A 57523-nucleotide genomic window follows, 5' to 3' on the forward strand; every position below is an offset into this window, starting at 1 on the left:
TGGAAAAATCCTTCCAGGCACTGGATAATCTCGCTGGGACGTTTGACGAAATCGACCAGTCCGGTTCCCACAGCGGACAGCGGCATGCCATCATATTTGGCCGTTTCAGGATCCTGCACGACACACAGCCCGCCATTTTCCTTCACGGCACGCAAGCCCATGGTCCCGTCAGCCCCGGTGCCTGAAAGTATGACGCAGGCGGCGTCCGCCTGCTTGTCCGACGCGAGGGAGATGAAGAAATCATCTATGGGTCTGCGAAGACCGCGGGGCTGCGCGAAGTCGGTCAGTTCCAACATGCCCTCGCGTATGACCAGTCCGCGACCGGGAGGGATGATGTAAACCTTGTCCGCCTCTATCTGCTCACCACCCTCGCACTGGAGAACTTCCAGGGGCGTGTGGCGGTCCAGCAATTGCGCCAGCATGCTCTCATGATTGGGATCAAGATGCTGAACGATGACGAAGGACATGCCGGTCTGGCCACGGGCTGAGGCCAGCATTTCTCGCAGGGCCTCAAGTCCACCCGCCGAAGCGCCGATGCCCACGATCGGTAACCGGCTGAGGCTAGCTGTCTCACCGCTCAAAGGAAATCGCCATTGTCCAGATCGGACAATATGAGCTTGGCCTGCGCTATGGTGGCCACCGTATTCGCGATTGTCATCAGCGAACCTTCAACCACGATCCCGCTTTCTTCGAGGACCGGACTCAATCGGTCAAGCGTACGCTCAAGGTTGAGATCATAGTCCGCCAGTCGATCCGGCTGGGTGCGACTGACATCGAATTGAGACGCAAAAATATAACGCACCTGGCCCGACTGAGCGCGAAGTTTCGTCATGTAGAGAAGATTGACGAAGGGGCGCCCGTCCTTCCGGAAATTGACGATGGACGTCCGCACGTTCGCCTGCCCATCGTCCTGGAGGAAAGACCGTATTTGCGCGCGGGCCTCTTCATTACGGCTGCGTCCCTGCAAGAACCTGCAATTGCGGCAGACGATCTCGCTCGTCGCATAGCCGGTCAGGTTCCTGAAGCCCTCATTCGTCAGCAGCAGCTCATGATCGCCCTCTGCGCGGCCGAGCGACAAAGCCACAGGCGAGCTGTCAAAATAGGTTGCCAGCTGCTCTGGGAGGATTGCGCGCATCAGAACTCCATAAGTTGATCCGCACGCACAACGCCCGGCCCTTTCATCGGCTCCGCGATACCCTTGGCTTATCGGCGAAACAAGCCGACACGATTGAGCCATGCCGCCATCTGGGCAGAAAATGATGATGTTACAGGTTGGCCTGTTCCTCCTCCGAAAGATCTGCGTCAGGCGGGTAGTAAAGTTCAGCGCATTCCGCGCGCAGGCATCCCCCCTCTATCGAGATATCATCGCGATAGGCTTCTGCTACGAAATCCAGCGTGTCGACATGTCTTGCCTCGAAATACATCTGATGAACATCATGCCTTCCGGCGCCATACACGACCCTTCCGACCTTTGCCCAGATCGATGCCATCGTGCACATTCCACATGGCTGAAGCGTCGAATAAAGCGTCGCGCCGCGCAGCTCCATGTCACCGCTATTCTCGCAACCGCGCCTGATCGCCATCATTTCTGCATGGGCTGTCGCGTCGGGTAACTCCTGAGTCTGATTGCGTTCGCCGGCGATCATCCTCCCATCCAGCACGATCACGCAGCCCAAAGGGGAGGTCGAAGGATCAGACCCTTTTGAACGCGCAATCGCGATAGCCTCGCGCATCCATGCTTCGTCTTCGGGCTGAATCATCTGGTCCTCCTCGTCCTGACGCGTTCGTCAGGACTGCTAAGATGTTGGCGCCGCGCAACGACCTCATGTCGGCGCCAGCTTCTTTGGATGTGCCAACGAAATGAATCTGTCGTCCCGGACAGCTCAGCACAGAATTGTCCGCATGCGCACTAATGGCGCGCATACGGACTTAGTAGCTGATCTCAGGCGAGATCGCGGATTTTCGGCTCTCGCGCCCAGTGCCGCTTGGGGCCCTTGTCGAGCAGCATCTCGTTTGGAATGACGCCGTCGTCCTTTTCCACCCCCGCCTTGTCGAGGATGATCTGCGTGCCGGGGCAATGGGCGATGGTCTTGCAGTGGCCATAGGCGTCCATGAACCATTGGACCGCAGCGCCTTGCTTCGACAATATTTCCGCGCTTTGCGGCATCAGCACGGAGGCAATCGCATCGAACAGCACGGAGGGCGAGCCATCGAGCTTGCCGTCCGCTTCGAGCGTTCCGCCCTTGACCTTGAGGGGACCAATTTTGGGCGCAACCAGAAAGACGCTGCCGCCTGCTTTCTCCACGCCCGTCTTGAGCTTCTCCACCATCGCCTTGTCGGAGCCTTCGGCAAACAGAATTCCGACCTTGCGGCCGGCAAAGCCATCCTTGGCATTCTTCTGGATGGAAAGAGCGTCGGAGACGGGCATCTCCACAAGGTCTTGGGCTGCTGGCGCCTTTTCAGGCAGAGCGATCGACAGCCCGTCGGCGACTCGTTGCGCCAGATCCTCGTCAATGTTGCGCAGACGCGAGAGAACCCGAAGCCGCACATGGGGCATCGCCACCTTCGACAACTCGAAGACAATGGCCGATGCGATGTGCGCCTGCTCATTCTGGGTCTGCGACAGATAGAACATCCGCGCCTGACTATAATGATCGGCAAATGTTTCGGCACGTATCCGTATCTTGTCAGCGGGGTCGTTGCGTTCGCCATTATCGCTAAAGGATGTGAACCCGGTTTCGAGCGCAACGCGCGGACCACTATCCTCGCCCGCCTCGTTCAGGCTGTTCGGCTCATAATTGGCGCGTCCCTTGGGGACCAGCGTCTGCATCAACCCATCGCGCTGCATATTGTGGAAGGGGCATTTGGGCGCATTGATCGGGATCTGATGGAAGTTGGTCGTTCCCAAACGCGACTTTTGCGTATCGAGATAAGAGAAAAGCCGCCCCTGGAGCAGGGGGTCATTCGAGAAGTCGATGCCTGGAATGACGTTGCTGGGCAGGAAGGCAACCTGCTCTGTCTCGGCAAAGAAATTGTCGACATTGCGATTGAGCGTGAGGCGCCCGATGATCTCGACAGGAATATCCTCTTCCGGGATCAGCTTGGTTGCGTCCAGCACATCATAGGGCTGCTCTGCCGCCCAAGCCTCATCGAAAATCTGCACGCCCAGATCCCAGGCGGGATAATCGCCGCTGGCAACGGCTTCGTACAGATCGCGGCGATGGAAATCGGGGTCGGCGCCTGCCGTCTTCACAGCCTCGTCCCAGACCTGGGACGCAACACCCAGAACCGGCTTCCAGTGGAACTTGACGAACTTGCCGTCGCCATCTTGATTGATGAAGCGGAAGCTGTGGACGCCAAATCCTTCCATCATCCGCAACGATCGAGGAATGGCCCGATCGGACATGGCCCACATGATCATGTGCATGCTCTCGGGCATGAGCGATACAAAATCCCAGAACGTGTCATGGGCGCTCGCAGCCTGGGGATAGCCCCGATCCGCTTCCATTTTCACCGAATGGATCAGATCAGGAAATTTCATCGCATCCTGAATGAAGAATACCGGGATGTTGTTGCCGACCAGATCCCAGTTGCCGGCTTCCGTGTAGAATTTCACAGCAAAGCCGCGCACATCGCGCGGTGTATCAACGGAACCCGCGCCACCGGCCACAGTGGAGAAACGAACGAACACAGGGCAGCTCGCACCCTTCTTCTGGAAAATGCTCGCTTTGGTCACATCGGGAATGGCCTTGGTGCACTCGAAAATCCCATGGGCGCCAGAGCCGCGCGCATGGACGATCCGTTCAGGGATGCGTTCATGGTCAAAATGGAAGATTTTCTCGCGCAGGACGAAATCTTCCAGCAGCGTGGGACCGCGAGCGCCCGCCTTCAGACTATTCTGATTGTCTGCGATCCGATGCCCGAAATTGTCTGTCAGGGCATCACCGGAGCGCTCATCCTGCAACCTCTGCTGCGTCTCTCCGCCTTCTCCGACCATCGTCTCATAATCGGGACTTCCAGCTCCGGGCTGGTGATCGGCAAGACCATTTTCCAGAGCAGCATCACTCTTGGGACCCGAAGCGGCCATATCAACTCTCCCTGACGCGCATGATAGGCTGCGATTGTCGCAGCAGACAGAACTCTAACCGGAAGCAGGAGGCTGGGTTCCGGCGGGAGGCGAGAAGATGCCCAGGACCAATCTGGATCAATATGAATCTTCCACAATGACCGCGCGGCACTGGCGCGCGTGATATCTGCGGCCAGAACTCGCCGGAACTTTTCGTGCATATGCCTCTTTTGGCGTGAAGCGCGGCCGATGATGGCGGCATGGGAGCCATAATGACTGTCACTTATCGAGGGCCGCAGATATTGCCGCGTGGGTCGCAAGTTCAGGGCCCGGCCAGGGAGCCATCCGATATCGAGTTGCTTCACGCGATCAGCGTTACGCTCATCGCCGAGAATGATCGGTTCGAACTCTATGGCAAGATCGTGGAGGCCGCTGTTGCCATCACCGGCTCCCAGTTCGGGACGATGCAACTCCTTTGCCCCGCCGATGACCCTTCGGGACATGGGGGACAACTCCAGTTGCTGGCGCACAGAGGTCTGCCGGCCGAAGCGGTCGGGTTCTGGCAGGGGGTCAGTCCAGCAGCCTACAGCAGTTGCACGCTAGCCCTGAAAATGGGTCAGCGCGCCATTGTTCCTGATTTCGAGAAATGGGCCGATATCGCCGGGACTGCCGACCTCGATGCGTTTCGCGCCGCGGGCATCCGCTCGGCTCAGACCACGCCGCTGCTTTCGCGCACCGGCCGCTTGCTCGGCATGATCTCCACCCATTGGGATCGTCCGCATCATCCTTCCGAGCGGGACCTGCGTCTGCTCGATATCCTCGCCCGGCAGGCCGCAGACCTTCTGGAGCGGACCATCGCGGAAGAACAGCTGCGCCTGCTCAATGACACGCTGGAGGCGCGTGTCGAGGAGCGTTCGCGCGAACTGTCCTCGGCTCAGGATCAGCTTCGGCAACTTCAGAAGATGGAAGCGATCGGGCAACTGACAGGCGGTGTTGCGCACGATTTCAACAATCTTCTCACCATCATCCGTGGGTCGGCCGACCTTCTCGCGAGCCGCGAGCTGCCGCGCGAAAAGCAGAAGAAATATATAGATGCCATCTCGGAGACCGCGGACCGTGCTGCGAAACTGACGAGCCAGCTTCTCGCTTTTGCGCGCCGCCAGGCCCTTCGACCAGAGACGTTCAATGCCGCGCGCAAGGTTGAAGCCGTTGCGGATATGCTTCGAACGGTCGTGGGTTCGCGCATTGCCCTTGTTGTCGACCCGATCTGCACCTCCTGTTTTGTCGAAGTCGATGCGAGCCAGTTCGAAACCGCGTTGATCAACGTGGCGGTGAACGCACGGGACGCGATGAACGGAGAGGGACGGATTACCCTTTCGGTTGAAGCGGCAGGATCAATCCCGGCCCGCGGCGGCCTCGCGGCTGCCAGGGGCGATTTCGTCAGGATTTCCGTGACGGATGAGGGCACGGGCATGAGCGAAGGGCAGATAGAACATATATTCGAGCCATTCTTCACGACCAAGGAAGTGGGCAAGGGTACGGGTTTGGGACTGAGCCAGGTCTATGGCTTTATCAAACAGTCCGGTGGCGAGATCGACGTTGCAAGTCGGCTGGGTATCGGGACGACGTTCAGCCTCTATCTGCCGCGGGCTGCCGCGCCACATTACCTGGAGGATGTCACGCCGTCAGGACGTTGCGCCATCCAGCATGCGAATATTCTGATCGTCGAGGATAATGAGCCGGTCGGAGACTTCGCTTCGCAGCTCCTCGAAGATCTTGGTTACAAGACATGGCGTGCGGCCAATGCTCCTGAGGCGATCGCGGTGCTTGAGCGGTCGCACGCCAATATCGATATCGTTTTTTCAGATGTCGTCATGCCCGGGATCGATGGTCTGGAGCTTGGGCGCCAGATCCGGGCGCGCTGGCCGGAAATTCCCGTGGTGCTCACCAGTGGCTATAGCCATGTCCTGGCTGATGATAGCCGCCATGGCTTTCCACTTTTGCACAAACCCTATTCGGTGAATGAACTGTCCCGACTGTTGGGAGAGATATGCATCGGCGAAGAACGAAAGCGTCAGTCGTCAATTCCTTACCCTGACACCAATTATTGCAAAGATAATTGAAGAGAATATCTGTTGATCAAATAATGAAGGTTCAACATTCGTCTGATGATGTCTGGACGAATAAACCATCGAATGAATTATTAATTTTCATGCCTAGATCGCGCCTCGAATTGGAAAGGCAGTTATGCTCATTCGTGCTGGCTATGAACTGGTCTTGGAAACCGGTGCTCCTACGCCGTTAATTTCCCTCCTCACGATCCGACCGTCCAGGTTTCCCGATCTTCGCACCCCCCACAGGATCAGGACAGGCGCGCCGATCCCGACCCATGATTACCGTGACAGCTTTGGCAATATCTGCACACGCATGACCCTGCCGGCAGGTCGCACCACCCTGTCATGTGACTTCACGATTGCCGATAGCGGCCTGCACGATCGCCAAAGTCCATCGGCAGTCCAGCATGAAGTTCGGGATTTGCCCTCGGACGTCCTCATCTATCTCATGGGCAGCCGCTATTGCGAGACCGATCTCCTCTGCCAGAAAGCCTGGTATCATTTCGGCCATATCGCGCCCGGGTGGCAGCGTGTGCAGTCCATTGTCGATTTCGTGCACCAGCATCTGACCTACGGATATCAATATGCGCGATGCACCAGGACCGCTTGGGAGGCATATAATGAGCGGGTTGGCGTATGCCGGGACTTTGCCCATCTTGCAGTGGCCCTATGCCGGTGCATGAACATTCCGGCACGATATTGCAGCGGATATCTTGGCGATATCGGCGTCGATCCGGTTGATGTCCCAATGGATTTCCACGCCTGGTTCGAAGTGTATCTGGGTGGTGAGTGGCACAGTTTCGATGCGCGGCATCATGTCCCTCGCATAGGGCGCATCCTGATGGCGTGCGGACGCGACGCAGCCGATACCGCTTTGACCACGGCGTTCGGTCCGATGCGACTGGCCTCGTTCAAGGTTCATACTGATGAGGTGATCCAGACCGGACAGCATGTCGACACCCCGCTGACCATCGCCGCCTGACAAGGCCCCTCGATGGGTCTGCTACCCTTGCATGAGGACATGCAGCCCGCTTCTCTCCGCTATGCGATCACCATCAAGGCCATGTGCAGCGCGGCGGATGGCTCGAGGCGTGATTGGCCGCAACCCGTGGTTCATTCTCGGCAAAACGGATCGCGCGCCAGGGGCGTTCAAGCGTCGAGAAGATGCCTTGCTCGCATCAAGGCCGTTCCGTCGGGCGCGCGTCCCAGGAAGGCCTGAAAGGACGCCATGGGATCGCGGCTATTTCCTGCGGCGAGTATCTCTTCGCGGAACCGCGATGCGAGACCGGGGTCGAAAATATCACCTGTCGCGACAAAAGCCTCAAATGCGTCGGCATCCAGTGCTTCGGACCAGGCATAGCTATAATAGGCAGCCGAATAGCCGCCATCAAAGATATGCGTGAAATAGGGAAAGCGATGGCGCAACCCGACCGCGCGGGGCATTCCGAGCGCATCAAGCTGCGCCTCGACAAATGCGCGAGGATCGATCTGAGCGTCCGGATTCTGGTGGATAGCAAGGTCCACCAATGCGCAACCGATCAATTCCACGGTGGCAAAGCCCTGACCATAAGCCTCCGCCTCGCGAATGGCGCTGATCAGATCTTCAGGCATCCCAAGATCGGCGAGCACCTGCGGGCTGACAATCCAGTTCTCCATGAACTTGCTCGGAAATTCCACGAAGTCGCGGGCAACCGCAGTTCCGGACTGGCTGGGGTAGGTGACCCGTGAAAGAAGCCCATGCAATGCATGGCCAAATTCATGAAACAAGGTGCGCGCCTCATCAATCGAAAGGCGGGTCGCACCCCGGTCGGGTGGCGGAGCAGCGGCAAAATTGGCGACCAGATAGACGATCGGGCGCACGTCGCCATCCATCGCTTCTTGCACCCGCAGGCTTCCCATCCAAGCGCCACCATGTTTTTCCGGGCGGGCCAGATAGTCGGTGAAGAGCAGACCCACAGTGCTCCCGTTGCTCTCCTTCACTTCCCAGGCCCAGACGTCCGGATGATAGCCTTCTATGTCCGCACGCCTGTAGAAGCTCAGGCCATAAAGTCGGCCGGCTGTGTCGAATGCTGCCTGCCGCACCGCATCGAGCCGCAAATGCTCCGCAGCTGCCGCAGTATCGAGTGCGTAACGGGTGCGTCGTACCTGTTCCGCGTAAAAGCGCCAGTCCCAGGGCGCGAGGCGGAAATCGCCGCCCTCCGCATCGATCAATGCCTGCAGTTCAGCAGCTTCCTGCGCTGCGCGCCGTTTGCCCGGCGCCCACAGCTGGCGCATCAGCGCGCTCGCTGCTGCCGGATCATGCGCCATGCTGTCGGCCAGCGCATAATGCGCATGGTCGGCATAGCCCAGCAGGACCGCCCTTTCCCTGCGCAACGCGAGCATTTCGGCGATGATGGGCCAATTATCATGTTGGCCGCCGTCGCAACGGGCGGTGAAGGCCCGCCAGAGGGCCTCGCGCAAGTCGCGCCTCTTCGAAAAGGTCAGAAATGCCTCCAGGTCGGTGCGATCGAGCGTTATGTGATAACGGTCCTGCAACCCCTTTGCTGCTGCTCGCGCCGCAGCCGCCTCGCATATTGCGCTGGGCAGTCCCTCGAGCTCATTCTTCTCCAGATCGAGCACCCAGGCATTTGTTGCGGCAAGCACATTCTGCCCGAATTGAACTGCTAGGGCAGACAGGCGAGCCTCGATGGCGGCAAAGCGGTCCTTGCCAGCCCTCGTCAATGCTGCGCCGCCTCTAAGGAAGCTTGCATGGCTATCCTCCACGAGGCGGACCTGTTCCGGGGTGAGGCCGCTCTCGTGCCGTGAAGCATGGACTGCGAAGACGCGCGCTGCCAATTGGTCATTATGGCTTATGGCGACGGCGTGCGCGCTAAGTCGCGCCGAAATCTCAGCTTCCGCCTCGCGGATGGCCAGCGTGCCCTTCGCCGAGGACAGGGCCCAGAACAACCGCCGGACGCGCGCGAGCGGCTCGCCCGACCGTTCCAGTGCGGCAATCGTATTCTCGAAGGTCGCGGGCGCGACCTGCTCGCAAATCGCATCAAGTTCAGCCTTGTGCCAGGCGATGCTGGTCGTGACCGCGCGAAGGAACTGGTCATCACCTATCCGCGCAAAAGGTGGCGCGCCAAGCGGGCCAGTCCAGGGTTGGAGAAGCGGGTCGCTTTGCTCAGTCAAGGGCGGTTACTTCCTGGGTGTGCACCTGAAATCGCACCAGATTTGCCGGGCCAAAAGCCGTCGTCAAGGCTACGTCGGTGGCATCGCGCCCGCGTGCCATCAGGATCCGGCCGATGCGCGGGCGGTTATGGCGCGCATCATGGGTATACCAGGCGCCGTCGATATAGACATCGAACCATGCACTGAAATCCATCGGAGCATCTACCGGAGGCACGCCGATGTCGCCGAGGTAACCGGTGCAATAGCGAGCGGGAATATTCATGCAGCGGCACAAGGTTATGGCGAGATGGGCGAAGTCACGGCACACGCCCTTTCGCTCCTGATAGCCATTCCAGGCGGTCTTGTCGGCGCGCGCATGCTGATAGCCAAATTCAATATGATGATGCACGAAGCCCACGATCGCCTCCACCCTTTCCCGCGCGCTGGCCAGATAACCAAATTGAGCCCATGCCACGTCCATCAGACGGTCGGTTTCGCAATAGCGGCTGCCAAGCAGAAAGGGCATGACGGCATCTGGAAGCTCTTCCACCGGCATCTGAGGACCACTGGGCGAGCGCTGGTCGGGATCTCCGCTATCCTCGATCACAAAGTCGCATGACAAGCGCACATTGCCCGGTGGGATGGTGAGCCGGGTGGCGACATTGCCGAACCCGTCCTCGAATTGATAAAGCGGAATGTCCGGCGTCGCTATCAGCCGCTGCGGCGTCCGCAGATCCTGATGGCGCGACGGATGCAGGCTGAGCATGGCCATCATCGCCGTCCGGTTCTCGGTCGAGAACTCAATATCATAGCCGCACCGGATCAGCATGTCGGGTTCGTTTCCTGATTGCCGGCAAGCCGGCTGTTGATGGCGCCATGGCCGGAGAGGGAGAATGGTTTTGGATCGGCACGACTGACGTTGACGCTCACGTCCATCCCCAGAAAGCTTGCAGGCAGGCCGAACCAGGTGCCCGACAACGGAAGCGCCTGATACGGGTCGCGCGCGATCGCCACGCGGATCAAGCCGCGATTGCCGATGATCCCATTTGTCGGATCGAATTCCACCCAGCCAGATCCGGGCAGGAAGATACGGACCCAGGCATGGGTGTTGCCGCCACCGACCAGCCCCTCGGTGCGCGACGGATTATAGACATAGCCCGACACGAAGCGGGCGGCGAAGCCCAGCGCCCGGACAGCCTCAATCATCAGCACGGCGAAGTCACGGCAGGTCCCCTGCCGCTTGCGCAATGTCTCCATAGGAGATTGGGTGCCCTTTTCATGTCGTGGCACATAGGTGAAGTCACGCTGGATGCCTGTCGCGATCCGCGTCAGGAGATCGATGGTCGCTGTATCACCATGATTGCTGACGAAACCTCTGGCCCAATTGTCGACGATCCGCTCGGGATCGAGATGGTGTCGTTCGATCGACCGCAACAGATCGGGCATGTCTTCCGACGAATAGGTGAAGGGGAAAAGCCGGGCATAGGGTTCGACGTCGACCTGCTGCTGCGTCAAGGGCGCATGCTCGAGCGTAACCTCGCTCGCGACTTTCAGCTGCGACGTGCGTTTGTCGAACAAAGCAATGGCCACGGAATTTCCGAATACATCATGCAGCCAGCGCAATTCACAAGGTTGGGGATCGATGTCGAGCCGCGCGTGGAGCAGTCGCTGGTCGAAGGCCTCACGCGGCCGCATCATGATGCGATGTTCGCCCAGCGACACCGATTGCTGATAGCGATAAGTCGTCACATGTTCGATTGTGAGCAACGGCATGGAAGGACGTTCCCAATGGGCAGGGAGAAACCATGAATCTACTGCTGCCAGCCGATCCCGCGCCCTCCACCGTCATCAACGCGAAGGGCTGCTCCCCGTTCCTCCTGACCGGAGATCATGCAGGGCTGGCAGTTCCTTCAGCCCTGGGTGATCTCGGCGTAGGCCCGGCCGATTGGTCTCGGCATATCGCAATTGACCTAGGCGTGAGAGAAATGGGCCTGGAACTGGCGCGTCTCCTCGATGCCTCTTTCATCTTCCAGAATTATTCGCGATTGGTGATCGACTGTAATCGCGATCCCTCGCGCGACGACGCGATTCCTGCGTCTTCCGATGGGACCGATATCGGTGGCAATCAGGGTTTGACCGAAACCGACAGGCTGGCGCGTGTCGCCTCCATCCATGCTCCATATCATGCCAGCATTTCAGAAATGATCTCAGCTCGGCTAGCAGCGGGGCAGGAGACAATCCTGCTCGCGCTCCATAGTTTCACCCCGATACTGGACGAGATCAGGCGCCCCTGGTCGGTGGGCGTCCTGCACGCCGCCGGCCGAACCGATTTTGCGACCTGCCTGCTGGACGCGCTGCGCCGGTTGCCAATCGAGGTGGGCGACAATGCTCCCTATGCCATGGATGAAACCGATTACAGCATGCCCTTCCACGCCCTTTCAAATGACCTTCGCTACGCTGAAATCGAGGTCAGGCAGGACATTATTTCCCAAGGCGAGGGGCAATCCTTCTGGGCCGCCCAACTTTGCGATGCGATGGAAGAGGCCTGGCAGCGGCTCACATAGAATATGCTGACACAATGGTGAGCGCATCGCCTCGCGCTGTTCAAGAGAAGTTATAGGCTATCAGGCGTTGACGGCGACCAGCAGACACTGTTCCTGACCCAAAGCCGCTTCGTCCGACATTGTTGCTATGCCCCGCCACCACTCGATGCCCGGACTGCGGAACATGGCAAGGCTACCTGTTCTGGGGCGCGCATTCCAGTGCACGCCGTCAAACGCAAAACGCCAATAACAATCGCAGTTGAGCGGTACATGCCAGAATGCAGGCTCTTCGCTCGCGCTGTCTGCGTGCAGAATACGAAGCTCGCTCGGCACATCCCGACGGCTGCCATCGGGGAAGCGAACCTCGATCGTCATGCACAAGCCTCCAAAATCCTGCAAAGAGCGCAGTAGCCCACGCAAAACGCCTTGTTGTTCAACGGGTTCACGGTGCGGGAAGAAAATCTCCAGATCATGTGAATGAGCCCGGCACATTCTCGCTGAATGGGAGAACGGGCCCGCTGTAGTTGCCCGCTCTCCCCATGGCAGCGCCCATCTTCCACTCAAGGCGCATGCGACCCAGAAGCGGCTTTACGATCAGCCTTTGCGCCTTGGGGGAAGGCCATGTCTTATTCCTTCCCCTGGAACTGTGTGGTAATTTTCAGAAGTGGAAAATGACGCCAGCCATGGGACGGAAACTGTCCCAATCATAGGTGTCGACCTGCACGCGCAGGCGGACGCCGCTGCTGCCAGTGACCCCGCCAAGGCCGATCTCCTTTGGCCCCACCTCGACACCCGCACCGTACATCCAGTCCTTCTCGTCGGGCCAGCCGCCTTTGCCATTGACCCACTGATAGCCGGCCGAGGCGTAGATCAAACCGCTCTCGCCTGCGCGGGCGCCTACACGGCCCTTCACGCCATATTCCCAGTCGATGTCGCTAAAGCCCTTCGAGGCGTTCCCTTCCACCCCGACGAACACCGGCCCGAGCGGCACATTCACGCCCGCGATGCCGCTGATCAGGGCACCGTTCATGATCGTCTCGCCCGGAACGCTGCCGAACTCGGTCCCGCGGTCGAAAGTGTGATAACCGCCCAGAATGCCTACATAGGGTTCAATACCGAAGGCTTTGCTGCCATCGGGTGCGGTGTCGTCCTGGGCCATGGCAGCAGTCGGTAGTGCCAGGCAGCCCAGCAACGGGAGAATGATCTTCTTCATGATGTACGTCCCTGTTTGATTATGTCCACGAGGCTCAAACTAAAGGGCATGCACCGGGGTTGCCGCGTGCGAAAACAATAATGCTAATGTGGCAATTTTGACACTATCAGAGCGCCCTCGCCAAGGTTTATTGAGACAGAAGGCATAGATGGAGCGGCATTCGAAATATTCATTTCGATATCGTCATGGATTTAGCGGCGGGATTTTCATGAAGCCCTTCGTCATTTCATGGTGAGTGTTGACGCGAGCCGGGCGGATTGCTGCCCGCAGGTGAGCCAGTGGCAAAGTGCCCAGTATATTTACGCATTTTCATGCTAGAGGGGCCGCGATGAATGCGCGGATTCTGATCAGGGGTCTATCCTGACATGGGCTGGCGATTTGCTGCGCCATGCTCTCGATCGCACTACTGATCCTGGGCGGGGCACAGCCTGCGCGCGCTGAATTGCTACGCATTGGCGATCCTCTATGTCATGCAGTGAGCCGATCGATCGCCCCTGACGACACGCGCCCCTCCCATTTTGTCTGCAATGGTGATCCTGATGGCTATCAGAAGGGCACATTGTGGCTCCATGCCGCCTTGCCCCAGGGCTCGCGCGATCATGAGGATCTGTCGCTGATCATCCACAGCTCTCGATTTGATCGGCTGGTCGTGCGCTTCATCTATCGTGACGGTGCCGTCGAGCAGCAACATGTCCGGAGCGGCAATTTCGGGACCTATTGGAGAGCTGGCGGCCAACTCGCGTTCCGCGCGCCCTATCGCGACGTTCCTGTCGTGGCCTTCACCTTGAGATTTGATAGAGTGGCGAGCGCGCATCTCCTGCGGATGAGGCTTGTCGAGCGCGGTGAAGAAGCCACCCAGACAACTGGCCTGGCTACCTTGACCGGTGCTGCGCTCGTTCTGCTGATTGTGGGCGCGATTTATAACGCCTCACTGGCTCTTGCCGTTCGTCAGCAACATGCCGGCTGGCAGGCTGCATGGGCATGCTGCATGGTCATATGGGGGGCGTGCTGGTCGCAACTTCATCTGTTCTTCTTTCCCTCGATGGCGGGCGCGGTATCGGCGCAAATCTGCACTGCTCTCTCCTGTCTCGCCATCACGCTCGCCACTTTGAGCGCCGTCACTGCTCTTGAAAAACAGCATCTCGATGCGGGGTTGAGGCGCACCGCCCTGGGCCTCACCGCAAGCGTGTGCGCATTGGGCATCCCGCTTTCGCTGATGCGTTCGGGGCCGTTCGACATGCTCGGCAATCTGCTGGGGTTCCTGGTCCTGGCCAATCTGGCGGCGGTCGCATCCTGTATCGGCCAGGCATGGCGACGGGGAAGCAGCGCGGCGCGGAGCCTGGGTGGGGCCTGGGCACTGCCAATGATCGTCCTTGCGTCGACCAGCTTCTTCGATGCGGACGCCATGTTCTGGGGCGGTGGATCGCAAATTCTGGTCCTGTTCGCAGCGGCCTGGCAAACATTGTGGCTCTCCGCTGCCGCTTCGCGTGCTCATGCTCGGTTGCGGATGGAACGAGACGTCGCCCGTCTCGCAGAGGCCAAGGCCCATGAGCTTGCCCGCCGTGACGTTCTGACAGGGTTGCCAAACCGACGGGGTTTCATGGAAAGAACCGGCAGGATGCTCGAAGGCTTGCCTGTATCAGGCGGACTGGTTGCCCTGCTCCTGATCGACGTCGATTGGTTCAAGTCGATCAACGATGTCTATGGTCATGAGGCTGGCGATCACGTTCTGGCAGCAATTGGCCGCTGCATCGCACAGCATGAGAATTCCTCCTGTGCCGTATGTCGTCTGGGCGGGGAGGAATTTGCGATGATGGTCACAGGAACTGAAGTTGGGAACATCGAGCAATTTGCACAAACCCTGCGCGGAACCTTGGCCGATCTGAGCCATGGCGACATCATCGGCAATCGCATGGTGACGGTGAGCATAGGCGTGACGGCCTCGGCATCCCGCGCTGACTTTGGCACCCTCTACCGGCTGGCAGATGAGGCGCTTTACGACGCAAAGCGTGGGGGACGCGATCAGATCGCAATCCGCCTGGGTGAGTGGGCGGGCGCCCGCCGAAATGACAGACCGCTTTTCGCCTGACAGGCTTGCAGCGGGTTGAGGTGCCCCGGCCCGGCAACGCTTCGCCTTTGGCGCGCGCCGGGCTGGCAACCATATCTTAGAACAGAGGCTTGTCCGGCTCGAAGTTCCACAGTCGAGGCCGGTTCGAAGCATCGCGCTGCTCACGTGCGCCGCCACCGGCACGGCGCCGCATCTCTGCAAAAATTATCTGGTCGTCACTGGTATGGCGCTCGCTTTGAATGAGAAGAAAGGCTTCCATCAGGTCCCCCTCATCCCATTGCCGAACCGAACCTATTTCATTCGACATGCGTTCCAAGCTCCATGCGCAACTGCACTATCATTGGCGGAGAAGACCTTCTTTGAGGCTATGTCCCCCATCGAAGCTTGGGTCTCATCGCCTGGCTGCCCCCCGAAACTGCTGCTGGAAACTGCTGATAGCTCATATTGGAGAACGCGAACTGCGCCACTGTGTTCCTGTGCACCATTACAGCCCGGATGTTGCCAGCAAGATTTTCATGGCAACCAATATGCCCAGGAAAGCCTTCTGGCACAGGCACGGACGTAAAGGAGGGATGAGGGTGGAGAGGGATTTCGAGCTCTATTATTGGCCATTGCCATTCCGCGGACAGTTCATCCGGGCCGCGCTTGCCTTTGCGGGCAAGAGCTGGAACGAACATGATGAAGGTGAGATCGCCGCGCTGATGAAAATGGCTTCGGAGGATCAGCCAGTGCCCTTCATGGGACCACCCCTCCTGATTGATAATGACACCGGATTTGCCCTGTCGCAGATGCCAGCAATCATGGTCTATCTGGCAGAACGTCTTGCCCTTGTGCATGGCGGTGCCCGCGGCCGCGCCTTGACGGTCAAGCTCGTCAATGACGCGAATGATATCATTGACGAACTTACGCTGGATGGCGGCCGGCAGATGTGGACGGAGGATCGATGGGCCAGCTTTATTCCTCGGCTGGTGAAATGGATGCGCATCTGGGAGGCTGTCGGCACAAGCAACGGCCTTGAAGCTGGAAAGGGGTTCATGCTCAGCACCGCAAAACCGGGTCTGGCCGATATCGTGACCGTGACATTATGGGGCACCATGGCCAGCCGCTTCGGCGCGATCGCTGCCATGCTCGCCCAATATGCGCCGGCAACGATGGGTCTGGTCCAGCGTCTGCGCGCTCATCCTGCCCTGGCGAGGCTCGAGGCAAGAAGCGTGGAGCGCTATGGCCACGCCTATTGCGGCGGGGAAATCGAGAAGTCTCTTCGCGCAGTTCTGCCTGCCGGCGACGGTTGAAACCGAACGCTATCCCCCTTCGGTAAGGTCGCTTCGCATCTGCCCATGGGCCAGGACCGCGAACAGGCCGCTACCACCGATGATGTTGCCGATGAGCGCAGGCAGAGAGAAACCGAACCAGGCCTGCTGGAAACTGACCTCGCCGCTCAACCAGAGGAAGCTGATCTGGGAAGAACCGGTGACGACATGCGAAAAGCCGCCAAGACCGATGACATAGGTCAGGAGGAAGATTACCCAGAATTCGCTGCCCTTGGCATTTGGCAAGGCCCACGCAATCGCGGCCATGATGAAGCCAGCCGGAATGCCCAGCATCAGGGTTTTCGACCAGTCCTGCCATTCGAGCTTGGCGAGAATATCGAGCGCCACGATGCGCTGTTCATGCGTGATGATGATCTCACCGGCCATCAGCGCGCTTACGAGCGTCACGCCGACAAGATTCCCAGCCAGCACGCAGGCCCACAGGCGCGCCAGACGGCCCAGATTGCTAAGGCTCGGACGGGTCGCGACCGGCAGCACCGCTGTGACCGTGCTTTCGGTAAAGAGCTGGAGCCGTCCCATGATCACTATCAGATATCCGACCGGATAGCCCAGCAGGTAGATGAGGGGCGCCCAGTCCGTGTCGGGCAGCCTTGCCCGCAGGAACAGTTCGGACATGAGCGACAGGGTGATCGCGAGGCCGGCGGCCAGGCCGGAAAGCATGAGCGCAAGGATCGGACGATCCAGCTCCTCCTCGCCCTGGAGCCGCACGACCTCATGGACGACCTTTGCCGACCCCGTACTACGCTCCTCGACATGGGCGGCCTCTTCTGCGTCAAGATCGGGGTGCGGGCTATCCTTGCCGTCCTTCATCTGCTCCATTCCCCTGTCTGTCGAAACGACGCCTGGCCCGGTCGCCTCTTTCCTGTCCTTACTGTCCGGCACTGCGCAAGGCTCCCAGGATGAGCGCGCGATAGCTATGCTCCCTGACGCCATGGGGCGCATCCAGCCCCATGCGCTCAAGTGCGGCAAATTCCGCTTCGTCGGGCTGACCACCGCGCAGGCCGCGGGCAAGCAGGGCGGCCAGTTGGGCGGGCCTGGTCGCATGGTCTGCCAGATATTGCATCGCCGGCAGGAGCCGCTGCTCGATCTGCGTAAAGTCCGTGCCGAACGGGAAGGACGGAAATGTCTCCTTGGGCATGGCCGCGCTGATCCGCTCGGGCAGATTATCCCTGTACGCTTCGGGAATGTCCCAGTCGGGCGCTATCTTGCCCGCGGACCGGGCCTTTTCCACAAGTTCGCCTTGAAAGCGGCTGTCGGCGATGGCGATCAGGCGCTGGATGACCTGCTCATCGCTTTGGCCGCGCAGGTCCGCCACGCCATATTCGGTCACGACCATATCGCGCAAATGGCGCGGGATGGTTTCGTGACCATAGCTCCAGACGATATTGGACTGGCTCTCGCCCTTGTGACGCCGGGTGGCAGGCAGCGTGATGATCGAACGCGCGCCGTCGAGTTCGAGCGCCTGCGCCACGAAATTATACTGGCCGCCCACGCCGCTGACGACCTGGCCATCTTCAAGCCCGTCCGAGATCGTGGCGCCCAGCAGCGTGACCATCATGGCGCTGTTGACGAAGCGGGCCTTGTGCCGGGCCTTGCGCTTGGCCGCTTCGTTGCCGAACAGCGCATTGATATAGCTGATCTCGCGCATATGGATGCGATCACGCAGATCCTCATCCATGTCCCGCAACGCGGCATAGAAGCTGCGCGGGCCAACGAAGAAGCCGCCATGTACGATCGCGCCATCCGCTTCACGCTTGACGATGCCGGCCCTTATGAGATCGAGGAAACAGTCGACCAGCATCTCGGTCGGCGCGTATAGGCCTTCCTCAAACGGGCCGGTTTCCCATGGCTTGGGAGCGCCCAGCCGGTCAAGCGTTGCGCGATAGGAATCGGGCCGTGCCTGCCGGAGGATCAGACTGTGGGCGATCGCGTCGCCGATCGCGCCGATGCCGATCTGAAGCGAGCCGCCATCGGCTATCAGCGCGGCCACATGGGCGCCGATGGCGTGCTGGGCAGGGCTTACGGGTTGGCGTGGCGGCCCGAAGAGGGGAAAGCGTGTCTGCGCGCTGTCGAGAATGATTGCGAACCGATCGGACGGGATTTCCGCCGGACCGCGCATGAAGGGCAATTCGTCATTGACCTGACCGATCAGGGCAAAATCAGCCCGGCCCCGATCGCGCTCTGCAAGCAGGTCGAGGGTCATGTCGCTATTGCAGCTGAGGCTATAGCTGGTTCCCCGTCGCGCCACGATCTGCGCCACGACATTGACGCCTTGGTCGATCAGATAGCGCATCGCATGTGTATAGTTGGCCGCGATATAGTGGCGCTGTGCATCTCCATTGCCGAGCCGGCTGCCGGCCTGGAAGAAAAATTCATTCACCTCGATATTGGCCGGCATCTCGCCCGCACGCTGCGCCTGCGCATAAGCAAAGCGCGGATATCCGCCCATTGTCCGCTCGAACACGGGCTCGAGAAAACGACGCTCGAGGTCCGTGCCAAGCGAGGGCTGCTCGAGCGTGAGCGCCGTGAAGATACGCAGCCTGATGGCCGGATCAGCGCTGGCACGGGCGAAGAGGGCATTGACGATATGGGGCGCCTTGCCCAGGCCCAATGGCAGGCCAAGGACGATATGCCCGTCAGTGCGAGCGATGATGCGGTCGGCGACCTCCTCTGCCGAACCAAGTTCGAGAGGACCGGTCCCGCCGGTCCTCATTGCAGCATGTCCCAGCCCGGATCGGGCCGGAACCGCTCGCCATGGGCTTCGCGCAGCCCTTCCAGCACGGCTTTGACTTCGCCAATCCCGCGTGCGTGGGCATAATGGAGCGGTCCGCCGCGGAAGGGCGCAAATCCGGTACCAAAGATCATGGCAGCGTCGATGATATCTGGATCGTCGGTCACTTTCTCGCGCAGGATCGCGGCGGCCATGTTGAGCATCGGCATGATGAGCCGGTCCGCCATCTCCGGCGGGGGCTGCGGGGCGCTGTTCTTGACCGCATGGCCGTCCTTCCAGGCATATATGCCTTTCCCGGCTTTCCGGCCCAACTGACCCGCCGAGACCTTGTCTGCCAACCATTGCGGCGTGGCAGGCATCGGCCAGTCCAGTTCTCGCTTGAGCATGTCGGCAACTGCAAGGCCGATATCGAGGCCGACCTGATCTGCAAGTTCCAGCGGGCCCATGGGCATGCCGAAATCCATTGCCGCCTTGTCGATCGTCTCGGGCGCGATGCCCTCGTCCATCATCGTCATCGCCTCGACCAGATAGGGGGTAAGGATCCGGTTGACGATGAAGCCGGGGGCGCTGCGGGCCGGGGCCGGCAGCTTGCCGATGATGCCGACAAAGGCTCTTGCGCCCGCCTCGACTTCCGGATCGACCCCGTCATGGCTGATGACCTCCACCAGGTCGAGCCGCGACACGGGATTGAAGAAATGGATGCCGATCAGCCGCTCGGGATGGCGTAACCCCTCGCGCAATTGCTCAAGCGGAATGGAGGAGGTGTTGGTCGCCAGGATTGCGCCGTCCTTCATACGTGGCTCGGCGCTCGCATAGAGGGTCCGCTTGAGATCAACCTTTTCCGGGGCTGCCTCGATCAGAATGTCGGCCTTGGCGATGCCCGCACCATTCGGGTCAGGGATCAACCGATCCAGCGCATCGCGAACCTTGAGCCGATCTCCGTGAGCGAGCTTTTCATACAGCTTCGCAGCTCGGTTATGGGCCGCGCCAATCGGCCCGGGCTTCACGTCGGAGATGCTGGTGCGCAGGCCGCGCCAGGCGCACCAGGCCGCGATGTCGCCGCCCATCGCGCCCGCACCGATGACATGAACGTGGGCGATCGTTTTATTGCCCGGCCCAGCCAGTGCCTTGAGCTTCTGGCGCAGGAAAAAGGCACGGATGAGATTTTGCGCGCTATCGCTCATCATGAGATGCGCGAAGGAGATGATCTCCGCCTGTTTCATCGCCTCCCGGTCGCCACCATGAGTTTCCCACAGGTCGATGAGCGCATGGGGCGCGGGATAATGGGCCAAGGGTGCTTTGGCTTCCGCCTGGCTGCGCATCTGCCGCGCTGCCAGATGGCGGACTGGCGCGGCGTCCTTCAGGCGATCCAGCAATGCCTGACGGCCCTGGTCCATATCTCCTGCAACCGCTGCCATGATGGCGGCGTGGACATGGCGTTCAGGAACGACCGCATCGACCAGCCCCATATCTTTCGCGTGGCCAGCATCGATCGACTTGCCGGTCAGCATCAGTTCCATCGCCGCGATCGGGTCGCATAAATGGGTGAAGCGCGCCGTGCCGCCGAGGCCCGGATGTAGGCCAAGCTGTATTTCGGGGAAGCCGAACCTTGTCCCTTCGATAGCAATGCGCTGATGGCACGCCAGCGCGACCTCGAGGCCGCCACCCATGGCATAGCCGTGGATGACCGCAATGGTCGGAAAGGTTAGGGCTTCGAGCCGGTCGACGATCGCATGTGCGGCGGCGATCCGGTCCCGCACCATCGCCTCGTCGCGCATGTCACGAAACTCGCTGATATCCGCGCCGGCAAGAAAGCCCTGTTTCTTGCCTGATCGAATGACCAGCGCCTTGGGCGCGCGGTCGGCGATCATGCCGAGTATATGGCCAAGCTCTTCAAGCACGGCATGGGACAGAAGATTGGTGTCCGTTCCCTGCTGATCGAGGATAGCCCAGCCAATGTCTTGGGCGTCGCGCGTGAAGCTCCAGTGATGCAAGGCCTCCGCGCGATGGGGCGCGGGACCGGTCTCCAGATCGCGATCGGCAAGAAAGGACCAGACAGGATCGTTCATCATGGCCTCCTTCACAGCCGTTCGATCAACATGGCGCCGCCCTGGCCGCCGCCAATACATTCGGTGGCGATGCCGCGCCTCAGCCCGAGCCGCTCCATCGCCTGAACCAGATGCAGTGCGATCCGCGTGCCACTCGTGCCCACGGGGTGCCCCAGGGAAATCGCGCCGCCATCGACATTGAGGCGCGAGGGATCGATGCGCCCGGCCGCCCCCTCAAGGCCCAATATGGTGCGACAGAATGCTTCGTCCTCCCATGCGGCAAGGCAGGCCAGCACCTGCGCAGCGAAGGCTTCATTCAATTCCCACAGGTCGATGTCCGCCAATCCATGGCCATTGCGTTTGAGGAGCGCCGTAGAGGCGAGCACCGGGCCCAGGCCCATGATGGCGGGATCAAGCGCCGACCACTGGCTGTCGACGATCCGCGCGCGGGGCATAAGGCCATGGCGCTCGACGGCCTCTTGCGAGGCGAGAATGGTCCAGCAGGCGCCGTCGCTAATCTGCGAACTATTGCCCGCAGTGACCTTCCCATAAGGACGCTCGAATACCGGCTTGAGGGTCGCGAGCTTCTCTGTGCTGCTGTCGGGCCGCACGCCATCATCCTGGGAATATACGGTCCCATCCTCGGCAAAAGCAGGAAGAAGTTCCCCCTCCAGCCATCCCTCCGCCTGCGCCCTGGCAAGACGCTTGTGGCTTTCGACCGCATAAGCGTCTGCCTCCGCCCTCGATATGGAGAAGAGGTGCACCAGTATTTCAGCGGTCTGACCCATGCCAAGATCGGTGATGGGATCAGTGAGGCCGCGTTCCAGTCCGATGATGGGCTTGAGGAAGTCGGGGCGAAATCCGCTGGCCGCTTTCAGCGAGGCCAGGGGGTTGTTCTTGTCGCCCTGCATCGCGGCGAACCATTGGACGGCATCCTGGCGAAACACGAGCGGGGCGTGACTGAGCGCCTCAGCACCGCCGGCCAGGATGAGGTCGCTGCCGCCATCGGCGATATAGCGGTAGGCAGTGTCCATCGACTGCATGCCTGAACCGCAATTGATCTGAACGGTAAAGGCGGTCGTCTGCGTCCCGCAGCCCAGACGCAGTGCAGCGACGCGCGCCGGATTGGCTTCATCTGCGATGACGTTGACGCACCCCAATATGACCTGATCGAAGTCCGTGGCGGCAAATTTCTGCCTTAGCAGGAGGGGGCGCCCACATTGTACCGCCAGGTCAACAGGCGTGAACGGGCCGGGGCCCCCGCGCGCTTTGAGAAAGGGCGTGCGGGCGCCATCGACAATAAAGACCGGCCTGCTCATTCGGCGGCCTGTGCCAGGTCCGATGCAGCAGAATTGCGCCGCAGATCCTCGGGTGCGAAATCATCCACGGCGATGACGTCCGCGACCGCGCGATCTGCCTCTTCAAGCTGCGCCAGCTCTGCGCTCGACAGCAGCCCGCGCTCGCGCGCTTTGGCCCAATCCTTGATCCGCGCCTTGCGCAGCCGGTCGTGGATCGGCTGGGTATCGACCATCAGGCGGAAGGCTTCGGTCAGGCGGGCGACAGGTTCTTCCGGACCGCCGATGAACACATTGTCGATCAGCCGTTCGCGCGCTGGGCAAGGTTCCAGGATGATCTGCGCGCACTGACGGATGGTCCGGTCCGTCGGGCCATGACGACGCCGGCCAAAGGGGAGGATGAACAGGCGCAACATCCAACCCACTGGCCGCGCGGGAAAATTCTCGATGATCTCGACGAACCTTTGCTCGATCGTGGCAAAGCCACTGTCCATGCACCAGGCGAGCAGGGGAAAATCATCATCCTGGCGCCCTTCATCCTCCCAGCGCTTGAGCGCGCCGGACAGAAGATAGAGTTCGGACAGTATATCGCCCAGTCGGGCAGAGAGAAGTTCCCGCCGCTTGAGCTCGCCGCCCAGGGTCAGGAAGGATATGTCGGAAATGAAGGCAAAGGCCGCGGAATAGCGGCTCATCTGGCGATAAAAGCGCGTCGCGCGCCCGGCTTTGGGCGCCGGTGCAAACAGGCCGCCGGTCCAGTTACGCGCGAAGGCGCGGATCGCGGTCTTGAGCGCGTGGCCGACATGCTTCCACAGCACATCGTCGAACTGCGCCAGCGCCCGGCCGCGATTGGCATCGGCGACTGCGCGGATTTCCTTGAGCAGATAGGGATGGGAGCGGATCGCGCCCTGGCCAAACACCATCAGGCTGCGGGTGAGGATATTGGCGCCCTCGACCGTGATGCCGACCGGGATCGCGCGATACTGATTGCCGAGATAATTATTGGGTCCGTCGATCACGCCCTTGCCGCCATGCACGTCCATCGCATCGTTGATGACGGTCCGCATGCGTTCGGTCGCATGCAGCTTGAGGATCGAGGAAATGACGGCGGGGTGGTTCCCCTGATCGAGCCCCGCGCAGGTCAGGCGGCGCGCGCCATCGAGCAGATAGGCATTGGCCGCGATCCGCGCCAGCCGCTCCTGTATCCCCTCGAACTTGCCGATCGGCAGGTTGAACTGGGAGCGCACCCGCGCATAGGCGCCGGTCGTATGAGCCGCAAAGGCGCCGGCGGCTGCAGACAGGGAAGGCAGGGAAATGCCCCGGCCGGCCGCCAGTGCGCTCATGAGCATTTTCCAGCCCTGGCCGACGCGATCCGGGCCGCCGATGATGTTGTCGAGCGGGATGAACACGTCATGGCCCTCATTGGGGCCGTTCTGGAAACTCTGCATCGAGGGGATATGCCTGCGCCCGATCGACACGCCGGGAAGGTCGGTGGGGACCAGCGCGACGGTGATGCCGATCTCGTCCTGCCCGCCCAGCAGATGGTCGGGATCGCGCAGCTTGAAGGCGAGGCCCAGCAATGTCGCGACCGGACCCAAGGTGATATAGCGCTTGCGCCAGTTGAGGCGGATGCCGATCACCTCCTCGCCGTCCCACTGCCCCTTGCAGATGACGCCTTCGTCGACCATCGCCGCCGCATCGGAGCCGGCTTCCGGGCTGGTCAGGCCGAAAGCCGGAATTTCGCGACCATCCGCCAGCCGTGGTAGCCAGTAGCGCTGTTGTTCCTTGGTTCCAAAACGCAGGATGAGTTCGCCCGGCCCCAGGCTGTTGGGGACCATCGCGGTGACGGCCGCGGACACGGATCGGGTCGCGATCTTGCGGACAATCTCGCTATGCGCGAAATTGGAGAAGCCAAGACCGCCATGTTCCTTGGGAATGATGATCCCGAAGAATTTTTCCTGCTTGAGATAGTCCCATGCTTCCTGCGACAGGTCGTGCGTTTCCCAGGTCATGCGCCAGTCGTCGATCATGCCGCACAGCTGTTCGACGGGGCCATTCATGAAGGCCTGCTCCGCATCGGTCAGCCGGGCGGGCGGCACGGCAAGCAACTGATCCCAGTCCGGATTACCGGTAAAAAGAGCGGCGTCCCACCAGCTGTTGCCCGCCTCGATCGCTTCGCTCTCCGTAGCGGAAAGGGCGGGCAAGGCTGCCTCGACGAGGGAGAAGATCGGACGGGTCAGGATTTCACGGCGGGCGTTGGCAAGCATCATCTCTGTCCTTTTTGCTTGCCCCATGAACGCGGAAGCCCCCGTACATGATCCGTCGCGGCCTGAATCCTTGCCTGAAACTCAGCCGCAAAATGTCGTCAGGCCGACCGGCAGTCGTACCGCAAGATTGACGATTTCTTGATATTGGAAGCGGGGCAGTGCTCGGTCGATTGCCGCCTCGCGGGATCAGGGCAGCATATCGCCAATCCGCTTTGCCAATGCGTCCATCGCGAACGGCTTGGTGACGAGCGCCATGTTGGGCGCGAGCTGGCCATTGCCGATGACGGCATTTTCAGCATAGCCGGTAATGAACAGGACCTTGAGATCCGGCAGGAGGCTGAGTGCGGCATCGGCAACCTGTCGACCGTTCATTCCGCCGGGCAAGCCCACATCCGTGATCAGCAGGTCGATTGCCACGCCATTTTGCAACAGCCGCATGGCGCCTGGGCCGTCCATCGCTTCCTGCACCTCATAGCCCAGTTCCTGCGCTATCTCGACAACGAGGAGCCGAACCGTGGGTTCATCATCGACCACCAGGATCGTACCGCGTCGTGGTTCATTGCTGGCCGCCTGCTCACTCAGCGATGGAATGACTGACGCGTCCTCGCTTTCCTCGTCTTCCATGAAGTGGCGCGGCAGATAGAGGCACATGGTCGTACCCGTCCCGATCTCGCTATAGATCCGCACATGGCCGCCGGACTGACGTGCGAAACCATAGATCATCGATAGGCAAAGCCCAGTGCCTTCACCCAGCGGCTTGGTCGTGAAAAAGGGATCGAAGGCACGGGAAATTACCTCGGGCGTCATGCCCGTGCCGGTGTCGGTCACGCAGATCGAGACATATTGGCCCGGTTCCAGATCGCGCTCGCGCGCTGCTGCGTCGTCGAGCCACTTGTTTGCGGTCTCGATCGTGATGCGTCCCCCATCCGGCATCGCGTCGCGTGCATTGATGCAGAGGTTGAGCAGCGCATTTTCAAGCTGGTTGGGATCGACCAGGGTTGTCCAGATACCGGCCTTGCCGACGGTCTCGACCTCGATCTGTGGTCCCACCGTGCGCCGGATCAGCTCTTCCAGATCGAAGATCAGCCGGTTGGAATTGACCGGTTTGGGATCGAGCGTCTGCCGGCGAGAGAAGGCGAGCAGACGATGGGTGAGCGCTGCGGCGCGGCGCACGGCTCCCTGGGCGGCGACGGAATATTTGTCGATTTCGCCAACCCGGCCCTGCGCTATGCGTATCTGCATCATCTCCAAGGCGCCGGAAATACCCGTCAGCAGATTGTTGAAATCATGGGCAAGGCCACCAGTCAGCTGGCCGACCGCTTCCATCTTCTGCGACTGGCGCAGGGCGTCCTCAGCCTTGTCGCGCTCGGCCGTCTTGGTCTCGACCTCTTCGATGAGCCTGCGACGATCCTCCTCAAGCTGGCGCTCGATAGCCTTGCGAGCTGACATGTCCTGCATCGCCCCGACCATACGCAGCGGCTCGCCGGCAGGCGTACGCAGAACATAGCCGCGATCAAGCACATCGGCATAGCTGCCATCGCCGCGTGCGAAGCGATATTCGTCAGTCCAGTCAGTCCCCTCACCATCGATCACCGCATGGATGCTGTGATTGATCCTTTGCTGGTCATCCGGGTGGATATGGTCCAGCCACCACTCGCCGGTCGGTTCGACATCTTCGAGCCTGTGCCCATAAGCGTGCTGGAGGGCGATGTTCCAGGTCACGTGATCGTCGCGGAAATTCCAGTCCCACACCGCATCATTGGTAGCCCGTCCAGCAAGACGCAGCCGCTCCTCCACCTCGCGCAAACTGGCCTGCGCCTGGCGATCGGCCGTGATGTCCTGCACGGTACCGATAAGACGGATCGGGTCCTGCCCCTCGAACATTGCCAGGCCCTGGGCATGGATATGCCGCTCGATTCCATCCTCGATCCCGACGGTCCGATACTCGGTGTCGAAAATGCCGGTGCCGGCCGGATCGAGCGCGGCGCGCACCGCTGCGTCGGCCCCTTCGCGATCCTCGGGATGCAGGCCCGCCAGAAAGGCGGTTTCATAGCTGACGGGGGCACCGGGATGCAGGCCAAAAAGAGCACGACAGCGATCGTCCCATTCAAGCTGTCCGGTCTGCGGCCAATAGTCGAACTGACCAAGGCGGGCCGCGCGTGTCGCGAGTTCCAGCTTTTCCCGGCTTGTGGCCAGAGCTTCGCGCGAAAGATGCGAGGCCGTTACATCGGTGGCCGTGCCGAACCACTCAAGGATATTGCCGTCATCGTCGAGGATGGGGACGGCGCGGGACGCTGTCCAGCCAATAGCGCCATCAGCCTGACGTACGCGATGCTCCAGCATGAAGGGCGCCCTGGCTTCGATGGCGCGGGCGATCGCAGCCATCACGATGGACTGGTCATCCGGTGGGATGTAGAGCTCAAGCCAGCGAACAGATGGTGCTTGCGTGTCGATCAGGAAACCGCGGCCATCAAGCTGGCGCATTTCCTGCCAGTCGGCGCTCATCTGATAGATTGCGTCGGAGGTCGCGCTTACCAATGCGCTGAAACGCGCTTCGCTTTTCTCCAGCCTTGCCCGTTTTTCCTCGATCCTGCGGGCGTCCGTAAACTTCTGCGTCACATCCACCGCTATATCGAGCACGCCGACGATATCGCCTGCGTCGTCGCGCAACGGACTGTAGCAGAAGGTCCACCATGTATCCTCGGCATCACCATTGCGGGTCATGACGAGGTGCATGTCTTCGACCGAAACCGTCTCGCCGCCAAGGGCTCTGTCGATCAGGGGCGAGAGCTCGGACCAGATCTCGGGCCAGACATCGCACATCGATTGGCCAAGTGCTGCGGGGTGACGAGCTCCCAAAAAGGGCGCATAGGCATCATTATAGAGGAATATCTGCGACTCCCCCCACATGATGAACATCGGAAAATCCGAGGCGAGCGCGAGCTCGACCGTGGTCCGCAGCGAAATTGGCCAGTCGGCCTTGGCTCCCAGTGCCGTTTTCTCCCACGGAAAAGAGGCTATCCCTGCTCTGAGCGAATCCGCGTGCGTGGGCGCCGGAGAAAAAATGGAGGCCATGACTTGGGGATAGACGGACTTCGCCATCCTGTCACCGCGCACGACGGCGTTCCTTCCATCCATTTGGCGCATTTAACGTGATATTGACGCGATTGCTCGACGGCTTCAGTCCTGGGGGGCGGCCGATCCTGCGCGGTTATCGCTGTTAACCTCATCCGCGCCGGTCTTGTCGGCCCTGAAATAGCCGATCGCAACCACGATGAGCAGAACCGCGATGACGAGCGCGAGGCTTGTCACCAATATGGATCGGGTCACGGTCGTTCGCGATCCGCTGCGTGCCTCGACTTTCGAGAGATGGGTTACCGTTTCGCCATCTTCCTGTCGTTTCTCCATATCCTCTCTCCTTGCCCTTTGCCTGATGTCAGCGACGGGTTGGGGCTATCCGCCAGACGCTGTTGGACAGGTCATCGGCGACAAGCAGCGCGCCATGGACCGGATCATAGCTTACGCCCACCGGACGTCCGCGCGCATGTCCATCCTTGATGAACCCGGTCAGGAAGTCCTGGGGCTTGCCGGCGGGCCGACCATCGGCGAATGGGATGAATACCACCTTGTAGCCGGCCAGATCCTGTCTGTTCCAGCTGCCATGCTGTCCGACGAAGGCGCCCTGCGCATAGGCGGGGCCAAGACCTCCGCCGGTTGCGAAGCTGATGCCGAGCGCCGCGACATGGGATCCCAGGGCATAATCGGGCCGGATCGCGCGTCGCACCATATCGGGCTGCTGCGGACGCACCCGCGGATCGACATTCTGTCCCCAATAGCTGTAGGGCCAGCCATAAAAGGCCCTGGGGCGAACCGCAGTCATATAATCGGGCGCCAGTTGCGGTCCGAGCTCATCGCGTTCGTTCACCACGGCCCAGAGCCGGCGCGTCTGCGGCTCAACTGCAAGTGCCGTCGGATTGCGGATGCCCGAGGCATAGGTGTGATGCATGCCGGACTGGCGATCTACCTCCCAGATGACGGCGCGATCTTCCTCCACCGCCATGCCGCGTTCGCCGACATTGCTGTTGGAGCCGATACCGACATAGAGTTTCGATCCGTCCGGGCCGGCTGCCAGCGACTTGGTCCAGTGATGATTGATGCGCGCGGGCAATCTGGTCACCTCGACGCCCGGTATGGTGATGCGGGTCTCGCCCTCGCGATAGGGAAAGCGCAGCAGCGCGTCCTGTGTCGCGACATAGAGCTGGCCCTCCACCAGGGCGAGGCCATAGGGCGCATTCAATCCGGTGATGAGCGCACTGCGCAATTCGGCGCGGCCATCGCCATCGGCATCGCGCAGCAGGGTGACGCGATTGCCACCCTTGACCGATGTCTTCCCCATGGCCTTGATCTGGGTCGCGATGACATCCTTGGGCCGCAGGGCGTGGGCCGATCCACCAGATCCTTCCGCCACCAGAATGTCGCCATTGGGCAGCACCAGCATCTGGCGCGGAATGGCGAGCCCTGTGGCAAAGGCCGTCACGCTAAAGCCGGCCGGTGCCGACGGCTTTTCATTCCCCCAGCCTGCCGGCGTCGCGATTTTCATCGGCGGCAGCAATGTCTGGCGCTGATCGGGCAGGTCCGGCCGGTCGCCGGTCTGGTCAAGGCCGGGCTGGCTGCGCCCGCAGGCGGCAAGGGCCAGGAGACCGGCGCTCAGGATGAAGCCACGCACGGTCATGGCCGAACCTCCCTATAACCCGCAAAGGCCACCCAACCGGCGGCAAGGGCAGCCAGGCTGCTGAGGAGGGAAAGGATGAGACCGGCCGTTCCGACCGAACTCCAGCCGTCGCGGCTATGCTGGAAGGCGTTGATGAGCCCGCAGGCCCACATCAGCGCCAACAGAAGCAGATATAGGCCATGCTGTCGGCGTGCAGGCCCTTTGGCGCGCGCCAACGCGATCAAGGCCCATAGCAGTACCAGGCCGCCGCCGATCAGCGCGCCGGTGATCAGCCAGGCCGAAAAATTGCTCCACTGGATTTCCGCGCTGTTGAGATAGGTGATGTCCGACAGCAGGGCAGCGGGAAACAGGGCGACCGGCCAGGCGAGTAGCAGGCCGTGAAGCGGATGGAGCAGGCGCCGGGTGCGCGGCGGGGCGCTGGGCAAGACATGTCTCCTTGTCGAAGGAAGAATGATCCCTCGCCAATGCGCCGGATGGCTTTTGGTTTCGCCGACACCGGCAATTCATCCACTTGTTACGAAACAGAAATGTTTGAACCGGATGCCGCTTCGCGTGTTGGCACGAAAGACGCTGCACATAGGATGCAGCGCAAAAGGGGTGACGCGGGCGCAATGCGCAATCCATGGCTCTGGACCATTTCACTGCTCGGCCTTGGCGCCTGCAATGCGCATCAGTCGGCCCTCCATGTCTTCGGCGCCGAAGCACGGCAGGTGCGCGAGATGGCGATCCTGTTGACCATCGGTGCGGCGATCATCGTGACGGTCATGGTCCTCATCTATGTTCGCGCGCTTCGCGCTCCGGAAGGGGCGCTCAGCCATCATGGCGGCATGCGGATCATCCTGTGGCTGGGCGCTATCGGCCCGGCCCTGATCCTTGGCGCGCTGCTTCTCTATGCGTTGCCTGCCATGCGCCCGCGCGAGACAGCGCCTGGCGACCTCACCATTCGGGTCGAGGGCGAGCAATTCTGGTGGCGGGTCGCTTATGGGGCATCACGCGCGGGACCTGGACTTGTTTCTGCCAATGAGATCCGCCTTCCCGTGGGACGGACGGTGATCCTTGAACTCGGCGCGCAGGACGTGATCCACAGTTTTTGGATTCCCGGTCTTGCCGGGAAGATGGACATGATCCCCGGACGGACCAACAGGCTGGTCGTGCGCGCCGAAAAGGCCGGCCGCTTCCGGGGCGTTTGCGCGGAATTTTGCGGCCTATCGCACGCGCTAATGGCCTTCGACGTGATCGCGATGAACCCGGCTGATTTTGACGCATGGCTGGCGGGCGCGCGCGGCGCCGGCAAGGGCCTGGTCCCATCGAGGGGCCAGTCCCTCTTCGATGCGCATGGCTGCGGCGCCTGCCATGCCATCCGGGGAACCGCGCATGATGCGGCAATCGGGCCTGACCTTAGCCGTTTTGGACAGAGGCGGACGCTGGGGGCCGGGATGTTGCCACCGACCACCGCCAATATCGCCGCCTTCATCCGTGCGCCCCAGATCGCAAAGCCAGGCGCGCGCATGCCCGCCTATCCCCAGCTGTCCGAGCAGGAGGCCATTGCCATTGCCCATTATCTCGAGGGGCTGAAATGAGCCTCCACGATCAGGATGACCCGGCGCTCCGCGCGGCGCAGGAAGAAAGGTTGCGCGCGGTGTGGGCGCCGCCCAGGGGGATTTTCCTGCGCTGGACCGACTGCAACAATAATCGCGTCGGCGTCTGGTATGTGCTGACTGCCTTTGGCTTCATGCTCTTTGCCGGCGTGCTCGCGCTCATCATGCGCACCCAGCTTGCCGTGCCCGACAATGATCTGGTTGGGCCTGGTACCTTCAACCAGCTCTTCACCCTGCACGGCTCGATGATGATGTTTCTCTTCGCCGTGCCGATGTTCGAGGCGGTGTCGATCATCCTGCTGCCGCAATTGCTGGGCGCGCGCGACCTGCCATTTCCCCGCCTGTCGGCCTTTGGCTACTGGTCCTTCCTGATCGGCGGGCTGTTCGTCGGGGGATCGATCTTCTTCAATGCCGCCCCTGACGGCGGCTGGTTCATGTATCCTCCGCTGACCACCCGCACAGACCTGTCGGGGCTCGGAGCCGATATCTGGATGCTCGGTCTTTCCTTCATCGAGGTGTCGTCGGTCGCCGCCGCAGTCGAACTGATCGTCGGCGTGCTCAAATGTCGACCGCCGGGCATGCGGCTCAATCTCATGCCGCTATATGCCTGGTACATACTGGTTGTGGCGGTGATGATCCTCTTTGCCTTTCCGCCGCTCATCGCCGGCGACATATTGTTCGAAATGGAAAGGCTGCTCGACTGGCCCTTCTTCGATGCGCGCCGGGGCGGGGATCCGCTCCTGTGGCAGCATCTGTTCTGGATCTTCGGTCATCCCGAAGTCTACATCATATTCCTGCCCTCGATCGCGCTGTTCGCGATGCTGGTGCCGACCTTCGCCAACCGCCATCTGCTGGGCTATCCGTGGATCGTGCTGGCAGCTGTGGGCACCGCATTCCTGTCCTTCGGCCTGTGGGTCCACCACATGTTCACCACCGGGTTGCCTAAGATCAGCCTCGCCTTCTTCTCGGCTGCCTCCGAAGCCGTGGCCATTCCGACCGGCGTCCAGATATTCGTGTTCATCGCAACGCTGTGGGCAGGGCGGGTCACTTGGTCCACACCCCTTCTCTATGCGACTGGCAGCCTCGCCATTTTCGTGATCGGCGGTCTTACCGGCGTCATGGTGGCGGTGGCACCGTTCGACTGGCAGGCGCATGACAGCTATTTCGTCGTCGCCCATCTCCATTATGTGCTGATCGGTGGTACGCTGATGCCGCTTTTTGCCGGCCTTTATTATTATTGGCCTTTGGTGACGGGCAAGAAACTGTCCGACCGGCTTGGCCGGGTCGCTTTCTGGATGCTGTTTGTCGGTGCCAACCTGACCTTCTTCCCGATGCATCTTTCCGGGCTGATGGGCATGCCGCGCCGCGTCTTCACCTATCCTGCCGAACTGGGGCTGGACGGGCTCAACATTGCGTCCACCCTGGGGGCCTGGCTGTTTGCCGCGGGGGTGGCGGTGATATGCATCGATCTTAGCCTCTCGCCACGCCGGGTTCGGGCTGTCCGCAATCCCTGGAATGCGGGCACGTTGGAGTGGCTCGCCCATCCCGAGGGCGAGGATTGGGGCATAAGGTCGGTGCCATTGATCGAGAGCCGCTATCCAATCTGGGACCAGACAGATTTCGTGCGCAAGGTGGATGAGGGCCGCTTCTTCCTGCCCGATGCACAGGAAGGGCGACGCGAGACGATCGTCACGAGCGTCCTTGATGCCCGGCCACTGGCAGTGATCCGCCTGGGAACCCCGAGCATCAAGCCCATGCTGACGGCGGTCGCGCTCGGCGGGGTCTTCATCCTCACCACCTATCATCTTTATTGGGCTGCGCTCGTCAGTGGCATCGCCACACTCGCGCTCGCCCTGTGGTGGCTATGGACCGGGACGGCCGAAATTCCCGAAAAGTCCTGCAAACCGATCGGACACGGCCTTGAGCTGCCACTCTATCTCTCCGGGCCATCGGCGCCGGGCTGGTGGGCGATGTTCATTACGATGATGGCCGATGCGACGGCTTTTTCCGGGCTCATCTTTGGCTATTTCTTCTTCTGGACCCGCCATGCCGATTTCCCGCCGGTCGCTCTGGCGGACGGGCCCGGCATGGCCTGGCCCATGCTCGCATTGTTCTTGGGCATCGCGAGCTGGCTGCTGACGCTCGGCGCGCGAGAGGTGCATGCCCGCAAGCATGTCGACATGGCACGACTCTGCCTCATGGTCGCGCTGCTACTCAGCCTTGCCGGGATCGGGGCAGGGCTGGCCGGCCCCTGGACGCATGGCATGGACCCGCAGGCGCACAGCTATCCCGCAATCGTGTGGACGCTCGCCATCTGGGCCACGGCCCATGCGGGCGTTGCCGCCATCATGCAGGGCTATGCGCTGGCGCGCAGTCTCGCCGGGCGGATGGACCCGGTGCATGACGCGGATCTGCGCAACGTCACCGTCTATATGCATTTCTATGCGCTAACCGCTATCGTCACCTATTCGACGATCGGCCTGTTCCCGCAGGTCACATGAGCGAGCGACGCAAATGGCACGAGCGGCTCAAGGTCACGCTCTGGACGCTCATCATTCCACCAGCGATCTGGGCGGGGCATTTCCTCGCCTCCTATCTTTGGGCGGCCATTTCCTGTGCCAAGGCCGGGCGCTTTGCCAGTTTTCCGCTGCTGTTCGTCATCGGCACGATGCTCGCGCTGCTGATGATCGGGCTTTCGGGATGGATCGCCTGGGCGCAGGCGCGCCTGCCTGGCAATCCGCCGCCCCATGAGGATTCGACCCGGATCGATCGGCTCCGTTTCCTGGCCAAATCCACCTTGCTGCTGGCGGGGCTGAGCTTCGTCGGCGTGTTATTCACGGCGCTTCCGGTCATTTTTCTGCGGGATTGCCGATGAAGCGCGCCGCACTTTTCGCCGGTCTGGCGCTGGTCCCGACGGGGTGGGTCCTGACTGTGCTGCCGCTTGGCATGGTTGGTCATATGGCAGGCCATATGATTGCCGTCGCGATTGCAGCGCCTTTTCTTGCCCTTGGCCTGTCGCAAGGTCGGCTCGATCCTGCGCGTCTCTGGCCCGGCCTCACAAGTCCGATGGCGATGATGCTGGTGGAACTTGTCACAGTCTGGCTCTGGCACCTGCCGGCCCTTCGCGCGGCGACAATGACCTCCCTCCCATTGCTCGGGCTCGAGCAGCTCTGTTTCCTTGGCGCAGGTCTGCTGCTTTGGTCATCGGTGCTCCGCGCCGATCATCGGGCCGCTGGCATAGGTGCCCTGTTGCTGACATCGATGCACATGACCCTGCTTGGTGTCCTGATTGGCCTGGCGCCAAGGCCTCTCTATGCGGCGGCGGATCATCATCATCTGGCCGGCATGGACCCGCTGATCGACCAGCAACTGGCTGGTGTCCTCATGCTGCTGGTCGGCGGGGCCAGCTATTTCATCGGTGGTCTTGTCCTGTTGGCGAGCCTCCTTCGCCAGAGGGGGGCGGCATGATCCTTCGCATCAGCTTGAAGCGCGCAATTGTCGCGTTGCTCGTACTTGGGGTTCTTGGGATGCTGTTCGCCTGGTCGGGGGCCATGCAGATTTCCGCGTCGTCGGGCCATTGGCGTATTACCGACTGGTTCCTTCACTGGACGATGCGCAATTCCGTGCGGACTCATGCCTGGCTGGACGCACCGCCCGACCCGCTCGACGATGAGGGCCTGGTCAGTGCAGCAGGGCATTTCCGTCAGGCCTGCCAGGTCTGTCATGGCGCGCCGGGTGTACGGCCATCACCCGTGATGCAGCAGGCAACCCCGCCGGCGCCTGATCTTGCCCGGACGGCGGGGGAATGGCGGGATCGCGAATTATTCTGGATCATCCGGCATGGCGTCAAATTCACCGGCATGCCGGCCTGGGCGGCGGGTGATCGACCGGACGAAGTAAGGCGCATGACCGCTTTCGTCCGGCGCTTGCCGCATATGACGGCGGCGCAATATCAAGCGCTGACCCAGGCTGGCGGGGAGGGACGTCTGCCCGGCGTTGCTCCGGCAACCTTGTCGGCATGCACAAGCTGCCATGGCGTGGATGGTCGGGGGAGGGAGCAATCCGATATTCCGGTCCTGGCTGGGCAGAGCGCGGCCTATCTGGTCGCCAGCATGCGCCAATATGTGTCGGAGAAGCGCAGCAGTGCGGTCATGCAGACGGCGCTGGCAACGACCGGGCGCGAGGACATGGCGAGGCTGGCGACCTATTTCTCTGCGATGCCCGGGCTGGCGAATGTTGCCACCACACGCAGTTCACCGGGGGTGGATCGTTTCGGTCAGCCCCTGCCCGCCTGCAGCAATTGTCATGCAGTCGGCAAGGCGGCGCCCATTCTTGCCGGACAGAAGCCAGGCTATCTTGCTGCGCGCCTGCGGCTTTGGCAGCAAGACGATAATGTCATCGACGCGCGCCTGCCGCCGGATACCATGGCGATGATAGCAAGACGTATCCCGGTCGACAGGATCGATGAACTGGCACGGACCGTGGCGCAGTCCGGTTCGGACTAAGGGGCTATCGCCCGGTCAGGCGTGCATGTTGACCCAGATGAAAGCCAGTATGGCTGCAACGATGAATGCGAAGACGAGGTAGAGCGCAAGGCGACTGGTGGCTTTGCGGGCAGGACGCTCCTTGTGATGGGGCATTATGATCCTTTCATGCTGATCTTCTCCCATCAACGCATGGCGGGGTTCATGGTGCCCGAAGCGAATCATAGATCCGGCAGGGTCTGCGCAGCGAAGCCCCAGCCTTTGAGCTTCGTTGCGCGCTCCCCCAATATTTCGGCATCTCCAATGTCGAAGGGATGGGCGTCCTGCAAATCGTTCAATTCGTCCCAGTCGACCGGTATGGCTACGGGCGCGCCGGCACGCGCGCGCGCCGAGTAGGGAAGGATGGCGGTGCTGCCGCGCTGATTGCGCAGCCAGTCGATGAATATGCGATCCTTGCGCTTGGCCTTGCTCATCGTGGCAACAAAGCGATCGGGTTCTGCCGCGCTCAAGGCCTGGGCGAAACGGGCAGCGAAATCCTTATGTGCGTCCCAGTCGTGGGTGGGGCTGAGGGGGACGACGACATGGACCCCCTTCCCTCCCGACAGCATGGCGAAGGAGATCAGACCGATGTCGCGTAGATGATCGCGAATATCCTTTGCCGCTTCACGCACCCGTGCAAAATCCATGCCCTCGTCGGGATCAAGATCGAAGATCATGCGATCGGGCTTCTCGATGGCATCGGCACGGCTCGCCCAGCCGTGAAATTCGATCGTACCCATCTGGACGCAGGCGATCAGGCCATCGGCATCGTCGACATAGAGATAATCTTCCAAGCCGCCGTCTTTCTCGCGGATCGCAACATGGCGGACATGGTCGCCAAAGGCGCCGCTGTCATGTTTCTGGAAAAAGCATTTCTTCGCACGGCCCTGGGGGCATCGCACAAGACTGATCGGCCGATTGGCGGCGAAAGGTAGCATCAGCGGGGCGATCCGCGCGTAATAATCGGCCAACTCCCCTTTGGTCTGCCCGCTCTCCGGGAAAATCACGCGCGCGCGATTGCTGATCTTGATGGCTGTGGCCGAAGGAGGCGTTGGGGCCGCTTTTTCGGGCTTGATTGTCTTTGCCAACTTGTCGCTTCGTAGCCCCAGAAAACTGCCATGTCGCACGAGACCCTCCCTTGTGAACTCGGCAAAACCGACTTCCGCAACGAGCTTGGGTTTGACCCATTGGACGCCGCACGCTTGGGCGGCGGAAATGATGATCTGCGACGTGCCGGTCGCAATCGGACTCATGGCCTCGGCCAGGTCGGTCATTGTGGCGGCATCGAAACCAGTGCCGACCTTGCCCTTATAGACCAGTTCACCGCCTTCATGCTGCGCCAGTAGCAGGGAGGAGAAGGCACGCCCTTTTACCTTGCTACGGGTCCAGCCGACGATCACGAATTCCTGCCGACGAGTGCATTTGACCTTCACCCAGGCGCGTGTCCGTCCGCTGCGATAGGGCGCATCGACGCGCTTTGCGATAATGCCTTCCTGCCCGGCCTGACAAAGCGATCGGTAGAGCTTCTCGCCCGAGCCGATCAGGTGATCGGCAACGTGGATAGGTTGTTCCGCATCCGCCAATAAGGCTTCGAGCCGCTCCTTTCGCTCGATTGCGGGGAGAGACTTCAAATCCATGCCGTCAAGGGAAAGAAGATCAAAAGCGAAGAAATGGAACGGCGTGTCGGCTCGCTCCGCGCCATGGCCCCGTTTCAACACCGCCTGCAGCGCCGAAAAACTGGGATTGCCGTCAGCGTCAAAGGCGATGATCTCGCCGTCGATCAAGGCAGGCGGGAGGTCGAGCGCTTTTATGGCTCCGGCCAAAGCACCAAATTTGTCCGTCCAGTCCAGGCCGCTGCGCGTATATATTTTTATCGCTTCGCCACTGGCTGCAACGAGCGCGCGATATCCGTCATATTTGATCTCGTGCAGCCATTCGTTGCCGACCGGTACATGGTCGACCAAAGTTGCAAGCTGCGGCTTGATGAAGCGCGGCATAGCCTCCGTTCTGGCGATCGCCTTCACCTTCGTCCTGCCGATCTTTGCATTATGCGCGTTTGCCGCCTGCATCCTATCCGTGAATGTCTTGCCCCTTGCGCCTTTCAATGACTGCGTGCCGGCGATGTCCCCGGCGATTTGCGCCATGGATCGGTCAGTCAGAACACTTGTCAGCGCGCGCTCGACCAGATCGCCATTCCGGCGGGCTTCGCCATCCTCAATCTTGCGGAGCAGCCAATTCTCGCGCTTTTCGCCCGCGCGCCCCTTCATCCGCACCAGCAGCCATTCCCCCTTCATCCGTTCGCCATGCAGGATGAAATGGAGATGGCCATCCTCTATATCCTTCGCGCTCTTTCCCGGGATCGGTTCCCACCAACCGCGGTCCCAGAGCATCACACTGCCGCCGCCATATTCGCCCTTGGGAATATTACCCTCGAAACTGCCATAGCTCAGAGGATGATCTTCGGTGCGGACAGCAAGCCGCTTGTCATCGGGATCCAGGCTCGGCCCCTTGGTGACGGCCCAGCTCTTGAGCACGCCATCGACTTCCAGCCGGAAGTCCCAGTGCAGCCTTGTGGCGGCATGTTTCTGGACAACGAAACTGTTGCCGCCCTTCTTTGCCATCTTGCCTTCAGGCTCGCTGGTGCGATTGAAGTCCCGTTTGGCATTATAGGAGGCAAGGGGATTGATCCGGCTCATTCGCCCTGTCGCTCCTCGGACGCGAGCCAGCGCCGTTCCACAAAGCCCAGCAGGCTGAGCATAAGGATCGCGACGAGAGTGGCACTGGCGACTAGGGGCCAGAGGGCAGCGCCGGAAGCGATTCCGATCATCGACGCCAGCCAGATATGGGCTGCCGTGGTCAGATTCTTGATCTCACCCTTGCTGAATATGATGAGGCCAGTCGCTATGATGCCCGAAAATGCGGCAGAATGTTGATTTCCACTGAGAAGTGACCCGGGTAGGGCATAAATTTCCACTGAGAATTGACCCATGTTGAACTCGTCCCTGGCTTTGGCAAGCGAGGGTATATGGAGTGTTGGACATGGCGTTATTGAGCGTTATCCGGCGCTGGCATTTTCGCGATCATCTGCCGATCCGGGAGATAGCACGGCGCACCGGACTATCACGCAACACGATCCGCAAATATTTGCGGTCCGAGACGATCTATCCGCTTTTCAAGGTGCCTGATCGACCAAGCAAACTGGACCCATTTGCTGAGCATCTGGCGGCCTGGCTACGGCGCGATATGGGCCGATCGCGCAAGCAGAAGCGCACGATCAAGCAGTTTCACGCCGATCTGGTGAGCCTGGGTTATGAAGGATCCTACAACCGGGTTGCCGCTTTTGCTCGGGACTGGCGCGAAGATTATCGGCGCCAGCAACAGATTGGCGGGCGTGGGACATTCGTGCCCCTGTCGTTTGCGCCGGGGGAAGCTTTCCAGTTTGATTGGAGTGAGGACTGGGCAATCATTGCCGGGGTTCGGACCAAGCTGCAGGTCGCGCATTTCAAGCTCAGTTACAGCCGGGCATTCATCGTGCGCGCCTACCTGCTGCAAACCCATGAGATGCTGTTCGACGCCCATAATCACGCCTTCCGCGTGCTGGGCGGCGTGCCGCGCCGGGGTATCTATGACAATATGCGCACGGCCGTCGACAAGGTCGGGCGTGGCAAGGAACGCACCGTCAACGCACGCTTCCTGACGATGGTCAGCCATTATCTGTTTGAAGCCGAGTTCTGTAACCCGGCTGCGGGATGGGAAAAGGGGCAGGTCGAGAAGAATGTCCAGGATGCGCGGCACCGTCTGTGGCAACCCACGCCGCAGGCCGAGAGCCTTGATGAGTTGAACCTGTGGCTGGAGGAGCGCTGCAAGGCGTTATGGGAGGACATCCCTCACGGGATCGAACCCGGGTCGGTTGCCAATGCCTGGGCCGATGAATCTGAGTGTCTGATGGTTGCGGGCAGGCCCTTCGATGGTTTTGTGGAATATCGCAAACGGGTATCGCCGACGTGCCTCATCCATTTTGAGCGCAATCGCTACAGCGTACCGGCCTCTTTCGCCAATCGCACTGTCAGCCTGCGCGTCTATCCTGATCGCTTCCAGGTCGTCGCCGAGGGGCAGCCAATCTGCGCACATCAGCGCATCATCAACCGCTCTCACGACGGTCCAGGTCATACGGTTTATGACTGGCGCCATTATCTGGCGGTCGTGCAGCGCAAGCCCGGCGCCCTGCGCAACGGTGCGCCCTTCCTTGAGCTACCCGATGCGTTCCAGCGTCTGCAGCGACATCTGTTGCGCAATCCCGGCGGCGACAGGGAAATGGTCGAAATACTGGCGCTGGTTCTTCATCATGATGAGCAACTGGTGCTGACGGCGGTCACCATGGCGCTGGAGGCTGGCGTTCCGACCAAGACCCATATCCTCAATCTGCTCTATAGGCTGGTCGACGGAAAACCGATCTCCACGCCACCGGTGACGGCGCCCCAGGCGCTCCAACTGGTCAGCGAGCCGGTGGCCAATGTCGAACGCTATGATGATCTGCGCAAGGAGAAGCGTCATGCGTCATGACCCTGCCAGCGGCGCCATCGTTGTCATGCTCCGCAGCCTCAAGATGCATGGCATGGCGCAGGCCGTCACCGATCTCATGGAACAGGGATCTCCAGCCTTCGAAGCCGCCATCCCGATCCTCTCCCAGTTGCTCAAAGCCGAGACAGCAGAACGGGAGGTTCGATCTGTGGCCTATCAGCTCAAGATCGCGCGCTTCCCTGTCTATCGCGATCTGGCCGGCTTCGACTTTACCAGTAGCGAGGTCAATGAAGCTCTGGTGCGTCAGTTGCATCGCTGCGACTTCATCGACATCGCCGACAATATCGTGCTGGTCGGCGGTCCTGGCACCGGCAAGAGCCATGTGGCAACGGCGCTGGGCATCCAGGCCATCGAACATCATCGAAAGCGCGTCCGCTTCTTCTCGACGGTCGAACTGGTCAATGCGCTCGAGCAGGAAAAAGCACAGGGCAAGGCCGGTCAGATCGCCAATCGCCTCCTGCACTCCGATCTCGTTATCCTGGATGAGCTTGGATATCTGCCGTTCAGTGCTTCAGGTGGCGCGCTGCTCTTCCACCTGCTGAGCAAACTCTACGAGCGCACCAGCGTCATCATCACCACAAACCTGAGCTTCAGCGAATGGGCCACCGTGTTCGGCGACGCCAAAATGACCACGGCGCTTCTCGATCGGCTTACCCATCACTGCCACATCCTGGAGACCGGCAACGATAGCTTCCGCTTCAAGAACAGCTCTGCCAAGCAGGCCAGAACCCAAAGGAGAAAACCACGGGTTGACCCAACCATGACACCCGAAACATAATCCGCAGACGGGTCACTTCTCGATGGAAAACCCGGGTCACTTCTCAGTGGAAATCAACACGCAGAAGCTTCGAAGACCCGCAGGGGATCTATATTTCCCTCGCCTTGCAACTGATTGTGCAGCGCGATTGCGCAGACAGTCATGAGGGCGCTGGTGAAGCAGATGAGGCCATGGGTGCGTAGCCCCGCTGCATGGCCGCGTATCTGTCGGTCGAGCCCCAAAAGCAGGCCGAGCAGAGCAGCAATGCTCAGGCGCAGCAGGACCGGCCCGTCGATAAGGTGGAGCGGGGTATCGGGATTCAGCGTCATCACGCGCTTTTGCGCTTGGCTGCAGGCGCACGCATATTGCCAGTCGCCGATCCGCTTTTCGACCTCTTCTTCGTCGCTGGGGTGCGAGCCGTTTCTCCTGCTGACTTCTTGAGCGCCGCCATCAGGTCGATGACATTGCCGCCCTTGCGCGCCGGCTCATCGTCCACCTCTTCTATTATCCGCTTCCCCTTGGACTTTTTCTTCTTTTCGATCAGGCGATGGAGCGCATCGACATAGCGATCGCGAAACTCTTCCGGCTTGAAGGGCGCCGTTCGCTTGTCGATGATGCTGGTAGCAAGATCGAGCATGTCCTCATCCGCCGTATCGGCAGGCAAACCTCGGAAATATGTCTGCGCCTTGGTTACCTCGTCGGCGTAGCGCAGAACTTCCATGACCAGCCCCCGTCCACAGGGTTTGATCGATACCAGCTGTTCCCGTCCACGGACCGACAATTGGCCAAGTCCGACCTTCTTTGCCTTTCGCAGCGCATCCCGCAGCACCGCATAGGCCTCTTCTGCGAGGTCATCGGCGGGTACGACGAAATAAGGCTTCTCATAATAAAGAACGTCGATCGCATCGGCCTCGACGAACTGGACGAGGTCGAGGGTCTTGCGGCTCTCAATCTTGACCGCTTCGATTTCCTCCTGTTCGAGCAGCACATAATTGCCTTTTGAAAGCTCGAACCCCTTGAGGATCTCATCTCGGTCGACGGGTCCCACGCCGCTCACGACCTTTTCATAATGGATGGGTTTGCCGGTGGGCTCGTGAATCTGACGAAAGCTGACCGCCGCGCCCGATTTGGTTGCGGGATACACTTCGACCGGGATGGACACCAGTGCCAGCTTGATCTGGCCCTGCCAAAATGCGCGTGCAGCCATGTGCGACCTCCGCGATGAGAGCGTGCAATCGGCAAGTTGGTTCCGTGATAGCCTCAAACAGAAAGCCGACAGCGCAGCTTCGCCAATCCCATGGGGTGGCAAGGCAAATCATTCATCTTCATGTTGCAACCATCTGGCCCCGGCACCTGATCGGGGCATGTCGCTGAACTTCCGCGCACGCGGAAGTTGCACAGCAGAGGCATTGCTCAGCCAATTCTCCCTCGAACCGCAGAACCCATTACGCGCCCAGGTGTTCTTTGCGCGAAGAAGGGATGGGCGCGTTCTGCTGATCCTGGCCCCTCAAGGAGATGACACATGCCGCTCAAGGCGCTGGCGCTTAACTGCACGCTCAAGGCGGACTCCCGCCAGGAGAGTTCGACCGACGCGATGATCGCCGTGTTGACGAAGGCCTTCAGCAAGAATGATGTGACGGTCAGCGAAACGGTCCGGGTTGCAGCCCTCGACATCAGGCCAGGCGTCAGCTCCGACGAAGGGGATGGCGATGCGTGGCCGGGACTGCGCGAGAAGATACTCGCTCATGACATTGTGATCTTCGGAGGACCGATCTGGATGGGGCAGATCAGCAGCACCGCCAAACGCGTCCTGGAGCGGATGGATGCCTTCCTCTCCGAAACCGACGATAAGGGTCGGATGCCGAGCTATGGGAAGGTCGCTGTCGCAGCAATCGTGGGTAATGAAGATGGCGCCCACTTCTGCTCCGCTCAGCTGTTCCAGGCTTTGAACGATGTGGGCTGGACGATCCCCGCTGTTGCGGCCTGCTATTGGGTCGGCGAAGCGATGGGGTCGGTCGATTTCAAGGATCTCGGCGAGACGCCGGAGGCGGTAATGAAGACGGCGGAAATGGTCGCCGGCAATGCCGCGCATCTCGCAAGCCTGCTTCAGTCCAGCCCTTATCCAGGCTGAACGCGATGGCCGGTCTGTCACGCCAAATCCGCGAAAATATCGTCCTCTACGGCGCGCTTTTCGCCAATGTCGGGATAGCGGTCGCCAAGTTCGCGGCGGCAGCGATCAGTGGCTCTTCTTCCATGCTGACCGAGGGTGTCCACTCGCTGGTCGATAGCGGAAATCAGGTTCTGCTGCTCTATGGTCAGGCAAAGGCGAGACGTCCCGCCGACGCCACCCATCCCTTCGGCTATGGCCGCGAACTCTATTTCTGGGCCTTCGTCGTCGCGATCCTGATCTTTGCCGTCGGCGCGGGCGTTTCGATCTACGAGGGCTGGTTGCACATCGCCGAACCTGAGCCCTTGCGTGATCCGACGATCAATTATGTGGTGCTGGGTGTCGCTGTGTTGCTTGAAGGAACAAGCTGGTTCATTGCGGTGCGCGAATTCAACGGCAAGCGCGGTGCCAGCAGTTGGTGGCAATCGATCCGCCGATCCAAGGATCCCGCCGGGTTCATTGTCCTGTTCGAGGACAGCGCTGCGCTGATCGGCCTCGCCATTGCAGGCATCGGCGTCTGGGCCAGCCACTATTTCGCAAATCCACGGATTGACGGTTTTGCATCGATTGCCATTGGTCTCATTCTGGCTGGCGTCGCTATTCTGCTTGCGCGCGAAGCCAAGGGCCTGTTGATCGGCGAAAGCGCCGACCCGGCCATCATTTCGGTTCTATGGACCATTCTCGCCAAGCGGTCGCAGATTAGTGCGGTCAATCATGTCCGTACGATCCATACCGCGCCTAATGCCGTTTTCGTAGCGATCAGTGCTGATTTCGTCGACGATCTGCCGATGGGAGATGCAGAGCGTCTGATCGAGGATATTGAACGCGAAATGAAGGCTTGCGTCCCCGATCTGACGTCCATTTACATCCGGCCGGAAAAGCAGTCGGATGCTGTGCGACAAACACCGCCGGCCTAATTTCCTTCCTCGCGTCCAACAGGCGGGATGAAGCTCACCTGTGCCAACCGCCACGCCCTGTCCTCACCCTCCGGCCAATAATGGCGCGGGTGACGGCATTCGCCCGGTGGATGCGTATCATGCACTTCGGCGCGAATAAGGCGGCCGGTTTCCCGCAGCCGTATCGTGGCACCGGGAAATTCAGCGCTGAGGCGATCACACAGGCTTTGCGCATCATCCGAAAGATCAGTGCTGGAGAGCGCCCTTGGCGCACCATCGACCAGTTCTGCCGTGGAAGAGCGCAACGCCTTGATACCGTCATTAAGGACATCGAGCGAAATGATTGCTGCTGCCAACGCGTCAGCCCACCACCAGCCAAGCCCCAGCCCAATGACACCGGCGAGCCCCGCCGCCCCGGTCAGCCAATTGGCCTTGTTCATGAGTGCGTCGGTATGCAGCAGCTTGTCGTTGAGAGCCTGCGCCAGCGGAAGTTCCTTCCGGCCGATGAAGAGCGGCGGGATGAGGGAGTAGATCTGGGCGGCGATCATCAGCCATCCCAACCAGATATCATGCCCCAAAATGACGATCGATCCGACGGTTGCGTGCTCCTGCGAGCCCAGCGCCATCATCGCATTGTAGAGAAGCAGCGCGCCGACGGCAGTCAGTGCAACAGCCGCCACAAAGAAACCGAGGCCGTTGACCCGCTCGAAACCGAAAGGAAAGCGGCGCGATCGATGGGCGCGACGCTCCATATGCGCGGCGATCAGGAACATGACAGGCGGAACCAGGCCCAGCGTGTCCTCTATCCACGCGGTCTTCATCGTCTGGCTCTGACCAAGCACTAGGCCCATCGTCACGATGATGGTTAGAGTCCAGAAGATGTTCCAATATTCCAGGCGCACCGCCCGCGCCATCGTCTCGCGCAGCTCATCGGGAAGACTTGTATCGCTCATTCGTCGCGCGCCTCCTGCGAAATCGCGCGGCTCGCACGCTCGATTGTCATGATCCACCGGTTCTCGCCGTTGCGCATGGCCGCCTTGAGTTGCAGCGGCGCGTCTTTCGTTCCCGTCGTCGAGAGAGGCGGACCAAATGCCACATCCATCGCCCAGGGGCTCTCGGCCGAAAAACGTCCGATCACCAGGTCAAGCGTACCGTCGTCAAGCTGCTGGAAAAGTGCCTCGCCCGCGCCTGGCCGCCATTGTGCCTTCGCGCGGGTTCGCCGCTCGATTTCATATACCAGCGTCCGGACTTGTGCCGCTTCGTGCACAGTGGGATCCGCGAGTGCGACCGTGAAGCTTCGTCGCTCAGCAATCCGCTTCGATGTGCCGGCCGGATCGCGAGGCAATATATCGCATGCGGCGAGGAGAGAAACGGCAAGGATTATCGCGCGCTTCATTGTTCGCGCGTCCTGTGATCGATGCGAATGTGGAGGCGGCAGGAATGAAATTCATTTCGAGCCCGGTCGACTGTGCCAGCCCGCCAGGCCTGGATCATCTGTGCTGTGAGAGTGGCATCGGGGATATTGTCGCCACCACAGTCCTGCGCTTTCCTGGGCCGCGCCCTGAGCGAGCTCGCGTCGAGGGCCGCGGCTCCGCGCGTCGAAGCACAAACGAAGGCAATCGAAGAGCGATTGATGATTGGGGATGCTAACTGGGCGGTTTCCGTCCTGCCGCTGAATAAGGCTGCGCTTTGCGGGACCAAAGCATCGCGCGTCTGGGCATCTGCCTCTTTCATATGTCTCACCGCTTGGGATGATCCGGCTCGCCTCCTCGGCACGAAGAGGCCACCATCACATTCTTCGGAATAGTTGCAGGCTGATAACGTCTGGTAGCGAAAAAGAGCCATCGCTCTGGCGTAGATGCTTCGCTGAAAAACGGCCGACCTCGCATAAGGGGCTTATCTCCATGTCATGATGGTGGAGGGCGATCATCTGCACCCTCGCAAAAGTTCATCGATATACTCGGCTACCGCCGTTGCGGCCGCGCGCAGCGGCTCGTCGATATGGATGTAGCGCTGCGTGACGCCGCGGGACGCGTGTCCCAGCAGTGCCGCAATCGTGAGTTCGGAGTAGCCAAGCCCGCCTGCGACACTTGCGAAAGTGTGGCGCAAGACATGCGGTGTCACGCCTTCGAGTCCTGCTCGATGGCAAATTCTATCCAAGACCCGCACTATGCCGATGAAGTGGCCTTCTCCCCAATCGGCTGGGAAGAAATATCGCGAACCCGAATCGGCCTGCGCCGAAAGAAGCTGGAGAGCAGGCTGACCTATCACGCGTCGTTGCGCCCCCGTTTTTGTCGTCCTGAAGTGGATCGCGCTCTCCTCATCAAGGAGCCAGTCGCGCTCGAGACTGAGTGCTTCGAGCCGACGAAAGCCAGTCAGCAACAGCAATCGGATCACGGCTATCCCGGTAGGATGCTCGTCATCTGCTTCAGCTTCTCTGAGCGCTATGCCGAGCTTCCTGATCTCAGCCTGAGAGAGCCACCTCATTTTGGGCGTGCTCGCAATTCTGCGAATGCCTCTCGCGGGATTTCTTTCGATTTCGCCAAGTCGTACGGCATGTTCGAAAATCGAGTGAAGCGTAGACATGCAGCGCGAGGCTACGCCTTCGCCGCCTTTGGTGGCTCCCCCACGACTGCCCACCCTGGGCTTGGAGGTCGCACCAGCAGCGATGTCGGCTTGGGCGCCTTCGATATCACCGAGCTTCAATGTGGCAATTATTCTGTGGCCTAGCAACGGACGGATATGGGCATCGACACGACTTCGATCCATAGTCAGAGTGGATGCCTTGATCGGCTTGCGGCTTCTGCCGATGATTTTGCCGGCTGAGGCTCGCTCAAGGTACCAGTCACAAATCTGGTCTACAGTATAGCCCTGCCCGCTCGACCGGGCATCCTCGACAGGGTCTCGCCCATTGGCGACATCGCCAAGAATGATGCGAGCCTGCCGCCTAGCTTCCTCCACAGTCATCAACCCGAACCGACCGATCACCTTTCTACGGCTCTGTCCGTTCGGCAAACGGTACTGAACGACGAAACTTCGCCGGCTCTGGCCGATAGAAACACCGAAGCCACGCAGCTCGCTGTCCCACAGAAGATGATTCGAACCTTTGACCCCATCTTTCGAAGGTTTCTGAGCTTCGATGAGCGTTTTTGTGATTTTCGCCATGATTTCAGTCGCCTGCCAAATGACCCAAAAATCTGCTTACTTTTTCCCGATTTCGACCTGATTTTGCTTATTTTATAAGTCCTGGAGGTCAAATCCGGGCGTAGGGCAGGATAACACTGACGAATCTCGATCGCAAACAAACGGCAGAAATGCGTGCTTTTTGCTGTTTTAGGATAGAATCGAAAAACACAGAAAATATGCTTCGGGCGAATTGCCAAGGTTGGGGTCGAGGGTTCGAATCCCTTCGCCCGCTCCAGATTTTCCTCTTCAGAGGAAAATCCATTAACTTGCCGATGCAGACAAGCCTTTGTTTAAAAGGCAGTTCACCAGAATAGAAATCGTTTGCATCGGTTGGCATGGCCGACCGCATCAATGCAGCACGGGGCAATCGGGCGCCATCGACGGGATGGCCGGCAGCGCCCTCACAGATATGCTCAGACGAGCGTCTGCATGTCGTAGACCACGACCTTCTGCCACAGATGTTCGCAGGATTTGACGAAGGCCTGATGGATTTCGTGGTCCTGATAGACTTTCTGGTCGACCGCATTGTCGAAAATCATCAGTTCCGACACGTCGAAGGAGGAATCGACCACATCGCGCTTTTCGGTGCTGGCGGGCACGCCGATCTGCAGGTCGCGGATCACGGGGATCGCGCGCAGCGTGCGCAGGCCGGCGATCAACTGGTCGCGATCTGCCTGGTTGCCCGGCCGCTTCAGCCAGAAGAAGACATGATGGACCAGCTTCGCCTGAACCGGGGTCGCGGCCTGTGCGGAGGCCTGTGTCGAGGACAGGGCCATGCCTGCGCCGCCCAATGCCATCATCGCCGCCAATTCCCTTCTGCTCGTTTCCATGATGCTCTGTCCCCTGTTGCTGAAAGGGCGGCGATCCGCGCAACCCGGTGAAGCCCTAAGTGCTGGCCGGCGCGATCGATGCGCGCTGCACCAGTTGATGGTCGAATATCTCGTCGCTGACGCGCATCCCACCCTTGCCGAGCGCGCCGATCAGGCATTGGGTGGCGCGAAAGGCCATGTCCTCGACCGGCTGGCGGATCACGGTCAGCGGCGGCCACACGCGCGAGGCGAGGATGGTATCATCGAACCCGGTGACGCTCAGATCATGGGGCAGGGTCAGCCCCATCTGTCCGGCCTGGGCGATGACGCCCGCCGCCAGATCGTCGCTGCTGCACAGGATCGCGGTCGGCCGGTCGGGCCGGGCGAGCAGCGCCTGCGCCGCCGCCATGCCGGATGCATGGTCGAATGCGCTGTGCTCGACGATCAGGCTGTCGTCCACGCGCAGGCCGGTGTCCTGGAGGGCGGCGTAGAAGCCGTCGAGCCGGGCCGCGACCACGCTGTAATGATCGGGGCCGGCGACATAGGCGATGCGGCGATGGCCATCGGCGATGACACGCCGGGTCAGCGCTTCCATCGCCGCCTGATTGTCGATCCGCACCGTCGATATGCCCGATAGAGGCGTGCCGGTGGCGATCGCGGCGAAGGGCACGCCGAGCGCCGGCAATATCGCCGATCCGCTCAACTGCTCGGCAAAGGGCGGGATCAGCAGCAGTGCGTCGGCGCCGCTGCGCACCAGTTCCTGGGCAATGCGTTCGGCCTCGTCTAGCGTCACGCCATCGCCGTCGCGCAGGATCAGTTGCAGTCCATTGGCATTGGTCGCGCGCAGCGATCCGACCAGCACCGCATCGAGAAAGGGCGTGCGCCGGTTGCTGTAGATGAGGCCCACCGTCGTCGCCCGCGCCTTGGCCAGGCGCCGGGCGGCCAGATTGGGCACATAGCCCAGCTCCGCGATCGCCGCCTGCACCGTCGCGACCGTGGTCGCGCTGGCCCGGCCGGCGCCGTTGATGACGTTGGATACCGTCATCGCCGACACGCCGGCCCGTTCCGCCACGGCGCGGATCGTCACGCCATTTTCCCGCCGCCGGGCCATCAGAAGCTCATCCTCATGGCCCCTGATAGCCGGTTTTGCGGCGCAGCACAGCGTCGGGAGTGAGCCGCCCCTGTCAGACCCGGCCTGCCTTCATTTCCTTGACCGCATGGTCAACCGCACGAGCGGTCAGCGCCATGAAGGTCAGCGACGGATTGACGCAGGAGATGGACGCCATCTGCGCACCGTCGGTGACGAACAGATTGCTGGCATCATGCGCCTGGCTCCACTGGTTGAGCACCGATGCGCGCGGATCGGCACCCATGCGTGCGCCGCCCATTTCGTGGATGGCATCGCCCGGCACATGTTCGCGGACCGAACTGGTGACATTGGTCAGGCCGGCCGCACGCAGCATCTTTTCGCCCTGTTCGCGGGCATCGGCCATCATCCGCATCTCATTGTCGCGGAAGGTGACGTTGAACTGCATCAGCGGCATACCGAACCGGTCGGTCTTGTCGGCGCTCAGCGCGACATAATTATCCTCATAGGGCAGGCATTCGCCAAAGGCGCCCATCTGGAATTTCCAGCCGCCATATTTGCGCATGCCCTGCTTCATCGATGCGCCGAAGCCGACCGGCTTGGACGGCTCGCGATAGGCGCCGCCCTGATAGCCATAGCCGCGCTTGAAGCCGACATCCTCGCTGTCGCCATTGTTGCGGAAGCGCGGGACATAGATGGCGCCGGGGCGGCGGCCATATTCGATGAACTCCTCCATGCCGGGGATGTCGCCCTTCACGCCGACGCGGAAGATATGGTCCATGACATAGCGGCCCAGCGTCCCGCTGCTGTCGAAATGGCTCTTGCCGCTGCCCGCCGGGCGCGAGTTCATCAGGATCTGGGTCGAGGCCAGGGCCGATGCGCACAGGAACACCAGCCGCGCGGTCACGGTTTCGGCCTGCCCGGTCTTGGCATCGACGAAGCGCACGCCGCTGACCTTCTTGGTCGCCGGATCATAATCGAGGTTGGTGACGACCGCGTCGGACCGCAAGGTCAGCCGCCCGGTTGCCCGCGCAGCCGGCAGGGTGACCGCCTGGGTCGAGAAATAGGCGCCGAAGGAGCAGCCATTGCCGCACTGGTTGCGCAGCTGGCATTTGGTGCGGTTCTGCTCGGGCTTGTCCTCGGTCATGTTGGACAGGCGCGCATTGATCATCTTGCGGCCGGGGAATTGCGTCTCCAGCCGCTGCTTCATCCATTTTTCCGCGATGTTCATCGGCATCGGCGGCTGGAACTCGCTGTCGGGCAGATAGGTGAGATTTTCGCGCGATCCCGATACGCCGATATATTTTTCGACATAGCTGTACCAAGGGACCAGATCCTCATAGCGGATCGGCCAGTCGCCGCCGATGCCCTCGCGCTTGTTCGCCTCGAAATCGGCCGGGCTCCAGCGGAAGCTCCAGCGGCCCCAGATCAGCGACTTGCCGCCAACCGCCGCGGGGCGGATCCAGTAGAATTTGCTGCCCGCGCCATAATCATAGGGGTTCAGGCGGTCATTATTGTAGAAGGCCTGGTTGCTGGGGGCGACATAGCCATGCTGGGCGATGAAATAATCGCTCTGCTTGAGCGGGTCGGGCATGATGTTGCGGGCGGGCACCTCGTAAGCGGGCTTGCCGTCATAGGTATAATCCTCGCCATGTTCGACCATATGGCCGCGGTCGAGCATCAGCACCCGCAGCCCCTTTTCCGTCAATTCCTTGGCGGCCCAGCCGCCGCTGATGCCCGAACCGATGACGATCGCATCGTACCTGTCTGTCGAAGCCATGATGTCCTCTCCTGGAGTTTTCTGTCTTGAGGCAGGTGGGGGTCAGAAGCGCAGCGCGTGCAGCGTCTGGAAGCTCTTGGTGATGTCGGGAATATAGGGCGCGGGCGCCTGGTCATTCTCGACATAGAAATGCTGGACGCCGGCGATGGCATTGAGCTTGAAGATCGCGGCGAAATCGACCGTGCCGCTGCCGACCGAGGTCATGCTGCGGTCCGCGCGCATATCCTTCACATGGTAGGAATAGACGCGGCCGGCCAGGCTGCGGATCAGCGCCTGCGTATCCTGCCCGGCATAGATCGCCCAGTAGAGATCCAGTTCGATCTTCACGAGGTCGGGGTCGCATGCCTTCACCAGCTGGTCGAACAGGCTGACGCCGTCCGGCTTGGTGGTGAATTCGAAATCATGATTATGATAGGCAAAGCCCAGGCCCGCGGCCTTGAGCTGCGCACCGAAGCGGTTGATGTTGACCAGCGCGGCCTTCCACGCCTCCGCATTGCGATATTTGTCGACCATATAGGGCAGGACCACGGTGCCCGCGCCCAGCGTTTTTGCCATCGCCACGCTGGCGTCGAACTTGTCGAGCAGCGCGTCATAGCCGATGTGCAGCGACGGGCAGGTGAGGCCCAGCCGGTCCATCGTGCTGCGGAGCAGCTTGTGATCCATGGCGTCATAGCCGCCACCGCCAAATTCGACCTCGCGATAGCCGACCTTGGCGACCTTCTCCAAGGTGGCGACCGGATCGGCGGCGAACAGCTCGCGCACGGTGTAGAGTTGCAGGCCGACGCTGGCGATCTTGCCGGAGGCCTTGGCGGCCTGCGCGGCGAAGGGGGAGGCAGCGAGGGCGGCCAGGCCGCCGGCGCCCAGCATCATGGAACGACGGTTGAGGTTCATGCGGAATAGACCTTGTTGACCTGGGAATAGGGGAAGGCGCCGTTATATTCGCCCGGCACCGGCAGATATTCGCGTTCCTGGGTGATCCCGATCTCGGACGTGTAATAGCCCACGATCACCATCTGCCTGAACGCCTCGAAAAACTCCTCGCCCTTGGGGATCTGGTCGTTCATCGCTAGGGTCAGCAGCGCGTCATGCTGCGCCGCCGATGCCTTGGTCGCGGGGATCTTGTAATCCTGCCAGCTGCGGGCATCGATTTCGGCGAGGCCGGCGATGATCGGATCGCGATCCTCCGCCACCGACCAGTCGGCCAGCAATTTCTCGATATAGGCGGGGACGCCGGCCTCGATCGCGCCGGGCGTGTCGGTCGCCGGCAATATGCGTTCGCACAGCGCGGTCATCAGCGCCCGCTGATCGGGCGTGAACAGTTGCAGGCTGGGCGCGCCCTGGTCGATCACGCCGGCGGCCGGCATCACCCCGGCGGCGCGCGCCAGCGGCGCGAACAGCCCGGCGCCGAACATGGCGACCATGCCCGCCAGTGCATGTCTGCGGTCCATCATTGTCCTGCTCCCTTCAGATCCTGTGCGATGGCTTCGTCCGGCAGCGGCCGGACCCAGATGTTGCGGAACGACACGGGGCTGTCATGATCCTGCAGCTGGATCGGCGCCTTGTCCCCATGGGCCTGATATTGGGCGATCGAACGCCATTTGGTGGCGCCCAGCATCGCCTGATGATTCTGCACCAGCACGCCGTTCAGCAGCGCGGTGACATAGGCGGGCCGGACCAGGCTGCCATCGGCGGCAAAGCGCGGCCGCTCGAAGATGATGTCATAGCTCTGCCATTCGCCTGGCTGGCGCGACGGGTTCACCAGCGGCGGTTTCCACGCATAGACCGATCCGACCGTGCCGTCGGCATAGGTTGGGTTCTGATAGCCATCCAGGATCTGCACTTCATAGCGCTGCATGAACCAGATGCCGCTATTGCCGCGATCCTGCGAGCTTTTGGTCGGCGGGTTGGGCGAACGAAATTCCAGATGCAGCTGGACGTCGCCAAATTCCTGCTTCGATATCAGGTTGTTCTCGCCGCCGCTCTGGCTGCGGGGCGGGATGGTCATGATCCCCTTTTCCAGCGTCCAGGGGCCGCGCTCACCGCGCCACGCGTCGAGCGACTTGCCGTCGAACAGGATGGTTGCGTCGGACGGTGCGCCGCCGGGCTGTGCCGCCGGGGTGACGACGGTGGGGGCGGGGCGATCGGGATCATGGACGTGCCAGTTGCCGCCGGGCAGGATCGGCGTGTCCTTGAAACCCAGCTTGCCAGGCTTGTCTTGCGCCTGCGCCGCTGTGCCCACCAGCAGAGCCGTGGCCAGCGCGATACCCGTCCCTGCAAAGCCTGTCGGGATGATTTTCATCCTCGTCCTCCTCTCATCCTATATTTGGTCGATCGCGCGATAGGCGGCGACCAGCCGATCCTCGCCCTCGCGTCCGGCCAGCGAATTGCCATGTTCCATACCGATCACGCCGCCATAATTGCGGCCCCGCAGCCAGCGGACGATATTGGCGTAGTTGATCTCGCCGGTGCCCGGTTCCTTGCGGCCGGGATTGTCGCCGAACTGGATATAGCCGACCTCCGCCCAGCAGGCCTCCAGCGTCGGGATCAGGTTCCCGGACTGGATCTGCTCATGATAGAGGTCCGCCAATATCTTGACGCCCTGACTGTTGGCGCCGCGCGCCACTGCATAGCCCTGGGCGATCGACTGCATATAGACGCCGGGATGGTTGATCCGGGTATTGAGCGGCTCCATCACCAGCGTCAGCCCGTGCGGCGCGACGATGTCGCCCGCACGGCGCATGCAATCGATGATCCGGCCGGTCTGGATATCGACCGGCACCTTGCGGTCCATGAAGCCGGTGACGACGGTCGCATGTTTCGCGTTGAGGCGCTTGGCGACCTCCACCGATGTGCGGATGTCGGCCAGGAAGGCTTCGCGTTCGGCATCGTCATTGCCGCCCAGTAGCGGACGGAACTCCGCCCATTTGGGCATGCTGGCGACGAACACGCCCATGGTCATGCCGCGCTGCGCCAGCGCCCTGGCCATGGCCTCCTGCTGTTCGACCGGACGCTTGCGCGCTTCATTATCCTCCCAGGCGCGAAAGCCCTGGTCGGCGGCATAGGCGATCTGCTCCAGCAATCCGCCCCGGCTGGCGAAGCTGCCTTCGTGTGGGGCGTAGCCGAGCGAGAAGCGGGCGGCATTGGAGGGGCCCTTGCCGGCCGCAGCGGCGATGGCGGGGGTGGCGGCAGCAGCGACGCCGGCGGCGATCAGGTTTCTGCGCGACAGCTTCATGCCACGGCCTCCGCCCGGCGACCGGCGCGTCGGTCGGACAACCAGATCAGCCCGAAGACGACCAGCAGGATCAGCGGCACGAAGGCGAGGCGGGCGAAGGATTGCGACGCGGCCGCATCCTCCACCGCGCGCAGCGCCGGTCCGGTCAGGCGGGTGAAGGCTTCCGGCCCACCGGCCAGTTCCACCTTGGCCTGGTCGAACATCTCGCCCAGCCGGGGGAGCACGAAGAAGCTGGCAAGCGCACCGGCAGAGCCGACCAGCCCCAGCGCCCAGGCGTCACCGCGTGGATAACGTTCGGCCACCGACGCCAGCATCGTCGGCCACATCGCGCACACGCCCAGCCCCCAGACCGTGGAGGCGAGGATGGCGGAGGCAGGCGACTGTGCCTGCGACAGCATGAACAGGCCGATCGCGGCGAGCAGGCTCGATACCCAGAGCAGGCCGGGGTTGGACAGGCGGCCGGCGATCCGCCCGGCAAAATGACGGAACACGAACATCAGCGCGCTGACATAGACCAGCAGCAATATGCCGCGCATGCCGACCCGGTTGCTGAGCGCGACGTCAAGCCACTGGCCCGGTGCCAGTTCGGACGAGGCGGTCAGGAACATCGCGCCGAACCAGAGGAAGAAGCTGGGGCGACGGACCACCTCCAGCATCATGTCCTTCATCGCCCGGCTGCCGGCGGTGGCGGGCGGCGCGGGGAAGCGGGTGGTGGAGGCAATCAATACGACGCCGATGGCCGGGATATAGGCCAGCGCCATGATCGCCTGCCAGGGAAGCGCGGAGGCGAGGAACACGCCGGCAAGGCCGCCGACGATCAATCCGCCGGGATACCAGGCATGCAGCACGTTGAGGCGATGGGTCGTATCCTCGGGATAGAGGCGGGCGGTCAGCGGATTGATCGATGCTTCGGCAAAGCCCCAGCCGATGCCCGACAGCAGCATGCCCAGCCATACGAGGCGATAGACGGTCATGCCGGTGGCCATGCTGCCCGCACCCACGATCAGCGTCGTGCCGATCAGGAAGGCGATGCCGCAGCCGATCAGCACGCGGCGGATGCCGATCGTGTCGAGAAAGGCGCTGACGACGAAGACGGTGATGGAAAAGCCCAGGAAGGCCGATCCCAGCGCCGCGCCGATCATCTCGCCGGCCGCGATCGGGGCGATCGGGTCGATCCATTCCGCCTTCAGGCTGCTCGCCACCGCCGCGCGGAGCGATGCGCTCATCGAGGCGGTGAACAGCGCCAGGACGCTCAGCCAGAAAAGTCTGTGCCGGTTAATCGCCGTCATGTCGGCTCCTCTCCCTTTGGTCCCGCCGGCCTTCCGGTCAGGACATGTGTCGATCGTCGGTTGCGGCGTCAGCTGAGCCCCAGCCAGCGCCGGTTGTTGGCGGGATCACCGCCCCCTGCGAAATCGTCGAAGGCCCGTTCGGGCCGGCGGATCATGTGTGCCTCGATGAAGGGCGCGCCTTCGCGTGCGCCATCCTCGGGATGCTTCAGGCAGCATTCCCACTCCAGCACGGCCCAGCCGTCATAGCCATATTGGGTGAGGCGCGAGAATATGCCGGTGAAGTCGACCTGACCGTCGCCCAGCGAGCGGAAGCGGCCGGGCCGGTCGATCCAGTCGACATAACCGCCATAGACGCCCGCGCGACCGGTCGGGTTGAACTCCGCATCCTTGACGTGGAACATCCTGATGCGGTCATGATAGATGTCGATGAACTGCAGATAGTCCATCGCCTGCAGCACGAAATGGCTGGGATCATAGAGGATATTGGCGCGCTTATGGCCGCCGACCGCATCCAGGAAGCGCTCGAAGGTCAGGCCGTCATGCAGATCCTCGCCCGGATGCAGTTCGTAGCAGAGGTCGATCCCCTGTTCGTCGAACGCGTCCAGGATCGGGCGCCAGCGCTTCCCCAGTTCGGCGAACGCCTCTTCCACCAGACCCGCCGGCCGCTGCGGCCAGGGATAGACGAAGGGCCAGGCCAACGCGCCGGAGAAGGTCGCATGCGCCTTCAGCCCGAGCCGCCGGCTGGCCATAGCCGCCAGCTTGAGTTGCTCGACCGCCCAGGCCTGCCGCTCGGCCGGCTTGCCGCGCAGCTCGGCCGGCGCAAAAGCATCGAAGGCGGCATCATAGGCCGGATGGACCGCGACCAACTGGCCCTGCAAATGGGTCGACAGTTCCGAAATCTCGACCCCGGCCTCGCGGCAGCGACCGATCAGTTCGTCGCAATAATCCTGGCTTTCCGCCGCCAGCTTGAGGTCCATGCAGCGCGGATCATTGCTGGGTACCTGAATGCCCTTATAGCCCGCCTGCGCCATCCAGCGCGCGGCATTGTCCAGATTGTCGAACGGGGCGGCATCACCCATGAACTGCGCCAGGAAGATGGCCGGGCCGCGCATCGCGCCCTTCGCCGCCGTCATTTCACGCTCTTGAGATAGGTGATGATCGCGGCGCGCTTGGCCGGATCGGGCGTGGAAATGGGCATGCGGCTACCGGGCACCTTCTTGGTCGGCGCGGCGAGATATTCGTCCAGCGCCTTCTCGTCCCATTTCAGCTTCGAAGCCTTGAGCGCGGGGGAATAGTTGAAGCCGGCCAGGGTGCCGGCGGTGCGGCCGACCACGCCGACCAGATTGGGGCCAAGGCCGCTCTTGCCGCCGGGCTGCACGCTGTGACAGGCGCGGCAGGCGTTGAAGGCCGGCGGCGCCGCTGGTGCGGTCTGCGCCTGGCTCGACATCGCGGGGATCATCACTGCGCCCGTTGCGAGCGCTACCAGGCCGAAGCCCATTACCCTGTGCACCCTCGACTCTCCGTCTTGTCTATTGGTGTTATTTACCGGTAAACTGTTCCAATATGATCGGAAGATCAAGAGGCAGAATGAACGGTCTGTCGACTAATTACGAAGGAGAAGAGGATGGCGGGAAGAGCGTTGCGTCTGGGCATGGTCGGCGGTGGCGAAGGCGCCTTTATCGGGGCGATCCACCGCGCCGCGGCGGCACTGGATGGCGATTGGCGGCTGGTGGCCGGCGCCTTCAGCGGCGACACTGATCGCAACCGGCGCTCGGGCGAGGCGCTGGGAATCGATCCGGCGCGGACCTATGATTCGCTCGACGCGCTGCTGGCGGGCGAACAGGCGTTGCCGGCGGACGAGCGGATCGACGCCCTGTCGATCGTGACGCCCAATCATCTCCATGCGCCGATGGCAATCGCCGCGCTTGACGCGGGTTTCCATGTCTTCTGCGAAAAGCCGATGGCGCTCGATCTAGCCGAAGCGCGCCAGATTGCCGCCGCCGCCGAACGCTCCGGCCGGCATTTCGGCCTCGCCTTCACCTATAGCGGCTATCCGCTGGTGG

At 61.4% G+C, this 57523-nt stretch carries 50 protein-coding genes and 1 pseudogene (2 of these 51 cut by a window edge); 15 read left to right on the forward strand and 36 right to left on the reverse strand.

What is annotated here, in order from left to right; genetic code table 11:
- The 4 genes from N6H05_RS02945 to N6H05_RS02960 form a co-directional block, all read right to left on the reverse strand.
- Window positions 1-581, reverse strand: partial view of a chemotaxis protein CheB gene (locus tag N6H05_RS02945; RefSeq protein ID WP_284112635.1) — the 5' end (the start) only. The gene continues 2845 nt to the left of window position 1, outside the view; the window shows 581 of its 3426 coding nt (coding positions 1-581); the start codon lies at window positions 579-581; its stop codon lies beyond the left edge, outside the window.
- Complete coding sequence (locus N6H05_RS02950; RefSeq protein WP_284112636.1) at window positions 578-1135, reverse strand: PAS domain-containing protein; 558 nt, start codon at window positions 1133-1135, stop codon at window positions 578-580. The genes N6H05_RS02945 and N6H05_RS02950 overlap by 4 nt, the downstream gene beginning before the upstream one ends.
- A 130-nt stretch (window positions 1136-1265) precedes the next feature.
- Entirely contained in the window at window positions 1266-1760 is a 495-nt protein-coding gene (locus N6H05_RS02955; protein WP_004209576.1) for a nucleoside deaminase, read from the reverse strand.
- 182 nt (window positions 1761-1942) lie between these two features.
- The gene (locus N6H05_RS02960; RefSeq protein WP_284112637.1) at window positions 1943-4087 is read right to left on the reverse strand and encodes a catalase; all 2145 of its coding nucleotides are present in this window, start codon (window positions 4085-4087) and stop codon (window positions 1943-1945) included.
- Window positions 4088-4338: 251 nt separating this feature from the next.
- Between N6H05_RS02960 and N6H05_RS02965 the strand changes: the two genes are divergently transcribed.
- Window positions 4339-6189: an ATP-binding protein gene (locus tag N6H05_RS02965; protein ID WP_284112638.1), complete on the forward strand. Its 1851-nt coding sequence runs from the start codon at window positions 4339-4341 to the stop codon at window positions 6187-6189.
- Window positions 6190-6313: 124 nt separating this feature from the next.
- The gene (locus N6H05_RS02970; protein ID WP_037509486.1) at window positions 6314-7162 is read left to right on the forward strand and encodes a transglutaminase-like domain-containing protein; all 849 of its coding nucleotides are present in this window, start codon (window positions 6314-6316) and stop codon (window positions 7160-7162) included.
- 167 nt (window positions 7163-7329) lie between these two features.
- Here the strand turns inward: N6H05_RS02970 and N6H05_RS02975 are convergent, their stop codons facing one another.
- The 3 genes from N6H05_RS02975 to N6H05_RS02985 are packed head-to-tail and all read right to left on the reverse strand — an operon-like array spanning window position 7330 to window position 11103.
- Entirely contained in the window at window positions 7330-9351 is a 2022-nt protein-coding gene (locus tag N6H05_RS02975; RefSeq protein WP_349666208.1) for a M3 family metallopeptidase, read from the reverse strand.
- A complete protein-coding gene (locus N6H05_RS02980) occupies window positions 9344-10159 on the reverse strand; it encodes a transglutaminase-like domain-containing protein (protein WP_284112640.1) in 816 nt (271 codons plus the stop codon). The genes N6H05_RS02975 and N6H05_RS02980 overlap by 8 nt, the downstream gene beginning before the upstream one ends.
- A complete protein-coding gene (locus N6H05_RS02985) occupies window positions 10153-11103 on the reverse strand; it encodes a transglutaminase family protein (protein ID WP_284112641.1) in 951 nt (316 codons plus the stop codon). The genes N6H05_RS02980 and N6H05_RS02985 overlap by 7 nt, the downstream gene beginning before the upstream one ends.
- A gap of 32 nt (window positions 11104-11135) precedes the next feature.
- Between N6H05_RS02985 and N6H05_RS02990 the strand changes: the two genes are divergently transcribed.
- Window positions 11136-11894 (forward strand): N-formylglutamate amidohydrolase, encoded by a 759-nt coding sequence (locus N6H05_RS02990; RefSeq protein WP_284112642.1) that lies wholly within the window; start codon window positions 11136-11138, stop codon window positions 11892-11894.
- A gap of 60 nt (window positions 11895-11954) precedes the next feature.
- Here N6H05_RS02990 and N6H05_RS02995 read toward each other — a convergent pair whose 3' ends face one another.
- Window positions 11955-12248: a hypothetical protein gene (locus N6H05_RS02995; RefSeq protein WP_284112643.1), complete on the reverse strand. Its 294-nt coding sequence runs from the start codon at window positions 12246-12248 to the stop codon at window positions 11955-11957.
- Between the two features lie 283 nt (window positions 12249-12531).
- Window positions 12532-13086 (reverse strand): outer membrane protein, encoded by a 555-nt coding sequence (locus N6H05_RS03000; RefSeq protein ID WP_004209566.1) that lies wholly within the window; start codon window positions 13084-13086, stop codon window positions 12532-12534.
- Window positions 13087-13474: 388 nt separating this feature from the next.
- On the opposite strand from N6H05_RS03000, the gene N6H05_RS03005 reads away from it, so the two are divergent.
- Window positions 13475-15175, forward strand: a complete 1701-nt coding sequence (locus N6H05_RS03005; protein WP_284112644.1) for a GGDEF domain-containing protein — start codon at window positions 13475-13477, stop codon at window positions 15173-15175.
- A gap of 76 nt (window positions 15176-15251) precedes the next feature.
- Here N6H05_RS03005 and N6H05_RS03010 read toward each other — a convergent pair whose 3' ends face one another.
- Window positions 15252-15461 carry a hypothetical protein gene (locus N6H05_RS03010; protein WP_010336631.1) on the reverse strand — a complete coding sequence of 70 codons (210 nt, stop codon included), beginning with the start codon at window positions 15459-15461 and terminating at the stop codon, window positions 15252-15254.
- A gap of 271 nt (window positions 15462-15732) precedes the next feature.
- On the opposite strand from N6H05_RS03010, the gene gst reads away from it, so the two are divergent.
- A complete protein-coding gene (gene gst, locus N6H05_RS03015; RefSeq protein WP_502958954.1) occupies window positions 15733-16446 on the forward strand; it encodes a glutathione transferase, Atu5508 family in 714 nt (237 codons plus the stop codon).
- 9 nt (window positions 16447-16455) lie between these two features.
- Here the strand turns inward: gst and N6H05_RS03020 are convergent, their stop codons facing one another.
- From N6H05_RS03020 to N6H05_RS03060, 9 genes are all read right to left on the reverse strand, one after another.
- The gene (locus N6H05_RS03020) at window positions 16456-17304 is read right to left on the reverse strand and encodes a formate/nitrite transporter family protein (protein ID WP_029547552.1); all 849 of its coding nucleotides are present in this window, start codon (window positions 17302-17304) and stop codon (window positions 16456-16458) included.
- A 49-nt stretch (window positions 17305-17353) separates the two neighbouring features.
- Complete coding sequence (locus N6H05_RS03025) at window positions 17354-19198, reverse strand: acetyl-CoA hydrolase/transferase C-terminal domain-containing protein (protein ID WP_284112645.1); 1845 nt, start codon at window positions 19196-19198, stop codon at window positions 17354-17356.
- Window positions 19195-21288, reverse strand: coding sequence for a 3-hydroxyacyl-CoA dehydrogenase NAD-binding domain-containing protein (locus N6H05_RS03030; RefSeq protein WP_284112646.1), 2094 nt, complete (start codon window positions 21286-21288; stop codon window positions 19195-19197). The genes N6H05_RS03025 and N6H05_RS03030 overlap by 4 nt, the downstream gene beginning before the upstream one ends.
- 8 nt (window positions 21289-21296) lie before the next feature.
- Window positions 21297-22583 carry an acetyl-CoA C-acetyltransferase gene (locus N6H05_RS03035; RefSeq protein ID WP_284112647.1) on the reverse strand — a complete coding sequence of 429 codons (1287 nt, stop codon included), beginning with the start codon at window positions 22581-22583 and terminating at the stop codon, window positions 21297-21299.
- Window positions 22580-24826, reverse strand: a complete 2247-nt coding sequence (locus N6H05_RS03040; RefSeq protein WP_284112648.1) for an acyl-CoA dehydrogenase — start codon at window positions 24824-24826, stop codon at window positions 22580-22582. Before N6H05_RS03040 ends, N6H05_RS03035 begins: the two co-directional genes overlap by 4 nt.
- Window positions 24827-25009: 183 nt before the next feature.
- Entirely contained in the window at window positions 25010-27970 is a 2961-nt protein-coding gene (locus N6H05_RS03045; RefSeq protein ID WP_284112649.1) for a hybrid sensor histidine kinase/response regulator, read from the reverse strand.
- Between the two features lie 33 nt (window positions 27971-28003).
- Window positions 28004-28231: a hypothetical protein gene (locus tag N6H05_RS03050; RefSeq protein WP_010336640.1), complete on the reverse strand. Its 228-nt coding sequence runs from the start codon at window positions 28229-28231 to the stop codon at window positions 28004-28006.
- 28 nt (window positions 28232-28259) lie between these two features.
- Entirely contained in the window at window positions 28260-29555 is a 1296-nt protein-coding gene (locus N6H05_RS03055) for a PQQ-dependent sugar dehydrogenase (protein ID WP_284112650.1), read from the reverse strand.
- A complete protein-coding gene (locus N6H05_RS03060; RefSeq protein ID WP_284112651.1) occupies window positions 29552-29980 on the reverse strand; it encodes a DUF2231 domain-containing protein in 429 nt (142 codons plus the stop codon). Before N6H05_RS03060 ends, N6H05_RS03055 begins: the two co-directional genes overlap by 4 nt.
- 186 nt (window positions 29981-30166) lie before the next feature.
- Between N6H05_RS03060 and coxB the strand changes: the two genes are divergently transcribed.
- Genes coxB through N6H05_RS03085 form a run of 5 tightly spaced genes read left to right on the forward strand, consistent with a single transcriptional unit; the run spans window position 30167 to window position 35658 of the window.
- On the forward strand, window positions 30167-31135 hold the full coding sequence (coxB, locus tag N6H05_RS03065; RefSeq protein ID WP_284112652.1) for a cytochrome c oxidase subunit II: 969 nt from the start codon (window positions 30167-30169) through the stop codon (window positions 31133-31135).
- Window positions 31132-33654, forward strand: coding sequence for a cbb3-type cytochrome c oxidase subunit I (locus N6H05_RS03070; protein ID WP_284112653.1), 2523 nt, complete (start codon window positions 31132-31134; stop codon window positions 33652-33654). The genes coxB and N6H05_RS03070 overlap by 4 nt, the downstream gene beginning before the upstream one ends.
- Window positions 33651-34028 (forward strand): hypothetical protein, encoded by a 378-nt coding sequence (locus tag N6H05_RS03075; RefSeq protein ID WP_063141452.1) that lies wholly within the window; start codon window positions 33651-33653, stop codon window positions 34026-34028. Before N6H05_RS03070 ends, N6H05_RS03075 begins: the two co-directional genes overlap by 4 nt.
- A complete protein-coding gene (locus tag N6H05_RS03080) occupies window positions 34025-34621 on the forward strand; it encodes a cytochrome c oxidase assembly protein (protein ID WP_284112654.1) in 597 nt (198 codons plus the stop codon). The genes N6H05_RS03075 and N6H05_RS03080 overlap by 4 nt, the downstream gene beginning before the upstream one ends.
- On the forward strand, window positions 34618-35658 hold the full coding sequence (locus tag N6H05_RS03085) for a c-type cytochrome (RefSeq protein WP_284112655.1): 1041 nt from the start codon (window positions 34618-34620) through the stop codon (window positions 35656-35658). The genes N6H05_RS03080 and N6H05_RS03085 overlap by 4 nt, the downstream gene beginning before the upstream one ends.
- Window positions 35659-35858: 200 nt before the next feature.
- On the opposite strand, the gene ligD is transcribed toward N6H05_RS03085, so the two are convergent.
- Together ligD and N6H05_RS03095 are read right to left on the reverse strand one after the other, a co-directional pair.
- Window positions 35859-38372 carry a DNA ligase D gene (ligD, locus tag N6H05_RS03090; protein ID WP_284112656.1) on the reverse strand — a complete coding sequence of 838 codons (2514 nt, stop codon included), beginning with the start codon at window positions 38370-38372 and terminating at the stop codon, window positions 35859-35861.
- Window positions 38369-38665, reverse strand: coding sequence for an MgtC/SapB family protein (locus N6H05_RS03095; protein WP_284112657.1), 297 nt, complete (start codon window positions 38663-38665; stop codon window positions 38369-38371). Before N6H05_RS03095 ends, ligD begins: the two co-directional genes overlap by 4 nt.
- A 50-nt stretch (window positions 38666-38715) precedes the next feature.
- Here N6H05_RS03095 and istA point away from each other — a divergent pair, with 50 nt between their 5' ends.
- A complete protein-coding gene (istA, locus tag N6H05_RS03100) occupies window positions 38716-40239 on the forward strand; it encodes an IS21 family transposase (RefSeq protein WP_284112658.1) in 1524 nt (507 codons plus the stop codon).
- A complete protein-coding gene (gene istB, locus N6H05_RS03105; RefSeq protein ID WP_284114155.1) occupies window positions 40229-41035 on the forward strand; it encodes an IS21-like element helper ATPase IstB in 807 nt (268 codons plus the stop codon). The genes istA and istB overlap by 11 nt, the downstream gene beginning before the upstream one ends.
- A gap of 59 nt (window positions 41036-41094) precedes the next feature.
- Here istB and N6H05_RS03110 read toward each other — a convergent pair.
- Window positions 41095-41343 (reverse strand): annotated as a pseudogene (locus tag N6H05_RS03110) (MgtC/SapB family protein); the annotation flags it as partial.
- The gene (gene ku, locus N6H05_RS03115; protein WP_072894291.1) at window positions 41343-42221 is read right to left on the reverse strand and encodes a non-homologous end joining protein Ku; all 879 of its coding nucleotides are present in this window, start codon (window positions 42219-42221) and stop codon (window positions 41343-41345) included. The pseudogene N6H05_RS03110 and the gene ku, both read right to left, overlap by 1 nt.
- A 315-nt stretch (window positions 42222-42536) precedes the next feature.
- On the opposite strand from ku, the gene N6H05_RS03120 reads away from it, so the two are divergent.
- Together N6H05_RS03120 and N6H05_RS03125 are read left to right on the forward strand one after the other, a co-directional pair.
- On the forward strand, window positions 42537-43145 hold the full coding sequence (locus N6H05_RS03120; protein ID WP_284112660.1) for a flavodoxin family protein: 609 nt from the start codon (window positions 42537-42539) through the stop codon (window positions 43143-43145).
- Between the two features lie 5 nt (window positions 43146-43150).
- Complete coding sequence (locus N6H05_RS03125) at window positions 43151-44098, forward strand: cation diffusion facilitator family transporter (protein WP_284114156.1); 948 nt, start codon at window positions 43151-43153, stop codon at window positions 44096-44098.
- Here N6H05_RS03125 and N6H05_RS03130 read toward each other — a convergent pair.
- From N6H05_RS03130 to N6H05_RS03190, 13 genes are all read right to left on the reverse strand, one after another.
- Complete coding sequence (locus tag N6H05_RS03130; protein ID WP_284112661.1) at window positions 44095-44991, reverse strand: cation efflux transmembrane domain-containing protein; 897 nt, start codon at window positions 44989-44991, stop codon at window positions 44095-44097. The genes N6H05_RS03125 and N6H05_RS03130 overlap by 4 nt on opposite strands.
- 35 nt (window positions 44992-45026) lie before the next feature.
- Entirely contained in the window at window positions 45027-45473 is a 447-nt protein-coding gene (locus N6H05_RS03135) for a hypothetical protein (RefSeq protein ID WP_284112662.1), read from the reverse strand.
- A 530-nt stretch (window positions 45474-46003) separates the two neighbouring features.
- Window positions 46004-47242: a tyrosine-type recombinase/integrase gene (locus N6H05_RS03140; protein WP_284112663.1), complete on the reverse strand. Its 1239-nt coding sequence runs from the start codon at window positions 47240-47242 to the stop codon at window positions 46004-46006.
- A 434-nt stretch (window positions 47243-47676) separates the two neighbouring features.
- The gene (locus N6H05_RS03145) at window positions 47677-48093 is read right to left on the reverse strand and encodes a Dabb family protein (protein WP_284112664.1); all 417 of its coding nucleotides are present in this window, start codon (window positions 48091-48093) and stop codon (window positions 47677-47679) included.
- 55 nt (window positions 48094-48148) lie between these two features.
- Window positions 48149-49183, reverse strand: coding sequence for a LacI family DNA-binding transcriptional regulator (locus N6H05_RS03150; protein WP_284112666.1), 1035 nt, complete (start codon window positions 49181-49183; stop codon window positions 48149-48151).
- A 73-nt stretch (window positions 49184-49256) separates the two neighbouring features.
- On the reverse strand, window positions 49257-50939 hold the full coding sequence (locus N6H05_RS03155) for a GMC oxidoreductase (RefSeq protein ID WP_284112667.1): 1683 nt from the start codon (window positions 50937-50939) through the stop codon (window positions 49257-49259).
- A 42-nt stretch (window positions 50940-50981) separates the two neighbouring features.
- On the reverse strand, window positions 50982-51830 hold the full coding sequence (locus N6H05_RS03160; RefSeq protein WP_284112668.1) for a sugar phosphate isomerase/epimerase family protein: 849 nt from the start codon (window positions 51828-51830) through the stop codon (window positions 50982-50984).
- Window positions 51827-52390 carry a gluconate 2-dehydrogenase subunit 3 family protein gene (locus N6H05_RS03165; protein WP_004209525.1) on the reverse strand — a complete coding sequence of 188 codons (564 nt, stop codon included), beginning with the start codon at window positions 52388-52390 and terminating at the stop codon, window positions 51827-51829. Before N6H05_RS03165 ends, N6H05_RS03160 begins: the two co-directional genes overlap by 4 nt.
- Window positions 52387-53238: a 3-keto-disaccharide hydrolase gene (locus N6H05_RS03170; RefSeq protein ID WP_284112669.1), complete on the reverse strand. Its 852-nt coding sequence runs from the start codon at window positions 53236-53238 to the stop codon at window positions 52387-52389. The genes N6H05_RS03165 and N6H05_RS03170 overlap by 4 nt, the downstream gene beginning before the upstream one ends.
- An 18-nt stretch (window positions 53239-53256) precedes the next feature.
- Window positions 53257-54171, reverse strand: a complete 915-nt coding sequence (locus N6H05_RS03175) for a hydroxypyruvate isomerase family protein (protein WP_284112670.1) — start codon at window positions 54169-54171, stop codon at window positions 53257-53259.
- Entirely contained in the window at window positions 54168-55460 is a 1293-nt protein-coding gene (locus N6H05_RS03180; protein WP_284112671.1) for an MFS transporter, read from the reverse strand. Before N6H05_RS03180 ends, N6H05_RS03175 begins: the two co-directional genes overlap by 4 nt.
- 68 nt (window positions 55461-55528) lie before the next feature.
- Window positions 55529-56593, reverse strand: coding sequence for a sugar phosphate isomerase/epimerase family protein (locus N6H05_RS03185; RefSeq protein WP_284112672.1), 1065 nt, complete (start codon window positions 56591-56593; stop codon window positions 55529-55531).
- A complete protein-coding gene (locus N6H05_RS03190; protein ID WP_026109143.1) occupies window positions 56590-56958 on the reverse strand; it encodes a c-type cytochrome in 369 nt (122 codons plus the stop codon). Before N6H05_RS03190 ends, N6H05_RS03185 begins: the two co-directional genes overlap by 4 nt.
- Before the next feature lie 126 nt (window positions 56959-57084).
- On the opposite strand from N6H05_RS03190, the gene N6H05_RS03195 reads away from it, so the two are divergent.
- Window positions 57085-57523, forward strand: the 5' portion of a protein-coding gene (locus tag N6H05_RS03195; RefSeq protein ID WP_284112673.1) for a Gfo/Idh/MocA family protein. Its footprint extends 698 nt past the window's final position; only the first 439 of its 1137 coding nucleotides appear in the window; it begins with the start codon at window positions 57085-57087; the stop codon falls past the right edge of the window.

The sequence above is a fragment of the Sphingobium sp. WTD-1 genome (genome assembly GCF_030128825.1).
GTDB lineage: Bacteria > Pseudomonadota > Alphaproteobacteria > Sphingomonadales > Sphingomonadaceae > Sphingobium.

Excerpts from the sequence above, each read along its gene's own strand:
- N6H05_RS03155 (WP_284112667.1), bottom strand. The coding sequence starts at position 50,939 with ATGGCTTCGACAGACAGGTACGATGCGATCGTCATCGGTTCGGGCATC.
- N6H05_RS03190 (WP_026109143.1), bottom strand. The coding sequence starts at position 56,958 with ATGGGCTTCGGCCTGGTAGCGCTCGCAACGGGCGCAGTGATGATCCCC.
- N6H05_RS03075 (WP_063141452.1), top strand. The coding sequence starts at position 33,651 with ATGAGCGAGCGACGCAAATGGCACGAGCGGCTCAAGGTCACGCTCTGG.
- N6H05_RS03010 (WP_010336631.1), bottom strand. The coding sequence starts at position 15,461 with ATGTCGAATGAAATAGGTTCGGTTCGGCAATGGGATGAGGGGGACCTG.
- ligD (WP_284112656.1), bottom strand. The coding sequence starts at position 38,372 with ATGAGCCGGATCAATCCCCTTGCCTCCTATAATGCCAAACGGGACTTC.
- N6H05_RS03055 (WP_284112650.1), bottom strand. The coding sequence starts at position 29,555 with ATGACCGTGCGTGGCTTCATCCTGAGCGCCGGTCTCCTGGCCCTTGCC.
- N6H05_RS02965 (WP_284112638.1), top strand. The coding sequence starts at position 4,339 with ATGACTGTCACTTATCGAGGGCCGCAGATATTGCCGCGTGGGTCGCAA.
- N6H05_RS03140 (WP_284112663.1), bottom strand. The coding sequence starts at position 47,242 with ATGGCGAAAATCACAAAAACGCTCATCGAAGCTCAGAAACCTTCGAAA.
- N6H05_RS03120 (WP_284112660.1), top strand. The coding sequence starts at position 42,537 with ATGCCGCTCAAGGCGCTGGCGCTTAACTGCACGCTCAAGGCGGACTCC.
- N6H05_RS03005 (WP_284112644.1), top strand. The coding sequence starts at position 13,475 with ATGCTCTCGATCGCACTACTGATCCTGGGCGGGGCACAGCCTGCGCGC.
- N6H05_RS03150 (WP_284112666.1), bottom strand. The coding sequence starts at position 49,183 with ATGGCCCGGCGGCGGGAAAATGGCGTGACGATCCGCGCCGTGGCGGAA.
- N6H05_RS03030 (WP_284112646.1), bottom strand. The coding sequence starts at position 21,288 with ATGATGAACGATCCTGTCTGGTCCTTTCTTGCCGATCGCGATCTGGAG.
- N6H05_RS03085 (WP_284112655.1), top strand. The coding sequence starts at position 34,618 with ATGATCCTTCGCATCAGCTTGAAGCGCGCAATTGTCGCGTTGCTCGTA.
- N6H05_RS03080 (WP_284112654.1), top strand. The coding sequence starts at position 34,025 with ATGAAGCGCGCCGCACTTTTCGCCGGTCTGGCGCTGGTCCCGACGGGG.
- N6H05_RS03180 (WP_284112671.1), bottom strand. The coding sequence starts at position 55,460 with ATGACGGCGATTAACCGGCACAGACTTTTCTGGCTGAGCGTCCTGGCG.
- N6H05_RS03040 (WP_284112648.1), bottom strand. The coding sequence starts at position 24,826 with ATGATGCTTGCCAACGCCCGCCGTGAAATCCTGACCCGTCCGATCTTC.
- N6H05_RS03045 (WP_284112649.1), bottom strand. The coding sequence starts at position 27,970 with ATGCGCCAAATGGATGGAAGGAACGCCGTCGTGCGCGGTGACAGGATG.
- N6H05_RS02985 (WP_284112641.1), bottom strand. The coding sequence starts at position 11,103 with ATGCCGTTGCTCACAATCGAACATGTGACGACTTATCGCTATCAGCAA.
- N6H05_RS03175 (WP_284112670.1), bottom strand. The coding sequence starts at position 54,171 with ATGAAGCTGTCGCGCAGAAACCTGATCGCCGCCGGCGTCGCTGCTGCC.
- N6H05_RS03125 (WP_284114156.1), top strand. The coding sequence starts at position 43,151 with ATGGCCGGTCTGTCACGCCAAATCCGCGAAAATATCGTCCTCTACGGC.
- N6H05_RS03035 (WP_284112647.1), bottom strand. The coding sequence starts at position 22,583 with ATGAGCAGGCCGGTCTTTATTGTCGATGGCGCCCGCACGCCCTTTCTC.
- N6H05_RS02955 (WP_004209576.1), bottom strand. The coding sequence starts at position 1,760 with ATGATTCAGCCCGAAGACGAAGCATGGATGCGCGAGGCTATCGCGATT.
- N6H05_RS03050 (WP_010336640.1), bottom strand. The coding sequence starts at position 28,231 with ATGGAGAAACGACAGGAAGATGGCGAAACGGTAACCCATCTCTCGAAA.
- N6H05_RS03070 (WP_284112653.1), top strand. The coding sequence starts at position 31,132 with ATGAGCCTCCACGATCAGGATGACCCGGCGCTCCGCGCGGCGCAGGAA.
- N6H05_RS03135 (WP_284112662.1), bottom strand. The coding sequence starts at position 45,473 with ATGAAGCGCGCGATAATCCTTGCCGTTTCTCTCCTCGCCGCATGCGAT.
- N6H05_RS02980 (WP_284112640.1), bottom strand. The coding sequence starts at position 10,159 with ATGCTGATCCGGTGCGGCTATGATATTGAGTTCTCGACCGAGAACCGG.
- N6H05_RS02970 (WP_037509486.1), top strand. The coding sequence starts at position 6,314 with ATGCTCATTCGTGCTGGCTATGAACTGGTCTTGGAAACCGGTGCTCCT.
- N6H05_RS03145 (WP_284112664.1), bottom strand. The coding sequence starts at position 48,093 with ATGGAAACGAGCAGAAGGGAATTGGCGGCGATGATGGCATTGGGCGGC.
- coxB (WP_284112652.1), top strand. The coding sequence starts at position 30,167 with ATGCGCAATCCATGGCTCTGGACCATTTCACTGCTCGGCCTTGGCGCC.
- N6H05_RS03020 (WP_029547552.1), bottom strand. The coding sequence starts at position 17,304 with ATGGAGCAGATGAAGGACGGCAAGGATAGCCCGCACCCCGATCTTGAC.
- N6H05_RS03160 (WP_284112668.1), bottom strand. The coding sequence starts at position 51,830 with ATGAACCTCAACCGTCGTTCCATGATGCTGGGCGCCGGCGGCCTGGCC.
- N6H05_RS03095 (WP_284112657.1), bottom strand. The coding sequence starts at position 38,665 with ATGGGTCAATTCTCAGTGGAAATTTATGCCCTACCCGGGTCACTTCTC.
- N6H05_RS03170 (WP_284112669.1), bottom strand. The coding sequence starts at position 53,238 with ATGAAAATCATCCCGACAGGCTTTGCAGGGACGGGTATCGCGCTGGCC.
- ku (WP_072894291.1), bottom strand. The coding sequence starts at position 42,221 with ATGGCTGCACGCGCATTTTGGCAGGGCCAGATCAAGCTGGCACTGGTG.
- istA (WP_284112658.1), top strand. The coding sequence starts at position 38,716 with ATGGCGTTATTGAGCGTTATCCGGCGCTGGCATTTTCGCGATCATCTG.
- N6H05_RS02995 (WP_284112643.1), bottom strand. The coding sequence starts at position 12,248 with ATGACGATCGAGGTTCGCTTCCCCGATGGCAGCCGTCGGGATGTGCCG.
- N6H05_RS02990 (WP_284112642.1), top strand. The coding sequence starts at position 11,136 with ATGAATCTACTGCTGCCAGCCGATCCCGCGCCCTCCACCGTCATCAAC.
- N6H05_RS03165 (WP_004209525.1), bottom strand. The coding sequence starts at position 52,390 with ATGATGGACCGCAGACATGCACTGGCGGGCATGGTCGCCATGTTCGGC.
- N6H05_RS03025 (WP_284112645.1), bottom strand. The coding sequence starts at position 19,198 with ATGAGGACCGGCGGGACCGGTCCTCTCGAACTTGGTTCGGCAGAGGAG.
- N6H05_RS03130 (WP_284112661.1), bottom strand. The coding sequence starts at position 44,991 with ATGGCGCGGGCGGTGCGCCTGGAATATTGGAACATCTTCTGGACTCTA.
- N6H05_RS02950 (WP_284112636.1), bottom strand. The coding sequence starts at position 1,135 with ATGCGCGCAATCCTCCCAGAGCAGCTGGCAACCTATTTTGACAGCTCG.
- N6H05_RS03000 (WP_004209566.1), bottom strand. The coding sequence starts at position 13,086 with ATGAAGAAGATCATTCTCCCGTTGCTGGGCTGCCTGGCACTACCGACT.
- istB (WP_284114155.1), top strand. The coding sequence starts at position 40,229 with ATGCGTCATGACCCTGCCAGCGGCGCCATCGTTGTCATGCTCCGCAGC.
- N6H05_RS03185 (WP_284112672.1), bottom strand. The coding sequence starts at position 56,593 with ATGACGGCGGCGAAGGGCGCGATGCGCGGCCCGGCCATCTTCCTGGCG.
- N6H05_RS02960 (WP_284112637.1), bottom strand. The coding sequence starts at position 4,087 with ATGGCCGCTTCGGGTCCCAAGAGTGATGCTGCTCTGGAAAATGGTCTT.